Annotated in this window: 45 protein-coding genes and 1 tRNA gene (1 of these 46 running past the window's edge); 29 read left to right on the forward strand and 17 right to left on the reverse strand. The window is 71.5% G+C overall.

What is annotated here, in order from left to right; translation table 11 throughout:
- The 6 genes from JQN72_RS13310 to JQN72_RS13335 all read left to right on the forward strand — a co-directional run.
- Positions 1 to 324 carry the end of a UPF0182 family protein gene (locus JQN72_RS13310; protein ID WP_204135598.1) on the forward strand. It extends 2,748 nt beyond the left edge of the window, so only the last 324 of its 3,072 coding nucleotides appear in the window; the start codon falls outside the window, past its left edge; the stop codon is at positions 322 to 324.
- Between the two features lie 81 nt (positions 325 to 405).
- A tRNA-Met gene (locus tag JQN72_RS13315) sits at positions 406 to 479 on the forward strand.
- 96 nt (positions 480 to 575) lie between these two features.
- Positions 576 to 1,931, forward strand: coding sequence for an NAD(P)/FAD-dependent oxidoreductase (locus tag JQN72_RS13320; protein WP_204135599.1), 1,356 nt, complete (start codon positions 576 to 578; stop codon positions 1,929 to 1,931).
- A 46-nt stretch (positions 1,932 to 1,977) separates the two neighbouring features.
- Positions 1,978 to 3,270, forward strand: coding sequence for a pitrilysin family protein (locus JQN72_RS13325; RefSeq protein WP_204135600.1), 1,293 nt, complete (start codon positions 1,978 to 1,980; stop codon positions 3,268 to 3,270).
- The gene (locus tag JQN72_RS13330; RefSeq protein WP_204135601.1) at positions 3,267 to 4,610 is read left to right on the forward strand and encodes a pitrilysin family protein; all 1,344 of its coding nucleotides are present in this window, start codon (positions 3,267 to 3,269) and stop codon (positions 4,608 to 4,610) included. Before JQN72_RS13325 ends, JQN72_RS13330 begins: the two co-directional genes overlap by 4 nt.
- Positions 4,603 to 5,118, forward strand: a complete 516-nt coding sequence (locus JQN72_RS13335) for a methylated-DNA--[protein]-cysteine S-methyltransferase (RefSeq protein ID WP_204135602.1) — start codon at positions 4,603 to 4,605, stop codon at positions 5,116 to 5,118. The genes JQN72_RS13330 and JQN72_RS13335 overlap by 8 nt, the downstream gene beginning before the upstream one ends.
- Before the next feature lie 6 nt (positions 5,119 to 5,124).
- Here the strand turns inward: JQN72_RS13335 and hisN are convergent, their stop codons facing one another.
- Complete coding sequence (gene hisN / locus JQN72_RS13340; RefSeq protein WP_204135603.1) at positions 5,125 to 5,907, reverse strand: histidinol-phosphatase; 783 nt, start codon at positions 5,905 to 5,907, stop codon at positions 5,125 to 5,127.
- A 238-nt stretch (positions 5,908 to 6,145) separates the two neighbouring features.
- On the opposite strand from hisN, the gene JQN72_RS13345 reads away from it, so the two are divergent.
- The 5 genes from JQN72_RS13345 to JQN72_RS13365 all read left to right on the forward strand — a co-directional run bounded on the left by JQN72_RS13345 (position 6,146) and on the right by JQN72_RS13365 (position 11,976).
- A complete protein-coding gene (locus tag JQN72_RS13345; protein ID WP_204135604.1) occupies positions 6,146 to 7,768 on the forward strand; it encodes an ABC transporter substrate-binding protein in 1,623 nt (540 codons plus the stop codon).
- 251 nt (positions 7,769 to 8,019) lie between these two features.
- Positions 8,020 to 8,946, forward strand: a complete 927-nt coding sequence (locus tag JQN72_RS13350; protein ID WP_204135605.1) for an ABC transporter permease — start codon at positions 8,020 to 8,022, stop codon at positions 8,944 to 8,946.
- Positions 8,947 to 9,007: 61 nt separating this feature from the next.
- Positions 9,008 to 9,910 carry an ABC transporter permease gene (locus tag JQN72_RS13355; RefSeq protein ID WP_204135651.1) on the forward strand — a complete coding sequence of 301 codons (903 nt, stop codon included), beginning with the start codon at positions 9,008 to 9,010 and terminating at the stop codon, positions 9,908 to 9,910.
- A gap of 13 nt (positions 9,911 to 9,923) precedes the next feature.
- On the forward strand, positions 9,924 to 10,952 hold the full coding sequence (locus JQN72_RS13360; RefSeq protein WP_204135606.1) for an ABC transporter ATP-binding protein: 1,029 nt from the start codon (positions 9,924 to 9,926) through the stop codon (positions 10,950 to 10,952).
- Entirely contained in the window at positions 10,945 to 11,976 is a 1,032-nt protein-coding gene (locus tag JQN72_RS13365) for an ABC transporter ATP-binding protein (protein WP_204135607.1), read from the forward strand. The genes JQN72_RS13360 and JQN72_RS13365 overlap by 8 nt, the downstream gene beginning before the upstream one ends.
- A 13-nt stretch (positions 11,977 to 11,989) precedes the next feature.
- Here the strand turns inward: JQN72_RS13365 and rsgA are convergent, their stop codons facing one another.
- The 3 genes from rsgA to JQN72_RS13380 are packed head-to-tail and all read right to left on the reverse strand — an operon-like array spanning position 11,990 to position 14,836.
- Positions 11,990 to 13,015, reverse strand: coding sequence for a ribosome small subunit-dependent GTPase A (rsgA, locus tag JQN72_RS13370; RefSeq protein WP_204135608.1), 1,026 nt, complete (start codon positions 13,013 to 13,015; stop codon positions 11,990 to 11,992).
- Positions 13,015 to 14,307 (reverse strand): 3-phosphoshikimate 1-carboxyvinyltransferase, encoded by a 1,293-nt coding sequence (gene aroA / locus JQN72_RS13375; RefSeq protein ID WP_204135609.1) that lies wholly within the window; start codon positions 14,305 to 14,307, stop codon positions 13,015 to 13,017. Before aroA ends, rsgA begins: the two co-directional genes overlap by 1 nt.
- A complete protein-coding gene (locus JQN72_RS13380) occupies positions 14,294 to 14,836 on the reverse strand; it encodes a DoxX family membrane protein (protein ID WP_239100608.1) in 543 nt (180 codons plus the stop codon). Before JQN72_RS13380 ends, aroA begins: the two co-directional genes overlap by 14 nt.
- 87 nt (positions 14,837 to 14,923) lie before the next feature.
- Between JQN72_RS13380 and JQN72_RS13385 the strand changes: the two genes are divergently transcribed.
- From JQN72_RS13385 to rsrA, 4 genes are all read left to right on the forward strand, one after another.
- Positions 14,924 to 15,757 carry an SOS response-associated peptidase gene (locus JQN72_RS13385; protein WP_204135610.1) on the forward strand — a complete coding sequence of 278 codons (834 nt, stop codon included), beginning with the start codon at positions 14,924 to 14,926 and terminating at the stop codon, positions 15,755 to 15,757.
- On the forward strand, positions 15,754 to 16,392 hold the full coding sequence (locus JQN72_RS13390) for an alpha/beta family hydrolase (RefSeq protein ID WP_204135611.1): 639 nt from the start codon (positions 15,754 to 15,756) through the stop codon (positions 16,390 to 16,392). Before JQN72_RS13385 ends, JQN72_RS13390 begins: the two co-directional genes overlap by 4 nt.
- 109 nt (positions 16,393 to 16,501) lie before the next feature.
- A complete protein-coding gene (locus JQN72_RS13395) occupies positions 16,502 to 17,149 on the forward strand; it encodes a sigma-70 family RNA polymerase sigma factor (protein WP_204135612.1) in 648 nt (215 codons plus the stop codon).
- A complete protein-coding gene (gene rsrA, locus JQN72_RS13400) occupies positions 17,149 to 17,436 on the forward strand; it encodes a mycothiol system anti-sigma-R factor (protein WP_204135613.1) in 288 nt (95 codons plus the stop codon). Before JQN72_RS13395 ends, rsrA begins: the two co-directional genes overlap by 1 nt.
- Positions 17,437 to 17,502: 66 nt before the next feature.
- Here the strand turns inward: rsrA and JQN72_RS19070 are convergent, their stop codons facing one another.
- Positions 17,503 to 17,577, reverse strand: a complete 75-nt coding sequence (locus JQN72_RS19070; protein WP_128368344.1) for a 50S ribosomal protein bL37 — start codon at positions 17,575 to 17,577, stop codon at positions 17,503 to 17,505.
- Between the two features lie 332 nt (positions 17,578 to 17,909).
- Here JQN72_RS19070 and JQN72_RS13405 point away from each other — a divergent pair, with 332 nt between their 5' ends.
- Genes JQN72_RS13405 through manA form a run of 3 tightly spaced genes read left to right on the forward strand, consistent with a single transcriptional unit; the run spans position 17,910 to position 21,680 of the window.
- On the forward strand, positions 17,910 to 19,166 hold the full coding sequence (locus tag JQN72_RS13405) for an HD-GYP domain-containing protein (RefSeq protein WP_204135614.1): 1,257 nt from the start codon (positions 17,910 to 17,912) through the stop codon (positions 19,164 to 19,166).
- A gap of 5 nt (positions 19,167 to 19,171) precedes the next feature.
- Positions 19,172 to 20,482 (forward strand): HD domain-containing phosphohydrolase, encoded by a 1,311-nt coding sequence (locus JQN72_RS18945; protein WP_204135615.1) that lies wholly within the window; start codon positions 19,172 to 19,174, stop codon positions 20,480 to 20,482.
- Between the two features lie 34 nt (positions 20,483 to 20,516).
- A complete protein-coding gene (gene manA / locus JQN72_RS13415; RefSeq protein WP_204135616.1) occupies positions 20,517 to 21,680 on the forward strand; it encodes a mannose-6-phosphate isomerase, class I in 1,164 nt (387 codons plus the stop codon).
- A gap of 58 nt (positions 21,681 to 21,738) precedes the next feature.
- Here manA and sodN read toward each other — a convergent pair whose 3' ends face one another.
- The 5 genes from sodN to JQN72_RS13440 are packed head-to-tail and all read right to left on the reverse strand — an operon-like array spanning position 21,739 to position 25,218.
- Entirely contained in the window at positions 21,739 to 22,134 is a 396-nt protein-coding gene (gene sodN / locus JQN72_RS13420) for a superoxide dismutase, Ni (protein WP_204135617.1), read from the reverse strand.
- Positions 22,135 to 22,179: 45 nt separating this feature from the next.
- A complete protein-coding gene (locus tag JQN72_RS13425; protein ID WP_204135618.1) occupies positions 22,180 to 22,500 on the reverse strand; it encodes a S24 family peptidase in 321 nt (106 codons plus the stop codon).
- Positions 22,497 to 23,360 carry an amino acid ABC transporter ATP-binding protein gene (locus JQN72_RS13430; protein ID WP_204135619.1) on the reverse strand — a complete coding sequence of 288 codons (864 nt, stop codon included), beginning with the start codon at positions 23,358 to 23,360 and terminating at the stop codon, positions 22,497 to 22,499. Before JQN72_RS13430 ends, JQN72_RS13425 begins: the two co-directional genes overlap by 4 nt.
- Positions 23,360 to 24,301 (reverse strand): amino acid ABC transporter permease, encoded by a 942-nt coding sequence (locus JQN72_RS13435; RefSeq protein ID WP_204135620.1) that lies wholly within the window; start codon positions 24,299 to 24,301, stop codon positions 23,360 to 23,362. The genes JQN72_RS13430 and JQN72_RS13435 overlap by 1 nt, the downstream gene beginning before the upstream one ends.
- Positions 24,302 to 24,303: 2 nt before the next feature.
- Positions 24,304 to 25,218: an ABC transporter substrate-binding protein gene (locus JQN72_RS13440; protein WP_204135621.1), complete on the reverse strand. Its 915-nt coding sequence runs from the start codon at positions 25,216 to 25,218 to the stop codon at positions 24,304 to 24,306.
- Between the two features lie 294 nt (positions 25,219 to 25,512).
- Here JQN72_RS13440 and JQN72_RS13445 point away from each other — a divergent pair, with 294 nt between their 5' ends.
- Both JQN72_RS13445 and JQN72_RS13450 read left to right on the forward strand, forming a co-directional pair.
- Positions 25,513 to 26,709, forward strand: coding sequence for an NADP-dependent malic enzyme (locus tag JQN72_RS13445; protein WP_204135622.1), 1,197 nt, complete (start codon positions 25,513 to 25,515; stop codon positions 26,707 to 26,709).
- 18 nt (positions 26,710 to 26,727) lie between these two features.
- Entirely contained in the window at positions 26,728 to 27,342 is a 615-nt protein-coding gene (locus JQN72_RS13450; RefSeq protein ID WP_204135623.1) for a hypothetical protein, read from the forward strand.
- Here JQN72_RS13450 and JQN72_RS13455 read toward each other — a convergent pair.
- Both JQN72_RS13455 and rfbA read right to left on the reverse strand, forming a co-directional pair.
- Positions 27,327 to 27,935 (reverse strand): dTDP-4-dehydrorhamnose 3,5-epimerase family protein, encoded by a 609-nt coding sequence (locus JQN72_RS13455; RefSeq protein ID WP_204135624.1) that lies wholly within the window; start codon positions 27,933 to 27,935, stop codon positions 27,327 to 27,329. The genes JQN72_RS13450 and JQN72_RS13455 overlap by 16 nt on opposite strands.
- Complete coding sequence (rfbA, locus tag JQN72_RS13460) at positions 27,935 to 28,810, reverse strand: glucose-1-phosphate thymidylyltransferase RfbA (protein ID WP_204135625.1); 876 nt, start codon at positions 28,808 to 28,810, stop codon at positions 27,935 to 27,937. The genes JQN72_RS13455 and rfbA overlap by 1 nt, the downstream gene beginning before the upstream one ends.
- Before the next feature lie 55 nt (positions 28,811 to 28,865).
- On the opposite strand from rfbA, the gene rfbB reads away from it, so the two are divergent.
- The 4 genes from rfbB (at position 28,866) to JQN72_RS13480 (ending at position 33,560) form a co-directional block, all read left to right on the forward strand.
- Positions 28,866 to 29,873 carry a dTDP-glucose 4,6-dehydratase gene (rfbB, locus tag JQN72_RS13465; protein WP_204135626.1) on the forward strand — a complete coding sequence of 336 codons (1,008 nt, stop codon included), beginning with the start codon at positions 28,866 to 28,868 and terminating at the stop codon, positions 29,871 to 29,873.
- Positions 29,873 to 30,739: a dTDP-4-dehydrorhamnose reductase gene (gene rfbD / locus JQN72_RS13470; protein ID WP_204135627.1), complete on the forward strand. Its 867-nt coding sequence runs from the start codon at positions 29,873 to 29,875 to the stop codon at positions 30,737 to 30,739. Before rfbB ends, rfbD begins: the two co-directional genes overlap by 1 nt.
- Positions 30,740 to 31,334: 595 nt before the next feature.
- The gene (locus JQN72_RS13475; RefSeq protein WP_204135628.1) at positions 31,335 to 32,303 is read left to right on the forward strand and encodes a hypothetical protein; all 969 of its coding nucleotides are present in this window, start codon (positions 31,335 to 31,337) and stop codon (positions 32,301 to 32,303) included.
- 285 nt (positions 32,304 to 32,588) lie between these two features.
- Entirely contained in the window at positions 32,589 to 33,560 is a 972-nt protein-coding gene (locus JQN72_RS13480) for a zinc-binding dehydrogenase (RefSeq protein WP_204135629.1), read from the forward strand.
- Between the two features lie 128 nt (positions 33,561 to 33,688).
- Here the strand turns inward: JQN72_RS13480 and JQN72_RS13485 are convergent, their stop codons facing one another.
- The 5 genes from JQN72_RS13485 to JQN72_RS13505 form a co-directional block, all read right to left on the reverse strand.
- On the reverse strand, positions 33,689 to 34,357 hold the full coding sequence (locus JQN72_RS13485; protein WP_204135653.1) for a GDSL-type esterase/lipase family protein: 669 nt from the start codon (positions 34,355 to 34,357) through the stop codon (positions 33,689 to 33,691).
- Between the two features lie 8 nt (positions 34,358 to 34,365).
- Complete coding sequence (locus tag JQN72_RS13490; RefSeq protein WP_204135630.1) at positions 34,366 to 34,545, reverse strand: DUF6104 family protein; 180 nt, start codon at positions 34,543 to 34,545, stop codon at positions 34,366 to 34,368.
- A gap of 27 nt (positions 34,546 to 34,572) precedes the next feature.
- Positions 34,573 to 38,364, reverse strand: coding sequence for a multifunctional oxoglutarate decarboxylase/oxoglutarate dehydrogenase thiamine pyrophosphate-binding subunit/dihydrolipoyllysine-residue succinyltransferase subunit (locus JQN72_RS13495; RefSeq protein ID WP_204135631.1), 3,792 nt, complete (start codon positions 38,362 to 38,364; stop codon positions 34,573 to 34,575).
- A 165-nt stretch (positions 38,365 to 38,529) separates the two neighbouring features.
- Positions 38,530 to 39,327 (reverse strand): ABC transporter permease, encoded by a 798-nt coding sequence (locus JQN72_RS13500; RefSeq protein WP_204135632.1) that lies wholly within the window; start codon positions 39,325 to 39,327, stop codon positions 38,530 to 38,532.
- Positions 39,324 to 40,361 (reverse strand): ABC transporter ATP-binding protein, encoded by a 1,038-nt coding sequence (locus JQN72_RS13505; protein WP_204135633.1) that lies wholly within the window; start codon positions 40,359 to 40,361, stop codon positions 39,324 to 39,326. The genes JQN72_RS13500 and JQN72_RS13505 overlap by 4 nt, the downstream gene beginning before the upstream one ends.
- A 161-nt stretch (positions 40,362 to 40,522) precedes the next feature.
- On the opposite strand from JQN72_RS13505, the gene JQN72_RS13510 reads away from it, so the two are divergent.
- From JQN72_RS13510 to JQN72_RS13530, 5 genes are all read left to right on the forward strand, one after another.
- Positions 40,523 to 41,878 carry a hemolysin family protein gene (locus JQN72_RS13510; protein WP_204135634.1) on the forward strand — a complete coding sequence of 452 codons (1,356 nt, stop codon included), beginning with the start codon at positions 40,523 to 40,525 and terminating at the stop codon, positions 41,876 to 41,878.
- Complete coding sequence (locus JQN72_RS13515) at positions 41,875 to 42,906, forward strand: hemolysin family protein (protein WP_204135635.1); 1,032 nt, start codon at positions 41,875 to 41,877, stop codon at positions 42,904 to 42,906. Before JQN72_RS13510 ends, JQN72_RS13515 begins: the two co-directional genes overlap by 4 nt.
- 101 nt (positions 42,907 to 43,007) lie before the next feature.
- Positions 43,008 to 46,004: an EAL domain-containing protein gene (locus JQN72_RS13520; RefSeq protein ID WP_204135636.1), complete on the forward strand. Its 2,997-nt coding sequence runs from the start codon at positions 43,008 to 43,010 to the stop codon at positions 46,002 to 46,004.
- 171 nt (positions 46,005 to 46,175) lie between these two features.
- Complete coding sequence (locus tag JQN72_RS13525; protein ID WP_204135637.1) at positions 46,176 to 49,163, forward strand: EAL domain-containing protein; 2,988 nt, start codon at positions 46,176 to 46,178, stop codon at positions 49,161 to 49,163.
- Between the two features lie 1,140 nt (positions 49,164 to 50,303).
- Positions 50,304 to 50,603 carry a hypothetical protein gene (locus JQN72_RS13530; protein WP_239100644.1) on the forward strand — a complete coding sequence of 100 codons (300 nt, stop codon included), beginning with the start codon at positions 50,304 to 50,306 and terminating at the stop codon, positions 50,601 to 50,603.
- Positions 50,604 to 50,924 lie beyond the last annotated feature (321 nt).

Below are 50,924 nucleotides of genomic sequence, written 5' to 3' on the forward strand. Positions count from 1 at the left end.
GGCGAGGGCTCCGGTGATGCCGGCGACGATGACGCCGGTGACGACGGTGGGGGAGACGGCGGCGGCGACGCGGACGACGGCGGGTCGAGCGCGACGCTCGAGCAGCAGCTCGCGACGGCCATCGCCGAGATCCGCGCGGCCTACCAGGAGGGCCAGGACGCCCTGAGCGAGGGTGACTTCGCGGCCTACGGCGAGGCGCAGAAGCGGCTGGACGCGGCCATCGGCCAGGCCAACGGGCTCGCGGCACGGCTCGGTGCCGACGTTCCGGCCCCGGACGCCACCGCCTCTCCGGCGCCGAGCCCGAGCCCGTCGCCCACCGGCTGAGGAGCGGATTTGAGTCGGCGGCCACGCTCGCGTAACCTCGGGGTCGTACCGAGCACGGTCTTCGGATCGTGACTCACTCGACGCGGGGTGGAGCAGCTCGGTAGCTCGCCGGGCTCATAACCCGGAGGTCGCAGGTTCAAATCCTGCCCCCGCTACTGCTCGACGAAGGCCCTGGACCGGTGGAATCCGGTTCAGGGCCTTCGTCGTTCGCGCACGGACTATTCGGCACCGCGGCGGTCGTTGGACCGCACATGACGAGCACATCCATCGGCCGCAAGCACCGCATCGTCGTCATCGGCTCGGGCTTCGGCGGCCTCTTCGGCACCCAGGCCCTGAGGAAGCGCGACGACGTCGAGATCACGCTCGTCGCGAGAACCGCGCAGCACCTGTTCCAGCCGCTGCTGTACCAGGTCGCGACCGGCATCCTCTCCGAGGGAGAGATCGCACCGAGCACCCGGGAGATCCTCGCCCGGCAGAAGAACGCGCGGGTCATCCTCGGAGAGGTCACCGGCATCGACCTCGAGGCCCGCACCGTGACCTCCCGGCTGCTCGACCGGGACACCGTGACCGAGTACGACTCGCTGCTCGTCTCGGCGGGAGCGGGGCAGTCGTACTTCGGCAACGACCACTTCGCCGAGCACGCTCCCGGGATGAAGTCGGTCGACGACGCCCTCGAGCTGCGCGGCCGGATCTTCGGCGCCTTCGAGCTCGCCGAGCTCGCGCGGACCGACGAGGAGGCTCGGCGGGCGCTGACCTTCGTCGTCGTGGGGGCGGGCCCGACCGGGGTCGAGATGGCCGGCCAGATCGCCGAGCTCGCCGGGCGCACGCTCAAGCACGACTTCCGGCGGATCGACCCCACCCAGGCGCACGTCCTCCTCCTCGACGCAGCCGACACGGTGCTGCCGTCCTTCGGCGAGCGGCTCGGCGGGGCGGCCCGGCGTCGTCTCACCGAGATGGGCGTCGACGTCCGCACCGGGTCGATGGTCACCGACGTCGACGAGACCGGGCTCACCTACCGCGACGGCGACGGCGGGACGGTCCGCCTCGAGGCGCTGACGAAGATCTGGGCCGCGGGCGTCCAGGCGAGTCCGCTCGGCCGGCAGCTGGCCGAGCAGTCCGGGGCCGAGACCGACCGGGCGGGTCGCGTGCAGGTACTCCCGGACCTCACGCTCCCCGGCCACCCGGAGGTCTTCGTCGTCGGCGACATGATCGCGCTCGACGACCTGCCCGGGGTGGCCCAGGTGGCCATCCAGGGGGCACGCTTCGCCGCACGGGAGATCGAGAGCCGTCTCGACGGCGAGCCGTCGCAGGGCGAGTTCCACTACCGCGACAAGGGCTCGATGGCGACCGTCTCGCGGTTCAGCGCCGTCGCATCCGTGGGTCGGCTGCGCTTCCACGGGTTCCTCGCCTGGGTGCTCTGGCTCGGTGTGCACCTCGTCTACATCATCGGCTTCAAGAACCGCGTGACGACCCTCCTGCACTGGGCGGTGAGCTTCCTCGGCCGGGGGCGGGCCGAACGGGTGGCCACCGAGCAGCAGGTCTTCGCCCGACGGGCCATCGAGCAGGCGTCCCGTGGGGTCCCCGACGAGCTGAAGGAGAGCGGCTGACCGGGGTCTCGGACGGGGGAGCGCGCCGTGACGTACGGTGACCCGCATGCCGCTGGACTACCCGATCCACCGACGCACCCTGCCCAACGGGCTGCGGGTCCTCGTCTCGCCGGACCACACGGTCCCGAACGTCACGCTCAACCTCTGGGTCGGGGTCGGCTCGCGCCACGAGGAGACGGGGCGCACCGGGTTCGCGCACCTCTTCGAGCACCTCATGTTCCAGGGCTCCCGCGACGTCCGCAGCGGTGAGCACTTCGAGGCGCTCATGGCCGAGGGCGGCCGGCTCAACGCGACGACGTGGTTCGACCGGACGAACTACTTCGAGACGGTCCCGTCCGGCGCGCTCGAGCTCGCGCTCTGGCTCGAGGCCGACCGGCACGGCCGGCTCCTCGACGCCGTGACCCAGGAGAACCTCGACAACCAGCGCGACGTCGTCAAGGAGGAGAAGCGCCAGCGGTACGACAACCAGCCGTACGGCACCGCCCTCGTCGACGTCTACGCCGCGGTCTTCCCCGAGGGCCACCCCTACCACCACCCGACGATCGGCTCCATGGAGGACCTCGACGCCGCGAGCCTCCAGGACGTCCACGCCTTCTTCCGCCGCTACTACGCGCCGGACAACACGGTTCTCACCGTCTGCGGGGACGTCGAGCCCGAGGAGGCCTTCATCCTGGTCGAACGGCATTTCGGCCCGCTGGACGCGCAGCGTCGGCCCGCCCGCGCCGACCTCGCACAGCTCGAGCCGCTCACCGCCCCGGTGCGGGTGGAGCGTCGCAGGTCGGTCCCCAACGACCGGCTGCACGTCGCCTTCCGGCTCCCCGTCGACGGCACCGACGAGCTCGTCGCCGCGACGGTCGCGCTCGACTGCCTCGGCGGGCTCTCCACGTCGCGTCTCGTCCGTCGTCTCGTGCGGCGCGAGCAGGTCGCGGTCGGGGTGCACGCCACCGCCTGGGGGTTCGTCGACGGCGTCTCGCTCGGGTTCGTCGTCCTCGACATCGCGCCGGACGCCGACCCGGAGACCGCCGAGCTCGCGCTCGTCGAGGAGCTCGACCGCCTCGCCACGGACGGTCCGACGGCCGCCGAGCTCGAGGCGTCCCTCGCGCAGAACGAGCGGGCCTGGCTCAGCGCGCTCGCGAGCCAGGAGGAGCGTGCCGACCTCATCAGCCGGTCCACCCTGCTGCACGACGACCCGGGCATCGTCAACACCCACCTCGACCGGGTCCGCGCCGTCACCCCGGAGAGAGTGGCGGAGGCCACGAGGCGCTGGCTCGCGCCCGACAGCCGGGCCGTCGTCGCCTACCTCACCGACGACGTCGCCGACGAGGAGGCGGTCGCGTGACCCGGCCGGAGGTCGCTCCGCCGCGTCCCTGGACCTTTCCCGCGCCGCGCGAGACCGTCCTGCGCAACGGCATCCGGGTGCTCCTGCACGACCTGCCCGGGCAGTACGTCCACTCCCTTCGCGTGGTCATCCCCTCCTCGCTGGCCACCGAGCCTCCCGGTCTGGACGGCGTCTCGGCGATGACCGCCCGCCTCCTCGACGAGGGGACCTCCGAGCACACGGCCGAGGAGCTCGCCGAGCTCATGGAGCGGAACGGGATGGTCCTCGGCGCCGCGGTCTCCGACGGCGGGTACCTCGTCGACGTCGACGTGCCCGCGTCCCGGCTGTCGACCGCGGCCGGGCTGCTCACGGCGGCCCTCTCCGACCCCGTCTTCCCCGAGACGGAGGTCCGGCGCATCGTGCGCAGCCGGCTCGCCGAGATCGAGCAGGAGCGGGCATCCGCGGGCGTCCGTGCCGCACGTGAGATGGCCCGCACCCTCTGGGACCCCGCCGACCGCGCGGCCCGGCCGGGCGCCGGCTCGGCGGACTCGGTCCGCGCCCTCACCCGCGACGACGTCGTCGCCCATCACGCCCGCACCATCGGGCCGTCCGGAGCCACCGTCGTCCTGGCTGGTGACCTCAGCGACCTGGACCCCGAACGGATCCTCGACGAGACCCTCGGTGGGTGGACCTCGTCCACCCACGAGCCGGCACCTGCGGCCGTCGCGCCGGTCCCTGCCGCGGACCGTAGCCGGGTCGTCGTCGTCGACCGGCCGGGCTCGGTCCAGACCGAGATCGTGGTCGCCTGCCCCGGCCCGGACCGCTCGACCCCGCACGGATGGGCGCCCCATCCCGTCCTGTCCTTCGTGGTCGGAGGGTCGCCGGGCGCCCGGCTCGACGCCGTGCTCCGGGAGGACAAGGGGTACACGTACGGCATCCGCTGCGCCTTCCGCCCCCGGGTGGCCGGGGGATCGTTCGTCACGTCCGGGTCGGTGCGCACCGAGGTCACGGGTGAGGCAGTGCAGCTGGTTCTCGGGATCCTGGACGACGTGCGGGACGGCCTGACCGACGCCGAGACGCGCGCCGGGGTCGACTACGTCTCGAAGACGGCCCCCGGCCGCTACGCGACGGCGGACACGGTCGCCGACGAGTCGGCGGCTCTCGCGCTCGAGGGGCTGCCGCCGGACTTCACGACCTGCAACCTGCGAGCGGTCGCCGAGCTCACCCCGGAGTCGCTCGCCGAGGCCTACCGGCGCACGGTGACCGGCGAGTGGTCGGTCGTCCTCGTCGGCGACGCCGAGTCGGTCGTCCCCGCCCTCGACGGCGTGGTGCCCGGGACGGTGACCACGGTCGATGTCTGACCCCGTGGGGGAGATCTCGGTCGTCGTCGCGTCGCCGGTCGGCCCGTTGGAGCTCGTCGCCGTGGCCGGGGCCCTGCGCACCATCCGGTTCGACGCACCGGCCGACCGGGTCGTCGCCGAGGTGCCGGACGACCTCGCGGCTCCCCTCGCACGGACCGCGCGCCAGCTGGCGGAGTACTTCGCCGGGACCCGGCGGGTGTTCGACCTGCCGCTCGCCCCGGTCGGGACGGACTTCCGGCGGCGCGTGTGGGACGTGCTCGCGACCGTGCCGTGGGGCACGACCACGACCTACGGCGAGATCGCCTCGCGGCTCGGGCTCCCTCCGGGGGCGTCGCGGGCCGTCGGTGCCGCGAACGGGGCGAACCCGCTGCCGGTCGTCCTGCCGTGCCATCGGGTGGTCGGCAGCGACGGTACCCTCACCGGCTACGCCGGTGGCCTGGGTCGCAAGGCCACGCTGCTACGGCTGGAGCACGTCGCCACGGAGGCCGACCAGACCGCCCTGTTCTAGCGCGTCTCAGGACCCCAGTCGGCCGAGGACCTCGTCGTGGAGGTGGCCGTTCGTGGCGACGGCGTTGCCTCCGAAGGGCCCGTCCTCGCCGTCGAGGGAGGTGAAGCGGCCCCCGGCCTCGACGACGATCGGCACGAGGGCGGCCATGTCGTAGAGCTCGAGCTCGGGCTCGGCCGCGATGTCCACGGCCCCCTCGGCGACGAGCATGTACGACCAGAAGTCGCCGTAGGCGCGCTCGCGCCAGCAGGACCGGGCGAGGTCCAGCACGGCGTCGAGGCGACCGGCCGCCTCCCACGAGGTGGTGCTCGAGATGGACAGCGAGGCGTCGTCCAGGGAGGACACCTTCGAGACGTGGATGCGCTTGGCGCTCGTCAGGCTGCGACCTGACCACGCGCCCGAGCCGGTGGCAGCCCACCAGCGCCGGCCGAGGGCCGGGGCGGCGACGAGGCCGAGGACGGGCACCCCGTCGTCGACGAGGGCGATGAGCGTCCCCCACACCGGCACACCGCGGACGAAGCTGTGGGTGCCGTCGATGGGGTCGACGACCCACTGCCGGCTGCCGGAACCCGTCCGGGGCATCTCCTCGCCGACGACGGCATCGCGTGGGCGGGTGCGCCTCAGCTGGGCCCGGATGAGCTCCTCGACCTCACGGTCGGCGTCGCTGACGAGGGTGAGGTCGGGCTTGGTCTCGACGCGCAGGTCCTCGGCGCGGAAGCGGCTCACGGTGACGCGTTCGGCGGCATCGGCCAGGACGTGGGCCAGTCGGAGATCGTCGTCGTAGCCGGGCACGGGGCTCACCGTACCGGCCGGCGCCGAAGATCTTGCGGCACACCGGGCGAGTCGGTCGCGCTTCGGTCACAATCAGGTCTCGGGGCGCCACGGACCTTCCCTGTGAGGCCCGCATGGTCTTTAGTGGATCCGGCACGCTCCGGAGGGGCGAGCCCCGAGACGCCCAGACCGGGAGGGTCTCGGTGATGGCCCACCGTGCCGTTCGGGGGCCGGAACACATCCACGTAGGAGGACATCCATGCGAGGAACCACTCGCAAGGTCGCCGTCGCGGCCGTGTCGGCCGTTGCGCTGCTCGCCGCTGGTTGCGGCGGCGGTGACGGGGACAGCAGCGACAGCGCGGCTGCCGGCGCCGAGGGCGGCGAGATCACCATCCGAGGCTGCAACCCGGAGAACACCCTGGTGGCCGGCAATACCGCCGAGACCTGTGGCGGTGACGTGCTGAACGTGCTGATCTCCACCCTCGTGCACTACGACCCCGAGAGCGCCGAGCCGTCGAACGACATCGCCGAGTCCATCGAGACCGACGACAACCAGAACTTCACGGTGAAGATCAAGCAGGGCTACATGTTCCACGACGGGACCGAGGTCAAGGCCAAGAACTTCGTCGACGCCTGGAACTACACCGCCTTCGGCCCGAACGGCCAAGAGGGCTCCTACTTCATGAGCGTCATCGAGGGCGCTGAGGAGGTCGGCGCCGAGGACTCCACGACCGAGGAGATGTCCGGCCTCGCGGTGGTCGACGACTACACCTTCACGATCAAGACGACCGAGAAGGTCTCGAACCTCCCGATCCGTCTCGGCTACACCGCGTTCGCGCCGCAGCCCGACTCGTTCTTCGAGGACCCGGAGGCATTCGGCAAGAACCCGGTCGGCGCCGGTCCGTACAAGTTCGACTCGTGGACCGAGAACCAGGCGATCGTCGTCTCGAAGTTCGCCGACTACGCGGGCGAGTTCGGCGGAAACGTCGACCAGATCACCTTCCGGATCTTCCAGGACAGCGGCGCCGCCTACAGCGAGGTCGTCGCCGGGAACCTGGACCTCACGGACGACATCCCGACCAGCGCGCTGATCGACAACATCTACCAGTCCGACCTCCCGGACCGGAACGCCGCGAAGGCCACGTCGTACTACGGGTACATCGGCATCAACCCCGAGGTCGACAAGGACCTGTCGAACCCGGACGTGCGCCGCGCGATCTCGATGGCGATCGACCGTCAGCAGATCGTCGACACCGTGTACAACGGCACCTACACGCCGGCCACCGGCTGGGTCTCCCCGGTCGTCGACGGCTACCAGGCCGACGTCTGCGGCGAGTCCTGCGTCTTTGACCCGGAGGCCGCCAAGGCGATGCTCGAGGAGGCCGGTGGCTTCCCGGGCGACAAGCTCACCCTCAGCTACAACGCGGACAGCGACCACAAGGCGTGGACCGAGGCGACGTGCAACTCGATCAAGAACACTCTCGAGATCGACTGTGTCGCGACCCCGCTGGTCGACTTCTCCACCTTCCTGACCAAGCTGAGCGACCGTGAGATGAAGGGCCTGTTCCGCTCCGCGTGGGTCATGGACTACCCGTCGATCGAGAACTACCTGGGGCCGATCTATGGCAAGGGTGCCGGCTCGAACTACTTCGACTACGACAGCGACGAGTTCAACAGCCTGCTCAGCCAGGCCGCGGGCGCCGAGGACCTCGAGGAGGCCAACTCCCTGTACCAGCAGGCCGAGCAGGTCCTCGCTCAGGACTTCCCGACGATCCCGCTCTGGTACGGCGAGTCGAAGGCCGGCTGGTCCGAGCGCGTCGACAACGTCGTCATCACGCCGTTCGGCCGCCCCGACCTGCGGGTGCTGACCGTCTCGGAGTGACCCACCGCGGCTCCGGCCGCAACCGCTGAACACAGAGACCCGTCGCTGGCCGGCCACCCACCCGGTGGTCGGCCAGCGGCCGGTCCGCTCCGGGGCGACGCCTCCGCGACGCCGCCGGAGACAGCCCGTGTGACAGAGTTGACCCCTGTCTCGACGTTCGGGGTCGGTCCACGGCTGCCCCACCCGTAGCGACACGGCTTCCGCGCACCCTTGCGGACAGCGGTGCCCGCCTGTGACCCTCGGAGGTGAACGTGGGCAAGTACATCGTCCGTCGGCTGTTGCAGATGATCCCGGTCGTGCTCGGCGCGACGTTCCTCATCTATGCCATGGTCTTCGCCCTCCCCGGCGATCCCACCGCCGGCAAGTGCGGTGAACGGGAGTGCTCGGAGGCGTACAAGGCCGCCTTCTACGAGAAGTACAACCTCAACGACCCCCTGCCGATCCAGTACGGCAAGTACATGGCCAACGTCGTGCAGGGCGACCTCGGCGAGAACCAGTACGGCAACGACGTGGCGGGCGAGCTGGGTGACCGGTACCTCGTCACGGGGAAGCTCGCGCTCATGGCGCTGCTCTGGGAGGGAGTCATCGGCATCGCCGCGGGAGCCCTGGCCGGAATCCGCAAGGGCGGGTTCATGGACAGTCTCGTGCTCGTGAGCACCCTGTTCCTCATCTCCATCCCCGTGTTCGTTACCGGCGTGGTGTCGCAGTTCTTCCTCGGCGTCAAGTGGGGCGTCGCCTCCGTCACCGTGTCCGCCGACGCCACCGTCTACGAGCTGCTGCTGCCCTCCTTCGTCCTGGGCTCGCTGTCCATGGCCTACATCGCCCGGCTCACCCGGACCAACCTCGCCGAGAACCTGCGCGCCGACTACGTCCGCACGGCCAAGGCCAAGGGCCTGACGCCCCAGCGCACGGTCGGGCTGCACGCGTTGCGGAACTCGCTCATCCCGGTCGTCACCTTCATGGGCTACGACTTCGGGGCACTGCTCGGCGGCGCCATCGTGACCGAGGGCATCTTCAACATCCAGGGCGTCGGCGGATACATCTTCCGTGGTGTGAACAACCGCGACGGCGTGGCAGTCGTCGGTGCGGTGACGGTGCTCGTCGTCGCCTACCTGCTCGTCAACCTGCTCGTGGACCTCTTGTACGGTCTGCTCGACCCGAGGATCAGCCATGACTGAGACCAGCCGGCACGTCACCGACGGCGAGGACGTCGCGCCCACCGACGACAGCCAGCGGGCGATGGTCGACGAGACCCTGCGCGCCGAGGGCGACATCGGCGAGGCCAGGTCGCTGACCCAGGACGCCTGGCGCCAGCTGCGGCGCAGCCCGCTGTTCTGGGTCTCCGCGGCGATGATCACGGTGTTCGTGCTCATGGCCGTCGCCCCGTCCCTCTTCACATCCCTGGACCCGGCCAAGGGTGACCTATCCCGCTCCCGTGAGACCCCCAACGCCGCCGCGTGGTTCGGCCGCGACCTCCAGGGCTACGACATCTTCGCGCGCTGCATCTACGGCGCCCGGGCGTCCATCCTCGTCGGTGTGTTCGCCACCCTCGGCACCTCGGTGGTGGGCTCGGTGACCGGCATGCTTGCCGGGTACTTCGGAGGTCTGGCCGACACCCTCATCAGCCGCATCGGCGACATCTTCTTCGCCATCCCGCTGCTGCTCGGCGCCATCGTGTTCCTCTCGAGCTTCCGCGGCGACGACCCGGGCTACTTCCAGGTCGTCTTCCAGGTCGTCCTCGTCCTGGTCGTCTTCGGCTGGCCCAGCATCATGCGGCTCATGCGCTCCTCGGTACTGCAGATCAAGCCGAACGACTACGTCTCCGCGGCCCGGGCCCTCGGCGCGTCGCCCGTGCGGATCCTGCGGTCGCATGTGTTCCCCAACGCTGTGGCGCCGGTCATCGTCGTCTCGACGATCAACCTCGGGGTCTACATCGCCGTCGAGGCCACACTCTCGTTCCTCGGCATCGGCCTGATCCCCCCCACCATCTCGTGGGGGGTCATGGTCAGCGACGGCCTGCCGCTGCTGCGGGCCTCGCCGCACGTCCTGCTCTTCCCCGCCGTCTTCCTCAGCCTGGCGGTCCTGGCGTTCATCATGTTCGGCGACGCCGTCCGCGACGCCTTCGACCCGAAGTCCCGCTGAGGTGAGAGACACCATGACCACAGTCACGACGGACCCGTCCGCCAAGCAGTACCGCCCGGAGAACGGCCGGCTCCTCGACGTCGAGGAGCTGCACGTCGAGTTCCACACCCAGGAGGGCGTCGCCCGAGCGCTCAACGGGGTCAACATCTACCTCGACCAGGGGGAGACCCTCGCGATCCTCGGCGAGTCGGGCTCGGGGAAGTCGGTGACCGCGCAGACCGTCATGGGCATCCTCGACATCCCGCCCGCGAAGATCACCGGTGGCGCCATCAGGTACTGCGGGCAGGACCTGCTGCAGATGGGCGAGGAGCAGCGCCGCGAGATCCGCGGCCCGGAGATCTCGATGATCTTCCAGGACGCGCTCTCCGCCCTGAACCCGGTCTTCCCGGTGGGCTGGCAGATCGCCGAGATGTTCCGGGTCCACCGCGGACTGAACAAGTCCGACGCGCTCGACCAGGCCGTGCACCTCATGGAGCGGGTCCAGATCCCCGGGGCGCGCGACCGCGTGAAGGCCTACCCGCACCAGTTCTCCGGCGGCATGCGGCAGCGGATCATGATCGCCATGGCCATCGCGCTCGACCCGGCCGTTCTCATCGCCGACGAGCCGACCACCGCGCTGGACGTCACCGTGCAGGCGCAGATCATGGGACTGCTCAAGGAGCTCCAGGAGGAGCGCCAGATGGGGCTCATCCTCATCACCCACGACCTCGGGGTCGTCGCCGACGTCGCCGACCGCATCTCCGTCATGTACGCCGGCCGGATCGTCGAGAAGGCCGCCGTGCACGACATCTACGCGAACCCGGCGCACCCGTACACCGAGGGCCTGCTCGCGTCGATCCCTCGCCTGGACCGGAAGGGGCAGGAGCTCTACGCGATCGGGGGTCTCCCGCCGAACCTGACCCGAATGCCACCCGGGTGTCCGTTCCATCCGCGGTGCGGCCGGGCCCGTGACATCTGCAGCTCGGACGACCCGGACCTGCTCGAGGTCGTTCCCGGTCGGTTGAGTGCGTGCCACTTCAGCGAGGAGGTGCTCAATGGCTGAGGTCGTGCTCGAAGCCAGGGACATCGTCAAGCACTACCCCATCAAGACCGGGGTCCTGCGCCGCACCACGGGCTGGGTCAAGGCGGTCGACGGGGTGTCGTTCGACCTGCACAAGGGCGAGACGCTCGGCATCGTCGGCGAGTCCGGCTGTGGCAAGTCGACCCTCGGCCGGATGCTCATGCGCCTCGAGGAGCCGACCAGCGGCAGCCTGCAGTTCGACGGCGTGGACATGTACGCGCAGTCGACGTCGGACATGCGGCGCCTGCGGCGTGACATCCAGATCGTCTTCCAGGACCCGTACACCTCGCTCAACCCGCGCAAGACGGTCGGCGACATCGTCGGGGAGCCGTTCGACATCCACCCCGATGTCGTGCCGAAGCAGGGCCGGCGCCAGCGGGTCCAGGAGCTGCTCGACCTCGTGGGGCTCAACCCCGAGCACATCAACCGCTACCCGCACCAGTTCTCCGGCGGCCAGCGGCAGCGGATCGGCATCGCGCGAGGCATCGCGCTCAACCCGAAGGTGCTCATCTGCGACGAGCCCGTCTCGGCGCTCGACGTGTCGGTGCAGGCGCAGGTCGTCAACCTCATGGAGAAGCTCCAGGACGAGCTGGGGCTGGCGTACGTGTTCATCGCGCACGACCTGTCCGTGGTGCGGCACATCTCCGACCGCGTCGGCGTCATGTACCTCGGCAAGCTCGCCGAGCTGGGGGAGGAGGACGAGGTCTACACCCGTCCGACCCACCCCTACACCCAGGCGCTGCTCTCGGCCGTGCCCGTGCCCGACCCCGTGCTGCGGGGCAAGCGCGAGCAGATCGTCCTGGAGGGTGACGTGCCCTCGCCGGCGAACCCGCCGACCGGCTGCCGCTTCCACACCCGGTGCTGGAAGGCACAGGACAGGTGCACGACCGAGGAGCCCGGGCTGACGATGCGGGGCGACGGCGTGGCCGAGCACCTGTCGGCGTGCCACTTCGCCGAGGCGCGCGCGGTGGTCGAGACGACGGACATGTCCGACCACTCGGGCTGAGGGTCTCGAGTGCTCAGTCCTCCGAGGCGGGCAGCCGGGTCCGGAGCAGGCGCCGCAGGGACTCCAGCCGGGACGGCCCGGCCGGTCCCGCGGCGCCGCCCTCGACCCACGCGTCGAGGGCGCACTCCTCCTCGTCGTGCGTGCAGCCGCGCGGGCACCCGTCCGTTCCCGGCTCGAGGTCCGGGAAGTGGGTGACGATCCGGTCGGGGTCCACGTGCGCCAGCCCGAACGAGCGCACCCCCGGGGTGTCGATGACCCAGCCGTCGTCGTGCGGCAGGGCCAGGGCGACCGCGGACGTCGACGTGTGCCGGCCCCGTCCCGTGACGTCGTTGACGACCCCGGTGGCGCGAGCGGCGTCGGGGACCAGGGCGTTGACGAGGGTGGACTTGCCGACACCGGAGTGGCCGACGAGGACGCTCACCCGGCCGGCGAGCACGTCGTGGACGGCGTCGAGGCCGACGGTCCGGCCGTCCTCCCGGGCGGTCACCACGTGGGGTACGGACAGCGGGGCGTACTGCTCGAGGAACGGGGCCGGGTCGGTGAGGTCGGCCTTGGTGAGGACGAGCAGGGGGTCCATCCCGGCGTCGTACGCGGCGACGAGACAGCGGTCGATGAGCCGGGGCCGCGGCTCGGGGTTGGCCAGGGCCGAGACGACGACGAGCTGGTCGGCGTTGGCGACGAGCACCCGCTCGACGGGGTCGGTGTCGTCCGCGGTGCGCCGGAGCAGGGTCTCGCGTTCCTCGACGCGCACGATCCGGGCCAGCGAGCCGTGAGCGCCCGAGGTGTCCCCGACGAGCGCGACCCGGTCCCCGACGACGATGCCCTTGCGCCCGAGCTCACGAGCCCGCATGGCGATGACGACACGGCCGTCCCGATCGTCGCCCACGAGGGTCGTGTACCGGCCGCGGTCGACCGTGAGCACGCGCCCGGGGAGGGCGTCCTCGTGCTTGGGGCGGTCCTTGGTGCGGGGCCGTGAGCCGCGGCGGTTCGGCCGGATGCGGACGTCGGACTCGTCGTAGTCCCGCGCCGACCGCGCCATCAGGCCTCCGCGCCGACCCGCTCGGCGAGCATCCGGCCCCAGAGGGTCGTGAACTCCGGCATCGTCTTGGCGACCGTCCCGACGTCCTCGACGACGACGCCCGGGACGACCAGGCCGAGCACGGCCGCGGCCATGACCATGCGGTGGTCCGCGTAGGTGCGGAACGTCCTGCCCCGCAACGGTTCCGGTGTGATTCGCAGCCCGTCGTCGGTCTCCTCCACGCCTGCCCCGAGCCGGGTGAGCTCGGTGTGCAGGGCGGCGAGCCGGTCGGTCTCGTGGCCCCGGACGTGGGCCACCCCGCGGATGATGCTCGGGCCGTCGGCGAGCGCGCACAGCGCTGCGACGACGGGTGTCAGCTCGCTCGAGTCGTGGAGGTCGACGTCGACCCCGAGGATGCTGCCGCCGCCGGTGACGGTGAGCCCGGAGCGGTCGAGGAGGACCTCGGCGCCCATCATGTCGAGGACCTCGCGGACGTAGTCGCCGCCCTGGGTCGTGTACTGCGGCCAGCCGGGTACGTGCACGCGGCCGCCGGTGACGAGCGCCGCCGCGAGGAACTGCGCGGCGTTCGAGAGGTCGGGCTCGACCTGGACGTCGAGCGCGTTGACCTCGCTCGGCTCGACCCGCCAGGTGTGCACGTCCCCGTCGTCGACGACGACGCCCGCGTCGCGCAGCGTCTCGACCGTCATCTCGATGTGCGGCAGGCTCGGCACGGCCTCGCCGTCGTGGTGGACCGTCACGCCCCCCTCGAACCGTGCGGCCGAGAGCAGCAGCCCCGAGACGAACTGGCTCGAGGCAGAGGCGTCGATCGTCACCGAGCCGCCGCGCACCCGGCCCTCGCCGTGGACCGTGAACGGCAGACCGCCGCGGCCGTCGTCCTCGACCCGCACACCGAGCGCTCCAAGGGCTCCGAGCACGGGGGCCATGGGCCGCCGACCGGCCTCCGGATCGCCGTCGAACGCGACGGGGCCGTCGGCGAGGCCCGCGAGTGGCGGGACGAAGCGCATGACGTTCCCGGCGAGGCCGCAGTCGATGCGGCCACCGCCCCGGAACGGGCCCGGCGTGACGACCCAGTCGCCGTCGTCGACGTCCGCGACGTCGGCCCCCAGGGTCCGGAGGGCCTCGGCCATGAGCAGGGTGTCCCGGGAGCGCAGCGGCGCCCGGAGGCGAGAGACGTCCGACGCGAGGGCGGCGAGGACGAGGTACCTGTTGGTGAGCGACTTGCTCCCGGGCAGGACGACGTGGGCGTCGACCGCCCCCTCGGCGACGGGGGCGTCCCAGTCATGAGAAGGCATGCTGGGCCTGGGCCGCCTTGATCCTCGCCTCGGCGGTGGCCGTGCGCGCCGCGTGCCGGGCCTCCCGGCGAGTGGTGCGCGCTGCGCGCTGGACGCTCTCCCCGGCGAGGTGGGCGCGGTAGGCGAGCCCGGGCTTGCCCTCGGTGTCGACGGCTGCGAGCGCGAGCCCGCCCAGCAGCCCGAGGTTCTTGAGGAACTGCGTACGCTGCTTCGCCCGTGCCGCGGGGTCCTCCTCGCGCCAGAACTGGTGGCCTGCCAGCGTCGTCGGGACCAGCGTGGCGGCCAGCGCGACGGCAGCCACGCGGGGCATCTTCCCCAGGGCCAGCATCGTGCCGGCGGTGACCATGACGACACCGTTGGCCCGCACGAGCAGCTCGGTGTCGTCGGGCAGGCCGAGCATCGGCGCGAGCCGGTGGACGATCGGCTCGGCGTCGTCCGACTTCGCGGACGGGTGACGCAGCTGGTCGGCCCCTCCGGCGACGAAGACCGACGCGAGCATGGGGCGGGCGATGCGGCGCACCAGGGACATCCGCTACCTCCGGGTCGGGGTCGCTGCTGGTCAGGACCTCCCTGCCTACGGTAGTCGCCGCGGGTGCCGCTGCGTAGCCTTGCCGTCATGTGTGGTCGGTACGCCGCGACGGCCAACCCGGACGAGCTCGTCCTCGAGTTCGAGGTCGAGGAGGACCGCACCGACGAGCCCGGCAGGAGCGTCCTGGCGTCCCCGCAGGAGCCCCCGGCCGGGCGCCCCGACCACAACATGGCCCCGACCAAGCAGGCGCCGGTCGTGCTGACCCGCGCGCCACGGTCGGACCGGACCGCTCGTCCCGTCCGACAGCTCCGCCTCCTCACCTGGGGACTCGTCCCCGGCTGGTCGAAGGACGACCGGGGCGCGGCACGGAGGGTCAACCTGCGGGTGGAGTCCGTCGCCGACAAGTATGCCCGGGCGCTCGCCTCCCGCCGATGCCTCGTCCCGGCGCGCGGCTGGTACGAGTGGCAGGCCTCGCCGACGGCGTCGGACCTCTCGGGGAAGCCGCGCAAGCAGCCCTTCTTCACGACCCGTGCCGACGGAGGAGCCGTCGCGATGGCAGGCCTCTACGAGCTCTGGCGTGACCCGGCGGTCTCCGACGCCCGCGACCCGATGGCCTGGCTCGCCACGTTCGCGGTCCTCACCGGGCCGGCCGAGCCCGGGCTCGACCGCATCCACGAGCGCCAGCCGCTCGTCCTCGACCCCGAGGACTGGGGAGCCTGGCTCGCCCCCGAGGTCGGGGCGGCCGATGCGCTCGCCCTGCTCGCACCGCACGAGCCGGGGCGCTTCGTGGCGCACCCCGTGACCCGTGCGGTGGGCAGCAACCGGGCGAACGGCGCTCGGCTCCTCGAGCCCCTCCCCGCGTCCGAGCTCGTCGGCGTCGTCGACCCGACGACGGGTGAGCTCCTCGGCGGCACTGGATGAGCGAGCGGCTCGTCCCCACGCCCGCCGGCGTCGCCCGCACGACGACCACCGACCCCACCGGAAGGGCGTGCGGCACCCTCGTCGTCGGCCACGGAGCGGGCGGCCTGCGGTGGACCGACGACGTCACCGCCGTCCGTGACGCGGCGGTGGCCGCCGGCTGGCGGGTCGTCCTCGTCGACCAGCCGTGGCGGGTGGCGGGCAAGCGGGTGGGGCCGGGGCCGGCAGTGCTCGACCCGGCATGGCTGGCGGTACTCGGGACGGTGCGCCGCGAGGGTCTGCTCGTCGTGGGCGGCCGCAGCGCCGGGGCCAGGGTGGCCTGCCGCACGGCGGCGTCGGTCGGCGCCGCCGCGGTACTCGCGCTGTCGTTCCCTCTGCATCCTCCGAGCCACCCGGAGCGGACGCGCGCCGCCGAGCTCGCTGCGCCCGCGGCGGTGGGCATCCCCGTGCACGTGGTCCAGGGGCGGACGGACCCGTTCGGTACCCCCGTCGAGGTCCGGGCCGTCCTGCCGTCGCCCGGCAGCCTCACCGAGGTCCCCGGTCCGCACTCGCTCGAACGGTCCGCCGCGGAGGTCGCGGCTGCGGTGGGGTCGTGGCTGGCGCGTCTGGTGGAGACCGCCTGCCCGGCCGCGGAATGACGGCGAGCGCGGCGGCGTTCTCCTCCCGACAGCGGTTCCCGGAGGAAGGTCACATCCCGTGTTCGTCCTGGAGACGGCTCCGAAGCGGGCCCGGCTAGGCTGGGAGACGATGAGTACCCCGCAGACGCCGACCGAGGAGACCTCGGTCGACGAGACGCCCCCCGAGGTCGACCTCGAGACCGAGACCCCCGCCGAGCGCCAGGCCCGCTTCGAGCGTGAGGCCCTTCCGCTGCTGGACCAGCTCTACGCGGCCGCCATGCGGACCACCCGCAACCCGGCCGACGCCGAGGACCTGCTGCAGGAGACCTACGCCAAGGCGTTCGCCGCGTTCCACCAGTACCGGCCGGGGACGAACCTCAAGGCGTGGATGTACCGGATCCTCACGAACACGTACATCAACACGTACCGCAAGAAGCAGCGTGAGCCGCAGCAGTCGGACAGCTCGGACGTCGAGGACTACCAGCTCGCGCGTGCGGAGTCGCACACGTCGGCGGGCCTGAAGTCGGCGGAGGCGTCGGCTCTCGAGCACCTGCCCGACACGGAGGTCACGCGGGCGCTGCAGGAGCTGCCGGACGACTTCCGTCTCGCGGTGTACCTCGCGGACGTCGAGGGCTTCGCGTACAAGGAGATCGCCGAGATCATGGGGACGCCGATCGGCACCGTGATGTCCCGGCTGCACCGCGGTCGGCGGCAGCTGCGCTCCCTGCTCAGCGGGTACGCCCGCGAGCGGGGCCTGGTCGGGGCGGAGGAGCAGTGATGGGTCAGCGCGAGCCCGCCACGGGGGACGAGCACGTCGGCCACAGCGACTGTTCCGAGGTCCTGCACCACATCTACGAGTACCTCGACGGCGAGATGAGCCCGGAGGACGTCAAGCGCGTCGCGAAGCACCTGGCCGAGTGCCGCCCGTGCCTCGCCGAGCACGACCTCGACGCCGCGGTGAAGCAGGTCGTCAAGCGTTCGTGTCCGGAGCAGGTGGCTCCCGAGGTGGTCCGGATGCAGGTGGTGCAGCGCATCACGACGATGCGCTTCGACCCCGACTGCTGACGAGGGGACGCGAAGGGCCCGGTGTGCATCATGCACACCGGGCCCTTCGCTGCGTCGTGGGCCGGCTCAGGCGTTGGGGCGGCGGCCGTGGTTGGCCTTGCTGCCCTTGCGCGAGCGGCGCTTACGGGCGCGCTTGCTCATGGGGTCCCTCTCCGTCGGTGCTCACGAAACCGCTCGTCAGCGGTGTTCGTTGTTCATCTGATTGTCGCACACCCTGGCGCGTGGGACACTGTGGGCACTGCCTGGTGGCCCCGGAGGACAGACTCGGGCAGTACCACCTCTGAAAGGAAACATCACTCATGCGCTCTGTCGTTCGCTCCACTCTCGCAGCTCTCGCCCTCACGCTCAGCGTCATCGCCGTTCCCGCAGCGGCTCAGGCAGGCGACCTGCCCACCTCGTCCACCACGACGACCAGCAAGCCGGGCACCACCGGCCCGCAGCTCGGTTGGGGTTACGGAGGCTGATACCCACCCATGGGCGAGGCCAGGAAAGAGCGTCGAATCGACCGAGGTCGTTTTTATATCGCACTCGTCGCAACCTTTGCTCTTCTTTGTTTCGTCCTCACCGTCCGGACCCTCGGCCTGCCCGGGGGTCCGGACCTTTGGGTTTTTTGCCTGCTCAGCGGCCTTCTTTCACTCTTTCAGAATTTTGTTGACATCAGTGAGCGCGTCCGAATCGATATATCGAGTATCGTCGCGCTGGCTGCTCAAGCAATCCTTGGTCCAGTGGGTGCAGCGGTCGCCATCGCTATCGCTGGTGGCCTGCATGGGAGGCGTCTGGCCCCTCATATTCGTGTCTTCAATGCGGCCACTTTCTTGCTCTATGCGCTCTGGGGTGGCCTTGCGTTCCTTGCCGTCGGCGGAACTGCGGATCCCGTAGACCTTCCTGACACTGGAAGCATACTTGCTTTATTGGCAATGCCAATGCTTTTAGCGAACTTCACTCAGGCGGCAACCAACCTTCTGCTGGTCGCTGGCATCATTCGGATATCCCATGGAGTGCCGATGCGCCAACAAGTGGCTACGATGCTTCGTGGCACGGGTGTGGGGTATCTAGGATTTGCCGCGATCGCGTTCTCGATGGTGGTGCTCTGGAAGGTTGCCGCCCTTGGTCCGGTGGCGGTCATCATCGTCCTCGCCCCTCTGTTAGTGGCGCAGTGGGCCTACCGGCAGCACGCGGAAGAGCGCCGTGGCCAAGAGAGGGCTCTCGAGGTTCTCGTCGCCGCCGTGGAAGCGAAGGCTCCGCACCTCGCGGGGCACAGTGGGCGCGTGGCCGAGCTCAGCGAGTACATGGCAGAGCACTTGGGCCTGCGCTCGCAAGCCGTGGGGGATGCCCGGATGGCCGGCAAGCTGCACGATGTCGGGCTGACCAGCCTTCCCACCCGCGTCGTCCGTGACACGTTGCTGGGTGAGACGTCGCCGGCGCTGGCGACCTACCCGACTCGTGGAACCCGGCTCCTCGGTGGTCTGGACTTCCTTGCCGGCGCGCTTCCGGCCATCGAGACGCACCAGGCGGCTGCCAAAGGCCCGAGTGGCGTGCCCGTCGAGGCGCGCATCGTCGGCGCGGCGGACGCCTACGACCTGCTCACCGTGGTCGGGGAGCCCGGAGGTGCCGTGCTGCCCCCGCAGGACGCTCTGGACGCCCTGGTCGCACGCCGCCTGGACTCCGAGGTCATCGAGGCGCTCGAGTACGCGGTGGCGCGCCGGGACCGGGCCGAGACCGCGCGATGAAGCCGGTGGCCACCCGTCCGTTCGCCGTCGTGGTGCTGGCGGCCGGTATCGGGCTCGTCGTGGCCGCTCTCGTGATGGACGGCCCCGACCTGGCCACCCTGGTGAGCACCCACGAGCGGATGCTCCTCATCTTCGTCGGTGTCGTCGCCCTCGGAGAGCTGCTCCCCCTGCGCATGCCGAGCGGACGCGAGACCGCACCCCTGGCCATGGTGTCCGGCCTCGCCGTGGCGTTCGTCGGACCGATCGAGGGTGAGCCGCTCTTCGCCGTCGGCACCAGGCTGGTGCTCCTCGTCGTCGCCGCCGGGCTCGGCGTCGCCGCGATCGTCCGGAGGGTGCGGGGCCGGCATGCGCGCCTGCCGTCCCTCGCCGCGCGCCTCGTCGGCGTCTCCGTCGCGGCCTTCCTCGCCCGCTCGTGGGGTGAGGAGGGGCACACGCTGTGGGCGCTTCAGCAGGCACCCGCCACGAAAGGACTCGTCGCCGGTCTGATGACGCTCGTGGCGGCCCTTGCCGTGCTCCTCGAGCTCGTCCTCGTCTCCGCCCTCCGCGCCGAACGGCAGCGCACGCCGTGGCTCTCGGCCGTCCGCGACGAGCTGACCGAGGCCGCGCCGATCACCCTGGCCGTCGTCGTGACCGGGCCCATGGTCGCCCTCATGGCACCGGTACTCGGGCTGCTCGCGCTCCCGGCCGCGCTCGTGCCCCTCGTCATGGCCTACTCGGCCGTCGGGCAGTACGCGCGCAACCGCCGGACGAACCGCCAGCTCATCGCGACGCTGTCCCGGCTCACCGAGGCAGGTGGCTACACGCCGAACCAGCATGCCGAGCGCGTCGCCGAGTTGTCAGTGCGGATCGGACGGGTCGTCGGGCTCGGCGACCGCGAGCTGCGCGACATCGAGTACGCGGCGCTGCTGCACGACCTCGGCCAGATCTCCCTCCGGGACCCCATCCCCGACGGCGCCACGGTCCTCGCCGCGCCCGCCGACCAGCGCGACATCGCCTCGGAAGGGGCACGGATCATCCGGCACGCCGAGACCCTCGCCACCGTCGCCACCTACGTCGAGGGTCAGACCACGCCCTTCCGGCTCGTGCGGGAGCACGGTGAGGAGGTCCCGATGGCCAGCCGGATCATCAAGTGCGCCAACGCCTACGACGACCTGACCGGCGGCTCGAGCGGGCCCGAGCGCCACGAGGCGGCCATGGAGCGGATCCACCTCGGGCTCGGCTACGAGTACGACCCCGAGGTCGTCGACGCGTTGACGCGCGTCGTGGGAAACTCGGCCGTCGGCCGGGTCGGGAAGGAGCCGGCCCCGTCGCGTTAGAGTGCGGCTGCAGGGCACGACGGGAAGGGAAGCCGTGGACCACCTGACCCCGGTCGTCTTCCACGACGCCTGGGGCTCCCACGTGGCCATCGCCTCCCTTCAGGGCAGGGAGATCCCCACCTCCAGGCCGGAGTCCGAGCTGTGGATGGGCGCCCACGAGACCGGCCCGGCCGGTACCGACCGGCCCGGTGCCCCCGACCTCGCGGCCGTCGTCGCGGCCGACCCGGAGGCCGAGCTCGGCGCCGGATGCGTGGCCCGGCACGGCCGCCGGCTCCCGTTCCTCCTCAAGGTGCTCGCGCCCGGGCGGGCCATCTCCATCCAGGTCCACCCGAGCGCCGAGCAGGCCCGCGAGCTCCGTGCCACCACCGGGGACCGGGTGTACGTCGACGACTCCGCCAAGCCCGAGCTCCTCCTCGCCGTCGCGCCCTTCGAGGTGTTCGTCGGGATGCGCGACCCGGAGGTCGTCGCGGAGGTCGCCGAGCGACTCGGCGTCCGGGCTTTCAGCCGGATCGTGGCGGCCGCGTCCTCCGAGACCGACCGTGCCCACGCCGTGCTCCGGGGGGTCCTGGAGACACCGGCCGACGAGGTTGCCGGGCTGGCGCGCGAGGTCGTCGCCGGGTGCCTCCGCCTCGCCGAGCAGCCGGACGAGATCGGCGTCGCGGCAGCGGCGGTCGTCGAGGTCGCCGAGCAGCACCCGGACGACATCGGTCTCGTCGTGCTGCTCCTCATGCACCATCGGGTCCTGCACCCGGGGGAGTACGTGGACGTCGCCGCCGGGGTCCTGCACTCCTACGTGCGCGGGCTCGGGGTCGAGGTGCTCGCGAACTCCGACAACGTCGTCCGGGCGGGACTGACGTCGAAGGAGGTCAACGTCCCCGAGCTGCTCCGGATCGTCGACACCACCGCCGACGGCGTGACCGGTCGGCCGCGCCCCCTGGCCGAGGGGACCGAGGTCTTCGACAGCGCCTCGGACTGCTTCCGGCTGCACCGCGTGGCGACCGGCCGCGCGCTGCCCGAGGTCCCCGGCCCCCGGCTCGCCTTCTGCCTGCGAGGCTCCGTGACCCTCACCTCGACCACCGGAAGCCTGGCGCTCGGCGACGCGGAGTCGGCGTTCCTGCCGGCGGGGGAGGGGCGCGTGGACCTCGCGGGCTCCGGCGAGGTGTACGTCGTCACCCTCCCCGAGCCAGGCCCGACATGACGACGGCGGGCGCCCCGGTCGGGGGCGCCCGCCGTGCGGGACCGGTGCGAGCCGGGACTCAGCCCTTCTTGGTCTCCCAGAAGATCGTCGAGATCTCCTCGATCTTGGCGAGCAGCTGGTCTGCCACGGACTCGTCGAACTCGCCCTTGGTGCCTGACGCGCCGGCGAGCTTCGTCGCCTCGTTGAAGAGAGTGTGCAGGTTCGGGTACTTCTCGAAGTGCGGGGGCTTGAAGTAGTCGGTCCACAGCACCCACAGGTGGTGCTTGACGAGCTCGGAGCGCTGCTCCTTGATGATCGTCGCGCGGACGCGGAAGTCGGGGTCGTCGTTGTCCGCCACCTTCTGGCAGATCATCTTGACGGACTCCGCCTCGATCCGGGCCTGGGCGGGGTCGTAGACGCCGCACGGGAGGTCGCAGTGGGCCGAGACGTCGGTGATGCGGAACAGGGACAGCATGTGTCACTCCTCAGGTCTGATGGGGACGCGCGGTCGTCCCTCAACCTACCCCAGCGGACGCCACACCAATCGGGCGACCACCGCCAGGATCGCTTCCGCCGGAAGGCTGCCCACGTCGAACGAGGTGACGCCTTCGGCGGGGTTGTCGGAGTCGACCCACCACCGCTCCGCGGCGTCCGGGTCGGGGCCGGTGACCCGCTTGACCGACAGCGGGCGCGGGCGGCCCGAGGTGTCCGGGGGGAGCCGTACGACATGGGCACGGCCCGGCCGCGGACGCACCCCGCGGAGCACGAGCAGGATGTCGCCGTCGCGGTAGGTCGGCAGCATCGAACGGCCGCGCACCCGGACGAGGGCCGGGCGGATCACCCCGCCGGGTCCTCGGCGGCCAGGGCGGCCTCCTCCGCGGCAGCGTGCTCGGCGGCCACCCGGGCGTGCTCGGTCTCCTGCGCGTGCATCCGGGACAGGAAGGCCCGGGTCCGCTCGTGCTGCGGTCGGCCGATGACCTCGGCGGGCGTCCCGTGCTCGACGACGGCTCCGGCGTCCATGAACACGACCCGGTCGGCGACCTCGCGGGCGAAGCCCATCTCGTGGGTCACGACGATCATCGTCATACCCTCGGCGGCGAGCTCACGCATGACGGCCAGGACCTCGCCGACGAGCTCGGGGTCGAGCGCGGACGTCGGCTCGTCGAACAGCATGAGCTTGGGCTCCATGGCCAGGGCCCGGGCGATGGCGACCCGCTGCTGCTGGCCCCCGGAGAGCTGCGCGGGGTAGCTGTCGGCCTTGTCGGCGAGACCCACGCGGTCGAGCAGCGTGCGGGCGCGCTCGCGTGCCTCCCGCTTGCCGATGCCCTTGACCTGGACCGGCGCCTCGGCGACGTTCTCGACCGCCGTCATGTGCGGGAAGAGGTTGAACCGCTGGAAGCACATGCCGATGTCCCGGCGCTGGGCGGCGATACGCCGGTCGGTGAGCCGGTGCAGCACACCCCCGCGGTCGTCGTAGCCCATGAGGTCGCCGTCGACCCAGATGCGGCCACCGTCGATGGTCTCGAGCTGGTTGATGCAGCGCAGGAAGGTGGTCTTGCCCGAGCCGGACGGTCCGAGGAGGACGACGACCTCGCCGCGCCGGACGTCGAGGTCGATGCCCTTGAGCACCTCGACGCCGTGGAACGCCTTGGTGACGTTGAGTGCGCGGACGAGGGCCGGCGCGGCGGCGTCGGTGGTCATCAGTGCTCGCCCCCGGCCTCGGTCGCCTTCGTCCGGGCGGCGGGGGCGGTGCCGAAGCCGCGTCCGAAGCGGCGCTCGAGGAAGTACTGACCGACCATGAGGACCGAGCAGACGATGAGGTACCAGATGGTCCCGGCGACGATGCCCGGCATGATCTGGAAGGTGCGCTGGCCGAACTGGTAGCTCTGGTAGAAGAGCTCGACGATGACCGGGACGGCGATGAGCAGCGAGGTGTCCTTGACCATCGCGATCGTCTCGTTGCCGGTGGGCGGCACGATGACCCGCATGGCCTGCGGCAGCACGATGCGCCGCATCGTCTTGCCGGGAGGCATGCCGAGTGCCTGGGCGGCCTCGGTCTGGCCCCGGTCGACCGAGAGGATGCCGGCCCGGGCGATCTCGGCCATGTACGCGGCCTCGGACAGCCCGAGACCGAGCGCGCCGACCCAGATGGTGCTGGACAGGTCGCGGTAGGCGAACTGGGCGAAGGTCAGGTCCGTGGACAGCCCGAGCGCCGCGGAGATCTGCTGCCCGAAGGGCACGCCGATGTCGAACACGGGGTAGAGGAAGACGAGCCCGGTGCCGAGCAGCACGAGGAGCACGTAGCGCGGGATGGCCCGGAAGAACCAGGTGTAGACGAAGGCGACGCCCCGCAGCACGGGGTTGGTCGAGAGCCGCATGACGGCGAGGAGGACGCCGAGGACGATGCCGATGACCATGGCCCCGAACGTCCCGAAGATCGTGCCCTTCCACAGGCCCTCGATGACCGGCCGCTGGACCATGATCTCGAAGGCGAACGGGAAGTTCCACCGCTCGTTCGTGACGAACGAGCTGATGAGCATCGCCGCGAGGACCGCGATGCCGGCCACCGCCACCCAGCGCCAGGGGTGGCGGACCGGCCGGGCCTCGATGCGGCCCGGCCGGTCCTCCGTCGTGGTCGTCACGCTCAGGAGACGGACGGGTTGACCGCGAAGTCGTCGATCGCGCCGCCCTCGGTCTTCCACTTCTTGAGGATCTCGTCGTACGCGCCGTCGGCCTTCAGCTGCGTGAGCGCCTCGACGATGGCCTCGCCGAACTCGGTCTGGTCCTTCGGGAGGACGTAGCCGTACGGCGCGGAGTCGTACTGGTCACCGACCAGCTCGAGGGTGTCGTTCGTGCTGTCGACCGCGGCGATGGCCGGGGGCAGGTCGACGAGCATGGCGTCGGCCTTGCCGGACTGGACCGTGGCGGTGACCTTCGCCTGGTCGGCGTCGACGAGCACCTTGATCTCGGGCTTGCCGGCGTCCGTGCAGGCCTTCTGGCGGGCCGGGAGGTCCTCGTCGGCCTGGATCGTGCCCTTCTGGACCGCCACCGTCTTGCCACAGGCGTCGTCCGGGTCGATGCCCGACGGGTTGCCCTTCTGGGTGACCCACTGGGTCCCGGCGGTGAAGTAGCTGACCATCGTGGCCTGCTCCATCCGCTCGGGGTTCACGGTGAAGCTCGAGACGCCGATGTCGTACTTCCCGGCCTGGACGCCGAGGATGATGGCGTCGAAGGCCGAGGGCTGCCACTCGGTCTCGACCCCGAACCGGGCCATCACGGCGTCGAAGAGGTCGACGTCCATCCCGATGACCGTCTGGCCGTCGCTGTCGAGGTACTCGTTCGGCTGGTAGGTGGCGTCGGTGCCGATGACGATCTTCCCGGAGCTCTTGATCTTCTCGGGCAGCTTGGCCACCAGCGCCTCGTCCGGGCCGGAGGACGCCGCCGACGTGGTGGACTCCTCGGACCCGGAGCCCTCGGAGAGGGAGTCCGAGCCACAGGCGGTCAGGGCCAGGGCGGTCGTGGCGGCGGCGGCGAGAGCCAGCGCGCGGGTGCGGAGCATCGTGCTGTCCTTTCACGGGGACGCCGGGCAGTGCGAGCCCGGCCGGTGGACCGATCCTGCCATCGGGGGGCCCACTGCCGCGTCACGCCCGGGTTACGAAATGGGATCGGGCGACGCGGGTCACACCGCGGACCGGTGCCGGTCCGGCCGCGCTGTGCCATGATGGGCGCTCCCAGGCCGGTCACCCCCGGCCCGCGACGACCGAGACGCACCCATCCCTCGGGTCGCACCCACACCTCCTTTCTGTACGCCGCCCGCGCGCGGCGTCGTCCCGCGTCCCCGCGAGGAGCCATCGTGTCCGCGTCTCCCGTCCAGCCGTCCTTCGACCCCGAGAGCCCGGTGTTCCGCGCTCACGAGGGCGGGAAGCTGGGCGTACACGCCACGCAGCCGCTCCGGGACCGCGGTGACCTATCGCTGCTCTACACGCCGGGCGTGGCCGAGGTCTCGCTGGCCATCGCCGCCGACCCGACCCTCGCCGCGAGGTACACCTCCCGGGGCCGCACGGTGGCCGTCGTCAGCGACGGCACGGCGGTCCTCGGGCTGGGCGACATCGGCCCCCTCGGGGCGATGCCGGTCATGGAGGGCAAGGCCGTCCTCTTCAAGCACTTCGGCGGGGTCGACGCGGTCCCGGTGGTCATGGAGTCCGGCTCGGTCGACGAGCTCGTCGAGGCCATCGCCCGGATCGCCCCCACCTATGGCGGGATCAACCTCGAGGACATCTCGGCACCACGGTGCTTCGAGATCGAGGAACGGCTCGTCGAACGGCTCGACATCCCGGTGTTCCACGACGACCAGCACGGCACCGCGATCGTGGTCCTCGCCGGCCTGCACAACGCGGTCCGCGTCCTGGACCGCCGCCTGGAGGACCTGCGGGTCGTCGTGGCCGGCGCCGGCGCGGCCGGGGTGGCCGTGACCCGGCTGCTCCAGCGGGCCGGGGTCCGCGACGTCGTCGTGTGCGACTCGCGGGGCATCGTCTCCGCGTCCCGTCGCGACCTGGCCGGCCACAAGGCACGGCTCGCGATGTCGACCAACCCCCGCGCGCTGACCGGGTCGCTCGCGGACGCGCTCGACGGCGCGGACTGCTACATCGGGGTCTCCGGCGGCACGGTCCCCGAGGAGCAGGTCGCGACGATGGCGCCGGGTGGCATCGTGTTCGCCCTCGCCAACCCGACCCCCGAGGTGCATCCGGACGTCGCCCACCGCCACGCGGCCGTCGTCGCCACGGGCCGGTCGGACTTCCCGAACCAGATCAACAACGTGCTCGCCTTCCCGGGCATCTTCCGCGGAGCGCTCGACGCCGGTGCGACCCGGATCACCGAGGCGATGAAGCTGGCGGCCGCGCGGGCCATCGCCGACATGGTCCCCGAGCCCACGGCCGAGCGGATCGTGCCGTCGGTCTTCGACGACGGCGTCGCCGACGCGGTCGCCTCCGCCGTCCGTGCTCTCGCACCGACCCTTGCACGGTCCGTACCCGGTGGAGCGGCCTGGTGACCTAGGCTGGCGCTCGTCATGAGCGATGCCGCGATCCCCGACGACGAGCCGGTCCGCCTGCTCACGGTGTGCACCGGCAACATCTGCCGGTCGCCGTACGCGGCAGTGCTCCTCCAGGAGGGTCTCTCCTGGGCCCGTCCCGGTGTCTTCCAGGTCACCAGCGCGGGGACCCATGCGCTCATCGGGCGGCCGATGGACCCGATGGCCCGCGGGCTCCTCGAGGACAAGGAGGTCCGGTCGGCCGGAGCGCAGGCCCGGCTGCTGTCGGCGCGGGTCGTCGAGAAGCAGGCGGTCGTGCTCGTCATGGACGACCACCACCGCGAGATGGTGCTCGACGAGAGCCCCTCGGCACACCGGCGCACGATCGGGCTGGTCGACCTCGCCACCGCGCTGCGAGCGGTCGACGAGCAGTACGACTGGCCCGACCTCCTCGCCGACGCGGGGGCCAAGGAGGTCCGCGGCCGGTGGCGGGTGCTGCCCTCGGTGCTGATGGCCCTCGGGCAGCTCCCGGTTCGGGTCGAGCCCGTGGCCGACCCGTACGGCCGCGGCCTGAAGGCGTTCGGCCGGATGGCCGAGCAGGTGGACCCCGCGGTCCGCAGCATCGTCCGGTGGGAGGCTCAGTTCGCCCGCTGAGCCAGCTGCTCCGCCCAGGCCCGGCAGGTCTCCCAGGTCGGGAGCAGCCCGTCGGCCTCCGCCTGCGCGAGGGTGGGTGCGGCGTCGTCCTTGGGGGACAGCAGTGGGGTGACGCCCTCCGGCAGGGCGAGACCCACCGCGGGGTCGAGCGGATGGGTGCCGTGCTCGGCCGACGGGTTGTAGGTGGCGGTGCACAGGTAGACGGCCGTCGTGTCGTCCTCGAGGGCGCAGAACGCGTGCCCCAGACCCTCGGAGAGGTACACCGCGCGCCGCTCCCGGGAGTCGAGCGTCACGGCCTCCGAGCGGCCGAAGGTGGGCGACCCGACACGGATATCCACGACGTAGTCCACCAGCGCACCGGTGGCGACGGTCACGTACTTGCCCTGGCCGGGCGGGACGTCCGCGAAGTGGATGCCGCGCACCGTCCCGCGTGATGACACCGAGACGTTGGTCTGGACGATGTCGGGGCGGTGCCCGAGGTGCTCGGCCAGACGGTCGCCGCGGAACGACTCGAGGAACACCCCGCGGTCGTCCGGGAACTGGCGCGGGGTGACGACGAGGGCGCCGGCGATGCCGAGCGGCTCGACCTGCATCAGTGCCCGGCCCCCCGGGACAGGCAGGTGTGCAGGTAGGCGCCGTACCCGGACTTGAGGAGTGCGTCCCCGAGCGCGCGGAAGGCGTCGTCGTCGATCCAGCCGTTGCGCCAGGCGACCTCCTCGACGCAGCCGATCTTGTGGCCCTGCCGGGCCTCGACGACGTGGACGAACTGGCTGGCGTCCATGAGCCCCTCGAACGTCCCGGTGTCCAGCCAGGCCGTGCCGCGGGGGAGGACCGTCACGGTGAGGTCGCCACGGCGCAGGTAGGCGTCGTTGACCGCGGTGATCTCGAGCTCGCCGCGGTCGCTCGGGGTGAGGTTCGCCGCGATGTCGAGGACGTCGTTGTCGTAGAAGTACAGGCCGGGGACGGCGAAGTCGGAACGCGGCTGCTGCGGCTTCTCCTCGATCGAGATGACCCGGCCGTCGTCGGCGAACTCGACGACGCCGTACGCCGTGGGGTCGCTCACGTGGTAGGCGAAGATGTGCCCGCCCCGCACGTCGGTGAGCCGGCTCAGGGCGGTGCCGAGCCCCGTGCCGTGGAAGATGTTGTCGCCGAGGACGAGCGCGACGGTGTCGTCGCCGACGAACTCCGCGCCGATGACGAACGCCTGGGCGAGCCCCTCCGGCTTCGGCTGGGCCGCGTACTCGAGGCGGATGCCCCACTGCGAGCCGTCCCCGAGGAGCCGGCGGAACTGGTCCTCGTCCTCGGGGGTCGTGATGACGAGGATCTCCCGGATGCCGGCCATCATGAGCGTCGAGAGCGGGTAGTAGACCATCGGCTTGTCGTAGATCGGCATGAGCTGCTTGGAGATCCCCTGGGTGATGGGGTGCAGCCGCGTACCGGAGCCACCGGCCAGGACGATGCCCTTCATGTCCGCGAGCCTATCGGCAGCCGTCTCGCCGTCCACCGACGACTACCCTGGCGTCATGAAGGTTCTCGTCACCGGTGGGGCCGGCTTCATCGGCAGCAACTTCGTCCATCGCACCCTCGCGACCCGCCCGGACGCCGAGGTCACCGTGCTCGACGCCCTGACCTACGCGGGCTCGACGACGTCGCTCGACGGTGTGCTCGAGCGCATCCGGTTCGTCGAGGGCGACGTCGCGGATGCCGAGGTCGTCGACCCGCTCGTGGCCGGGTCCGACGTCGTGGTGCACTTCGCCGCCGAGTCGCACAACGACAACTCGTTGGCCGACCCGAGCCCGTTCATCCGGACCAACCTCGTCGGGACGTTCACGCTGCTCGAGGCCGCGCGGAAGCACGACGTCCGATACCACCACGTCTCCACGGACGAGGTCTACGGCGACCTCGAGCTCGACGACCCGAAGAAGTTCACCGAGGACACCCCGTACACGCCGAGCTCGCCGTACTCGGCGTCCAAGGCGGGCTCGGACCACCTCGTCCGGGCCTGGGTGCGCAGCTTCGGGCTCCGGGCGACGCTGTCGAACTGCTCGAACAACTACGGCCCGCGCCAACACGTCGAGAAGTTCATCCCCCGCCAGGTCACGAACGTGCTCGACGGCGTGCGTCCCAAGCTGTACGGCGACGGGCTCAACGTCCGCGACTGGATCCACGTCGACGACCACAACGACGCCGTGTGGACGGTCGTCGAGCGGGGCCGCGCGGGCGAGACCTACCTCATCGGGGCGAACGGCGAGATGAACAACCGTGACGTCATCGCGCTCATCCTCGAGCTCATGGGCCAGGAGCCGGACGCCTACGACCACGTCACGGACCGTGCGGGACACGACCGGCGCTACGCCATCGAGGCCGGCAAGCTGCGCCAGGAGCTCGGCTGGACCCCCCGGTACGAGACCTTCCGTGACGGCCTGGCGGCGACCATCGACTGGTACCGGGAGCACGAGGAGTGGTGGCGGCCCGCCAAGGAGACCACCGAGGCCAAGTACGCCCGGACCCAGCAGGTCCTGGCCCGCTGATGGCACGCTGGCTCGTCGTCGGCGCCGCCGGGATGCTCGGTACCGACCTCGTGGCGGTGCTGCGTGGCCGCGGGCACGAGGTCGTGGGCGCCGATCTGCCCGACATCGACGTCCTCGACCCCGCGTCCTGCGCCGCCGCGGTCCGTGGCCACGACGTCGTCGTCAACTGTGCGGCGTACACCGCCGTGGACGCCGCGGAGGACGACGAGGCGCGGGCCTTCGCGGTCAACGCGGTCGGCGCCGCCCACCTCGCCCGCGCGGTCGCGGCCGAGGGCTCAGCGCTCGTCCACATCTCCACGGACTACGTCGTCGCGGGCGACGGCTCACGTCCCTACGCCGCCGACGCGCCGGTCGCCCCGGCCTCGGCCTACGGCCGCACGAAGGCCGCGGGGGAGTGGGCCGTACGGGCCGAGTGCCCACGCACCTGGGTGGTCCGCACCGCCTGGTTGTACGGGGCGCACGGACGCAGCATCCCGGCCACGGTCGCCCGCCTCGCCCGTGAGCGAGAGACCTTCGGGTTCGTCGCGGACCAGGTGGGGCAGCCCACGTGGACCGTCGACCTCGCCGAGGGCATCGCCCGGGTCGTCGAGGCCGGTGCACCGTACGGCACCTGGCACGGGACGAACGGTGGCGAGACGTCCTGGCACGGGCTCGCGCAGGCCGTCCTCGAGGAGCTCGGTCTGGACCCTGCGCGGGTCAGCCCCATCGCCACCGCGGACTACCCGCTCCCCGCCCCGCGGCCGTCGTACAGCGTGCTGGCCCACGACATGTGGGCCGAGCACGGCCTCGAGCCGCTGCCGCACTGGCGTGATGCGCTCCACCGGGCCGCACCGGCCCTGTTCCCGGACGCGGCCGCACACCCCTGACGCCCGTGCTGCGCGGCCCTGGCGTCCCTGCTGCTCGGCCCTGACGCCCTGCTACGCACGTGCTGCTTGTCCGTGACGCCCGTGCTGCTTGCCCCTGACGCCCCTCCGTGACGTGCGTGGTCCCGCACTCGACGCCGCTCCCCGGCACTCCTGACGGGCGTCCGGCGTGCCGGGCCGGTTCGGCCAGTGGCGGTGAAACGAGCCGTGAAGCCCGGACTTCTTGGGTGATGACCGATGGAGTCCAGGCTTCACGGCTCGTTTCACGAGGTTCGTCGCTCCGTTGTGGCGTCGGGCACCGACCGATTGAGCCTGGCTTCACAGGTCGTCTCTCGAGGTTCGTCGCTCCGTAGCGGCGTTGTGTACCGACCGATGGAGTCCGGGCTTCTCGGGTCGTCTCACGAGGTTCGTCGCTCCTTGAGAGCGTCGTCGTCCATCGCCCGGTGCATGACAGCGTGGCCCGCCGGACGATGCATGGCGATGTCGCCCGCCGGACAATGCATGAGCGCGTCGTCCACAGCCTGGTGCAAGCCGTCGGTCGTCCACACCCGAGTCGGGACCGATCGCCGGCGATGCGCATGCGCGGCAGGCTCGGCTCATGGACCTCGACCCTGCCCTGGCCGCGCTCGCCGCCACCCGCGACCGGGTCGTCACGCGTGCTGAGCTGCACACTCACGGCGTCACCGACGCGAGGATCCACTGGCTGTCCGGGAAAGGTCGCTGGCAGGTCCTCCTCCCCGGTGTCGTCCTCCTCCAGCCGGATGCGCCGACCCGGCGACAGCAGCTCGTGGCGGCCTACCTGCTCGGCGGGCCCGACGCCGTCATCGGTGGCCCGGCCGCGGCACGCTTCCACGGGGTCACCGGCATCCCGGGTCACGGTGTGGTCCATGTGCTCACGCCGCGGAGCAGAGCACGACGCCGGCACTCGTGGGCGGACGTGCGGCCGACCCGGCTCGCCGACCCGGACGTCGTGGCAGGCAGCATGGTCACCTTCAGCAGCGTCGCTCGATCTGTCGTGGACGCGGCCACGTGGGCGCCGTCGGAGGAGGACGCACTGGCCTGGACGATCGAGGCCGTCCAACGGGGAATCGTCGAGGTGCCGGACCTCTTCACCTGGGTCAACCGGCTCAACCGTCGCTGGAGTGCGCGACCCCGCCGGGCGGTGGAGGCAGCGGCGACCGGTGCGTGGTCCCTCCCCGAGTCCGAGCTGTTGACCCTCCTCGAGGGGTCACCGCAGCTCCCCGAGGCCTGGATGAACCCGAGACTCCAGGACGCGGAGGGTGCCGCGCTCCCCACTCCGGACGTCTGGTTCGACACCGTCGCGCTGGCCGTGATGGTGCACTCGAAGGCGTTTCACGACGGTCAGGTGGCGTGGGACCGGACCGTCTCGCAGGACGCGGACCTCTCGGCGAGCGGCGTGGTCGTCATCGGGGTCACGCCGGCCGCGATTCGGAGTCAGCCGCAGGCGGTACTTCGGCGGGTTGAGCGCGCGTACGCATCGGCAGTCGCGCGACCGCGGCCGTCGGTCATCGCGACTCGCCGCCACACCCTCGCCCTCCCGGCCTGATGCGTGGCGGCCCGCAGCACCGAACGGGCTGGCGCGGCAGCGTCTCGCGGCTGGTATCGAACCGCTGTGCTGCGGTGGGGCGAGCGGTGAAGCCTGGGTTCCGTGGGTGGGGACGGATGGATCCCGGGCTTCATGAGCTGACGTCGGACGTGGGCGTGGTTCGGGTTGCGGTGGGGCGAGCGGTGAAGCCTGGGTTCCATTGGTAGGGACAGGTGGAACCCGGGCTTCATGAGCCGTCTCACGCCGCATGGGCGGTGAGCCGGAGCCGTGGGTAGTGTCGGGACCATGCTCGCCGCCTATGCGAAGTCCCAGTCCGCCGACGACCCGTTGAGCGGTCTGGAGGTCGGTGAGCGACCCGACCCTCAGGCGCCCGACGGCTGGACCACCGTCCGGCTGCGCACGGCGGCCCTCAACCACCACGACGTGTGGTCGCTGCGCGGTGTCGGGCTCCCGGCCGATCGACTCCCCATGGTTCTCGGGTGCGACGGCGCCGGGGTCACCGCCGACGGCGACGAGGTGATCGTGCACGCCGTCGTGGCCTCCCCGGGCTGGACCGGCGACGAGACCCTCGACGCCAAGCGGTCGCTGCTCTCCGAGGTGTACGACGGCACCCTCGCGGAGGTCGTCGCGGTGCCCGCGCACAACCTCGTGCCCAAGCCGGCCGAGCTGTCGTGGGAGCACGCGGCGTGCCTGCCGACGGCCTGGCTCACCGCCTACCGGATGCTCTTCACGAACGCCGACGTCGGCCCCGGGTCGACCGTCCTGGTCCAGGGCGCCGCGGGCGGCGTGGCGACGGCGCTCGTCCAGCTCGGGTCGGCGGCCGGCATCCGGATGTGGGTGACGAGCCGCGACGAGGCGCGCGGCGAGCAGGCCGTGGCGCTCGGGGCGGACCGCGCCTTCGGGTCGGGGGAGCGTCTCCCCGAGCGCGTCGACGCCGTCATGGAGACCGTCGGTGCGGCCACCTGGTCGCACAGCGTCAACAGCCTCCGGCCCGGGGGGACCGTGGTCATCTCGGGTGCGACGTCAGGCGACGCCCCGGCCAAGGCCGAGCTGACGAAGATCTTCTTCAAGCAGCTGCGGGTCGTCGGGTCCACGATGGGCACGCGCAGCGAGCTCGAGCGGCTCGCCCGCTTCGTCGTCGGCGCCGGGATCGAGCCGCAGGTCGACTCCGTGATGCCGCTGGCCGACGCCCGCGACGGCTTCACCCGGATGGTCGACGGTCAGGTGGCGGGCAAGGTCGTGTTCACGGTCGGCTGACCGGTCGGGCGAACGCCCGCGAGGGCTTCAGCCGGATGGTCGACGGTCAGGTGGCGGGGAAGGTCGTGTTCACGGTCGGCTGACCGGGAGCCGGGAGCCGGGAGCCGGGAGCCGGTCAGCCGGGCCGCTCAGTCGATCTGGAGCCACTCGCTCCAGCCGTTGTGCAGGACGAGCCAGGCGATGAGCCCGTAACCGGCCTGGCCCGGATGGTGCGCCACCGTCGAGGCGGCGAGGTCGGTGCGCCACTGGTCGTGGGTCTTGAGCGGGCCGTAGCAGTCGACGAAGGGGATGCCGCGCCGGGAGCAGACGTCCGCCTGGGCCTCGACGAGGATCTCCAGGCGGCCGTTGATCTCGGGGTCGTCCGACGGCGGGGGGCTCACGACGAAGGTCCCCACCCCCTGGGTCGCCGCGTCGTCGAGGAGGTTGGCGAGGTTCAGCCGGTGCCGGGCCAGGGAGATGCCGGTCGCGATGTCGTTCGTGCCGACGCTCACGACGAGCCGGCGCTCGGTGCGGCCCTGCCAGCGCCGCGGGACCTCGGTGGTCCAGCGCTCGAGGACGTCGGCGGTCGTGTCGCCGCGGACGCCGAGGTTGTAGGCCGTGATCTCGACCTCGGGGTGCTGGGTGCGGCCGACGACGCGGGTGACCCATCCCTGACCCTTGGGGTCGCCGACACCGGCGACCATCGAGGCACCGAGGAAGACGAGCGCGACGTCCCGGGGCCCCTCGGGGACGACGACCGCCTCCGCGCTCGGGCGGAACTCGATCGGGGCACCCGCCCCGGTCTGCTCGTCCGACATGTCCTCGCTCACTCGTCCTCGTCGTCGTCCAGGCGCGCCAGCCACGTGGCGAGCCTCTCGACCGGGGTCTCGAACTCGGGGTGGAGGTCGACGAACGTCCTCAGCTGCTCGGCGATCCAGCCGAGGGAGACCTCCTCGTCTCCCCGTCGGGCTTCGAGCTCCTCGATGCCCCGGTCGGTGAAGTACACGCGGGGGAGCCTACCGGCGCGCCCCGCTCACCGGTCGAAGGCGCGAGCGACGAGGTCGGCCTGCTCCGCCTGGTGCTGCTTCGTCGACCCGGCCGCCGGCGCGGCGGACTTGGGCCGCGACACGACCCGGACCGGCCGGTGCTCGCCGTGCTCGGCCAGGGCGTCCGGAAGGTTGAGCGCGAGGAACGGCCAGGCGCCCATGTTCTGCGGCTCGTCCTGGACGACGACCACCTCGGCGTCCGGGTAGTGCGACAGGGCCTCGGCGAGCTGGGCGCCCGGTACGGGGTAGTACTGCTCGAGCCGCAGGACGGCCGTCGAGGTGTCGCCCCGCTTCTCGCGCTCGGCCTCGAGGTCGTAGACCGCCTTGCCGGCGGCGAGGAGGACGCGGGTCACGTGGCCCTCGGTGGCGTCAGGACGGTCGGGGACGACCGGGCGGAAGGTGCCGGTCGTGAAGTCCTCGACCGAGGACGCGGCCGCCTTGAGGCGGAGCATCGACTTCGGGGTGAAGACGATGAGCGGGCGCCGCGGACGGGCGTAAGCCTGCCGGCGCAGCAGGTGGAAGTACGAGGCCGGGGTCGAGGGGTACGCGACCGTCATGTTGTCCTCGGCGCACATCGTGAGGAACCGCTCGATCCGGCCGGAGCTGTGGTCCGGACCCTGTCCCTCGTACCCGTGCGGCAGCAGGAGGACGACGGAGGAGCGCTGGCCCCACTTCTGCTCGCCGCTGGAGATGAACTCGTCGACGACGGTCTGGGCCCCGTTGAAGAAGTCGCCGAACTGCGCCTCCCAGAGGACGAGGGCGTCCGGGCGCTCGACGGAGTAGCCGTACTCGAAGCCCATCGCCGCGAACTCGGACAGCAGGCTGTCGTACACCCAGAACCGCGCCTGGTTGCCGAGGTAGAGCAGCGGCGTCCACTCGGACGCGTTCTCCTTGTCGATGAGGACGGCGTGCCGGGACACGAACGTGCCACGGCGGCTGTCCTGGCCGGCGAGCCGCACGGGCGTGCCCTCCATGAGGAGGGAGCCGAAGGCGATGAGCTCACCGGTGCCCCAGTCGATGCCGCCGTCGCGGGTGCTCGCCGCACGCTTCTCGAGCATCTGGCGCAGCTTCGGGTGGACGGTGAAGCCCTCGGGCGGCGAGTCGAGGACGTCCCCGATGTGGTGGAGGGTCTCGACGGTGATCGCGGTGTCGTCCGAGGAGTGCTCGGTGGCGTCCGCCTCGGGGGACTGCGCGGCCGGCGGCTCGAGGCCCCCACTCTCGGAGTCGGCCGTCTTGAGAGCCTCCTTGGTCTCGACGAAGACCCGCTCGAGCTGCTGCTGGTAGTCGCGCAGCGCGGCCTCGGCGTCCTCGACGCCGATGTCGCCACGGCCGATGAGTGCCTCGGTGTAGAGCTTGCGGACGCTGCGCTTGGCCTCGATGAGGTTGTACATCAGCGGCTGCGTCATCGACGGGTCGTCGCCCTCGTTGTGGCCCCGGCGGCGGTAGCACACGAGGTCGATGACGACGTCCTTGTGGAACTCCTTGCGGAACTCGTAGGCGAGCTCGGCCACCCGCACGCACGCCTCGGGGTCGTCCCCGTTGACGTGGAAGATCGGCGCCTGGATCATCCGCGCGACGTCGGTGGAGTACGTGGACGAGCGCGAGCTGGACGGCGAGGTCGTGAAGCCGACCTGGTTGTTGATGACGACGTGCACGGTGCCGCCGGTGCGGTAGCCGCGCAGCTGCGAGAGGTTGAGCGTCTCGGCGACGACGCCCTGCCCGGCGAACGCGGCGTCGCCGTGGAGCAGCACGGGGAGGACGGTGAAGTCCTCGCCGGCGAGGTTGAGGCGGTCCTGCTTGGCCCGCACGATGCCCTCGAGCACGGGGTTGACCGCCTCGAGGTGGCTCGGGTTCGCGGCGAGGTAGACCTTCGTCGTCGCGCCGGACTCGGCGGTGAACTCGCCCTCGGTGCCGAGGTGGTACTTGACGTCGCCGGAGCCCTGGACGGACTTGGGGTCCTGCTTGCCCTCGAACTCGCGGAAGATCTGGCCGTAGGACTTGCCGGCGATGTTGGCGAGGACGTTGAGCCGGCCGCGGTGCGGCATCCCGACGCAGACCTCGTCGAGCTTGTCCTCGGCGGCGCGGGAGAGCACGCGGTCGAGGAGGGCGATGACGGACTCGCCGCCCTCGAGCGAGAAGCGCTTCTGCCCGACGAACTTCGTCTGGAGGAAGGTCTCGAAGGCCTCGGCCGCGTTGAGGCGGCGCAGGATGCGCAGCTGCTCGTCACGGGTCGTGCGCTTGTAGCCGACCTCGATCTTGTCCTGGATCCACGTGCGCTGCTCGGGGTCCTGGATGTGCATGTACTCGACGCCGACGGTGCGGCAGTACGAGTCGCGCAGGATGCCGAGGATCTTGCGCAGCGGCAGGAACGGCCGGCCGCCGAAGCCGCCGGTGGCGAAGTGGCGGTCGAGGTCCCAGAGGGTCAGGCCGTGGTTGGTGATGTCGAGGTCGGGGTGGCGCCGCTGCTTGTACTCGAGCGGGTCGGTGTCGGCCATGAGGTGGCCGCGGACGCGGTAGGCGTGGATGAGCTCCTGGACGCGGGCGACCTTGTTGATGTCGTCGTCGTGCGTGGCGGAGACGTCCTGCACCCAGCGGATGGGCTCGTAGGGAATCCGGAGGCTCTCGAAGATCTCGTCGTAGAAGCCCTGCTCGCCGAGCAGCAGGCCGTGGACGATGCGCAGGAAGTCGCCGGACTGCGCGCCCTGGATGATCCGGTGGTCGTAGGTGCTCGTGAGCGTCATGATCTTGCTGACGGCGTTGCGCTCGCGGGTCTCGTCGCTGGCACCCTGCCACTCGGCGGGGTAGTCCATCGCGCCGACGCCGATGATGGCGCCCTGCCCGGCCATGAGCCGTGGCACGGAGTGGACCGTGCCGATGGTGCCGGGGTTGGTCAGCGAGATGGTCGTGCCCTGGAAGTCCTCGACCGTCAGGGAGCCGCCGCGGGCCTTCTTGACGACCTCCTCGTAGGCGGTCCAGAAGTGCGCGAAGTCCATCGTCTCAGCGGCCTTGATGGACGGGACGACGAGCTGGCGAGTGCCGTCCGGCTTGGCGAGGTCGATGGCCAGGCCGAGGTTGACGTGCGAGGGCGTGACGAGCGCGGGCTTGCCCTTCTCGTCGTGGGTGAAGCCGTTGTTCATCTCGGGCATGACGCCGAGGGCCTTGACGAGGGCGTAGCCGATGATGTGCGTGAAGCTGACCTTGCCACCGCGGCTGCGGGCGAGGTGGTTGTTGATGACGATCCGGTTGTCGACGAGCAGCTTGGCCGGCACCGCACGCACCGACGTGGCCGTGGGGACCTCGAGCGAGGTCTCCATGTTCGAGACGACCCGCGCGCCGGCGCCGCGGATGGTCTGCTGGCTGGCCTCCCCGAGCGGGCCGGTCTCCTTCGGAGCCTGGGCCTCGCGCGGGGTGGGCGTCGCCTGGGCCTCGCCGTGGCTGGTCTTGGTGGTCTCGGGGTCGGCTTTCTTCGCCGCCGGCTCCTCGGCCTTCTCGGGTGCGTCCTTCTGCTCGGCCTTCTTCTGCCCCGTCTTCTTCTGCTCCGGCTTGCCGTCGGCGGCCTCGGCGGGCGCGGACCCGGACGACGGGGCACTCGTGGCGCCGTTCGTGCCGTTGGACCCGTTGCCGACGGACGACTCGGGCTCGTAGTCCTCGAAGAACTGCCACCAGGCCTTGTCGACGCTGCTCTTGTCGTGGCGGTACTGCTCGTACAGCTCGTCGACGAGCCATTCGTTCGGGCCGAAGGCTGTCAGGGGGTCGCTGGACGGGGACTGCTCGGCCACGGGCTATGCGCCTCTTTCATCGGCTGGTCTAGGTGGCGGTGTGGTCGCCCTCCAGCCTATTACCTCCCGCCGGTGATCGTGCGGGCCCTCGCCGAGTGAACAGGAACACGTGACGGCCGGTGACCAGCGGTCACCGGCCGTCGAGGAGCGGACGGACGGACGGAGTCAGGCCACGTCCTGGCGGGTGAGCCGCCAGATGCCGAAGGACGCGAGGACGGCGGCGTAGATCACGAGGGTCAGCGCCCCGCCCCACCACTCGAGCCGGATCTCGTCGGGGTTCTGCGAGGCGGTGTTGAGGATGGCGTTCGTCGCGCTCGTCGGCAGGTACGGCGCGATGTTCTCCCGGCTGAAGTCCCAGATCGTCAGCAGCAGCCCGAGCAGTGGCTCGACGATCCACGCCACCGCGACCCCGATGAACAGCGCGGCCACCTGGTTCGGGATGAGGATGCCGAGCCCGAGCCCCATGAGGGCCCACAACGCGAGCACGAGGAGGCTGAGCGCCAGGGTCCGGGCGACCTCGCCCGACGGAAACGCCGGCTGGTCGATGACCGAGAGCACGATGCTGCCGACGGCGACCGACCCCGCGAGGCTCAGCACGCCGTAGAACACCCCGATGACGACGAGCGCGACGACCTTCGCGGACATCGCCCGCAGCCGGTTCGGCGTGGCGAGGAACGTCGCGGTGATCGTCTTGTGCCGGAACTCGCCGCCGATGGTGAGGATGCCGATGGTCAGCAGGAGCAGGTAGCTGACCCCGATCCCCGCGGTGTAGACGGTGTTGGCGATCTGGGTGTCGTCGCCCGTGACGCCTCCGCCGCCGGGACCGCCCGAGGTGCCCTGCTCGACGATGATGCCGAAGAGCACGGCGAATGCGGCGGCGGCCGCGAACACGGCGATGGCCATGCCCCACCACAGGCGGGTCGTGAAGAACTTGCGCAGCTCGGAGCGCACTGCGGGGATCACGGGGTCACTCCCTCGTCGTCGGTGGTCGGTCTGCCGTCCGGGCCGGGGCCTGCGGGTGGCGACCCGGCGGGGGCACCGGCGGAGGACGCCTCGGCCGGTGGCGTCTCGGCGCCGTCGCCGAGGTTGCGGTTCGTGCCGGCCGTGAGCTCGAAGAACAGTTGCTCGAGGTCGGCCCGCTTGGGCTCGAGCCCGTAGACGGGGAGCCCGGCGCGCAGCGCGACGTCCCCGACGAGCCGCAGGTCGGTCGTGTCGGCGACCAGCGAGCCGTCCTCCTGGAGCGTGGACGTGACGTCGGCGACCCGCAGCGCCCCGGCGAGCGCGTCGGCGTCGGAGGTGCGCACGACGGCACCGGGCGTGCCGTGCAGGTCGACCATCGTCCCGGAGCGGACGTGCTGGCCGTTGGCGATGATGACGACGTCGTCGACGGTCTGCTCGACCTCGCGCAGCAGGTGGCTCGAGACGAGGATCGTCTTGCCCTGGTCGCTCAGGTGCCGCAGGAAGCCGCGCAGCCAGCGGATGCCCTCGGGGTCCAGGCCGTTGGCGGGCTCGTCGAGGACGAGCACCTGGGGGTCGCCGATCAGCGCGGCGGCCAGGCCCAGGCGCTGGCGCATCCCCATGCTGTAGCCGCCGGCGCGCTTGCGGGCGGCCGCGGGGATGCCCGTGAGCTCGAGGAGCTCGTCGACGCGGGTGACCGGGACGGACGCGGTGTCGGCGAGCACCCGGAGGTGGTCGCGGCCGCTTCGGCCCGGGTGGAAGTTCGTCGCCTCGAGCGCGGCGCCCACGGTGGCGAGCGGCCGGGGGAGGTCGGCGTACCGGTGTCCCCCGATCGTCGCGGAGCCGGAGGTCGGGCGGATCAGCCCGAGCAGCATCCGCAGCGTGGTGGTCTTCCCGGCGCCGTTCGGGCCGAGGAAGCCGGTGATGCGGCCCGGCTCGACCTCGAAGCTGAGGTCCTGGACCGCGGTGAAGTGTCCGAAGCGCTTGGTGAGCCCTTCGATCCGGATGTGGCCCTCGCGGGCCGCTGCGGTCGTCGTCATGCGGTCTCCCCTGGTGTCATGCCTCGATCGTCCCAGTCTCCCGCCGCGTCAGGGTCAACCCCCCGGTGGATTCTGCGATCCACCCCACGGGGGAGCGCCATCGGCCGCGCCTTCGACCCGTAGGCTGGCCCGGTCATGCATCCGCCCAGTCGCCCCCACCGATGACCCCCTGGCTCCTGCTGCTCCTCGGCGTCCTGCTCACCGTCGGGACGGCTCTCTTCGTCGCGGCCGAGTTCTCGCTCGTCGCGCTCGACCGTCCGGCGGTCCAGCGCGCGGCCGACGCGGGGGAGGCCGGGGCCCGCTCCGTGCTCACCTCGCACCGGCAGCTCTCCACGCAGCTGTCGGCCTGCCAGGTCGGCATCACGCTCACCACCCTCGTCCTCGGGTTCATCGCGAGCCCGTCGGTCGGGGTGCTCCTCGCGGGCCCGATCGGGGCCACCGGGCTCTCCGAGGCCGCCGCCGGACGGGTCGGCTCGGTCCTCGCGATGCTCGTCGCGACGGTCTTCTCGATGATCCTCGGCGAGATGGTGCCGAAGACCCTCGCCGTGTCGCTGCCGATGGCCACCGCCAAGGTGTCCGCCGCGCCGGTCCGCTGGTTCGGCATCGTCGCCAAGCCCCTCATCGCGGTGCTCAACGGCGTCGCCAACCGCACCCTGCACGCGCTCGGCATCGAGCCGCAGGAAGAGCTCTCGGCGGCCCGCAGCCCCGCCGAGCTCGCCTCGCTCGTGCGGACGTCCGCCGAGGCCGGGACGCTCGACCGCGGGACCGCACGGCTCGTCACCGCATCCCTGGGCTTCGCCGACCAGACCGCCGCCGACGTCATGACCCCACGGTCCCGGGCCACGTCGATCGAGCGCACCGCGACCGCCGCCGACCTCGTGGCGCTCGCCCGGCGCACCGGCCACTCGCGCTTCCCGGTGGTCGGGTCCGACTGGGACGACGTCGACGGCATCGTCCACGTGAAGAAGGCGATCGCCGTGCCGTTCGAGCGACGCACGGACGTCCCGGTATCGGCGCTGATGACGCCCGCGGTGTTCGTCCCGGAGACCCTGCGCCTCGACCCGCTGCTGCTCCGGCTGCGCGGCGGGGGCATGCAGCTCGCCGTCGTCGTCGACGAGTACGGCGGGACCTCGGGGGTCGTGACGCTCGAGGACCTCGTCGAGGAGATCGTCGGCGAGGTCAGCGACGAGCACGACCGCGGCCAGACCACCGGCCGGCGGCTCGCCGACGGCTCGTGGACGGTCCCGGGGCTGTGGCGACCGGACGAGGTGCGCGCCCGGGTCGGGGCGGAGATCCCCGAGGGCGCGGCGTACGAGACCGTGGGCGGCTTCGTCATGGCCGCGCTCGGACGCGTACCGGAGGTCGGCGACGAGGTGCAGCTGGAGGGCTGGACCGCGCGGGTGGTCGACATGGAGGGCCACCGGGTCGACCGGCTGCGCCTCGTCCCGCACAGCGACGAGGCCGTCACGGACGCCGAGGGCACCGCTGCCGAGGCCACGGGGGAGGGGACGCCATGACCACCCTCCTCGTCACGGTCGTCCTCCTCGCCGCGAACGCGTTCTTCGTCGGTGCCGAGTTCGCGGCGATGTCCGCCCGGCGCAGCCAGCTCGAGCCCCTCGCCGAGGGCGGCAGCCGCGGCGCGAAGGTGGCCCTCGACGCCCTGCAGCGCACGGGGCTGCTCCTCGCGACGGCCCAGCTCGGCATCACGGTGTGCTCGGTGCTGCTCGGCGCCGTCTCGGAGGCCGCGCTGCACCACGCCCTCGAACCCGTCGTCGAGCGCCTCGGCGTCTCCGAGGTCGTCGCCGACGTCGTGGCGCTGGCGCTCGCGCTCGCCATCGTCGTGTTCCTCCACGTCGTCTACGGCGAGATGATCCCGAAGAACATCTCCATCGCGATGCCCGAGCGCGCGGCCGTCCTCCTCGTGCCGGCGCTCGTCGTCGTGTCCCGCGTCGTCGCACCGGTCATCACCGTCATGGACTGGGTGTCCAAGGCCGCGATCCGGCTCTTCGGGATCGAGCCCAAGGACGAGGTGTCGTCGGCCTTCACGGCCGAGGAGGTCGCGCACATCCTCGACGAGTCCCGCGACGAGGGCCTCGTCGGGGACGACGACTACGAGCGGCTCGGCGCCGCCCTCGAGTTCAGCGACAAGGACGCCGCGGACGTGGGCGTGTCGGTCGCGGAGCTCGTCACGGTCACGGCGGAGGCCACCCCGGACGACATCGAGCGGCTCGTCGCCAAGCACGGCTTCTCGCGCTACCCGCTCGTCGACGGCGCGGGGGAGCTGGCGGGCTACCTCCACCTCAAGGACGTGTTCTACGCGGACGACGAGGAGCGTCACGAGCCGGTCCCCGCGAAGCGGGTCCGTCGGATGGCCACCGTCCGGCGTGGTGACGAGGTCGAGTCGGTGCTCGAGACGATGCAGGTCAGCGGCTCGCACCTGGCCCGGGTCGTCGACGACGGCGGCTCGGTCGTGGGCGTCGTCTTCCTCGAGGACGTCATCGAGGAGCTCGTCGGAGAGGTCTCCGACGCCTCGCAGCGCAGCTGACCGGCTCTTCTCTGCGCGCTTCGCTTGCACCAGGGGGATCCGAGTGGTGTCATTCGTCTCGCAGGGCTCGCGGTCATCCCACGACGGGAGTCGGTTTTCACATGTTGCGCCGGACCCTCGGTTTCGCCGCCCTGTTCGTCCTGTCCATCGCCCTGGGCAGGCTCACCGTCCTGCCCGAGACCGGGCTGGCGGTCTTCTGGCCGGCCTCGGGCGTGGCGGTCCTGTGGATGCTGCGCACCCGGACGACCGCCGAGGCGGCCCTGACGGCCGTCTTCGTGGGTGTGACGAGTGCGCTCGGCAACACGGTCACCGGGGCACCGCTGGTCTCCGGGGCGATCCTCGGGCTGGCCAACGTCGTCGTGACCGTCGTGACCTGGTGGTTGCTGCGGCGGGGGATGTTCGGCGAGGGCCGGCACGCGATCGAGGGGATGCGCCGGCTGTCCGGGTTCTACCGATTCCTCGCGGCATCCGCCGTCGGCGTCGCCCTGAGCGACGTGGTGGGGATGGTGGCGGTCGGCGTCGCCGGCAACCCGGTCACCTGGGAGACGGCGCTCGGTTGGTGGATGCGCAACACCTCCGCGGTCGTCGTCATCGCCGGTCCCGGGCTCGCCTTCACGGGCCGTCGTGAGCCCCTGACCCGGGCGCAGGTCCGGGAGACGGTGATCCTCCTCGCCCTGACGCTCGCGACGACGCTGCTGACCTTCGCCCCGTCGCAGAGTCTCCCGCTGGCGTTCGTGCCGCTCGCCCTCGTCGTCACGGCCGGGCTGCGCCTGCCGCTGCCCTTCGCCAACGGCGTCGGGGCGCTGGTCGCCGTGGCCGCGCTCATCCTCGTCCGGGGCGCCTCCGGCGGCCCCTTCGGCAGCATCGTCGACGCGCAGGAGCGGGCCCTGGTCCTCCAGGCCTTCATGATGCTCAGCGCCGTGCTCGCGATGGTCATCGCGACGGTCCGCACCCAGATGTGGGACGTCACCGACGGGCTCCGGGAGGCGCGACGCCGCGCCGAGAACGCCGTCGAGGACCTGCGGATCGTCATGGAGAGCATCCCCGTGGGGCTGTTCATCATCCGGCGCGACGGCGTGGTGGACATGCACAACGTCGCGGCCGCACCGTGGATGCACGAGCCGGAGGACGGCTTGCCGACGGACGAGCACGTCGAGAGCTCGCTGGTGAAGATGTCCCTCGACGGCCATCCGCTACCCCAGGAGCGCCGGCCTTCCACGCGGGCGCTCCAGGGCGAGGTCGTCCTCGGGTCGCGGATCGTGAGCACGGACGTCGAGGGGCGGCGGCGGATCGTGTCGATCGACGCCGTGCCGCTTCACACCCGGGACGACGGCGCCCCGGACCGGGCCATCCTCCTGTGGCAGGACGTCACCGAGGAGCACGAGCTCGTCGAGCGGCTCTGGGTCGAGCGGGCCCGGGCCGACCGGCTCATCGCCGACGCCCCGCACGGCATCGTCGTCCTGGACAGCGAGGGACGGATCCTCCAGGTGAACCACGCGCTGACGACGATGTTCGGGCGGCGCGAGTCCGACCTCGTCGGGTCGCCGGTGTCCTCGCTCGCCCCGGGCCGCGCCACGGACATCATGGCCTACCTCAAGGCCGCGGCGGCCGCCGACGGCGGTCTCGTCGACGCCGACTGGATCGTCCCCGGACCGTCGGCGAACGACATGCACGTCTCGACGAGCTGCCGCGTCATCCCCGAGCGGGGCGGAGAGGTGCGGTTCGTCGTCAACATCGTCGACGTCTCCGAGCGGCGGCGCTACGAGGACCGCCTCGCCTACCTCGCCGACCACGACGCCCTGACCGGCCTGCCGAACCGGAGGCGGTTCGAGACCGTCCTCGAGCAGCACCAGGCGGTGTGCGAGCGGTACGGCCCGCGCGGCGCGGTGCTCGTCATCGACCTCGACAACTTCAAGGAGGTCAACGACACGCTCGGCCACGCGGCGGGTGACCACCTGATCACGACGATCGGCCGGGTGCTGCGCAACAGCGTGCGGGCCTCGGACGTCGTGGCCCGGCTCGGCGGTGACGAGTTCGCCGTCCTGCTGCCCGAGGCGGGGGAGCGTGACGCCGAGAAGGTCGCGGGTCACCTCGTCACGCGCGTGCGGGAGCACTGCGCCACGCTGGACGGCCCGCACCGGCGGGTCACGGCGAGCGTCGGGGTCGTCACCTTCGAGGCCGCCGCGGCGCAGGGCGGCGACGCGATGGCGCTCGCCGACATGCTCATGTACGACGCCAAGGAGGCCGGGCGTGACGGGTTCGCCCCGCTCACCCGCGAGGCGCACCACCACCCGCGGCTCGGCTCGCGGTTCGAGTGGCGGGACCGTATCGAGCAGGCGATCGAGCGGGACCTCTTCGAGGTCCACCTCCAGCCGATCCTCGACCTTCGCGTCGGGCGGGTCACCCGGGCGGAGGCGCTGGTCCGGCTGCGGGACGGGGACTCGCTCGTCCCGCCGGGCCACTTCGTGTACGTCGCCGAGCTGACCGGGCTGGCGCCGGCCCTGGACGCCTGGGTGCTGGCGCGCTCGGTGCAGATGCTGTCCGAGATCCAGAAGCGCGACCCCGACTTCAGCCTGGAGATCAACGTCTCGGCCACCTCGATCGGCCACGACATGGTGGAGCAGGCGCTCGTCCGGTCTTTGGAGGAGCACGGGGTCGCCGCGCGGACGGTCATCCTCGAGGTGACCGAGACGGCGGCCGTCCAGGACATCGGGAGCGCCCGGGCGTTCGCGGAGCGGCTGAGCGCCCTCGGCACGTCGTTCGCGCTGGACGACTTCGGGGCCGGGTTCGGGTCGTTCTACTACCTGAAGCACCTCGTCTTCGACTACGTGAAGATCGACGGCGAGTTCGTGAGCGGTGCGTACCGCGACCCCGCCGACCGGCGGCTGCTGCGCTCGATCGTCGACGTCGCGCGGACCCTCGGGAAGGCGACGGTCGCCGAGTTCGTCGCCGACGACCTGGACCTCGAGCTCGTCCAGGAGCTGCAGGTCGACTACGCGCAGGGCTACGCCATCGGGCGCCCCATCCCGTTCGACGAGTTCGTCCAGACGTTCCTCTCGCCGCCGGTCGCCGAGGCCGTGCCGAGCGGCGACGGCTGACCCCGTCCCCACGTACCCGGGGGTCGTCCGTGCGGCCGACCCCGGCATCGGCCGTTGGGCCGGTCGGTCGGTACGGACGGCGGAACCGGCCGTGCCCGGGTGGCGGCCGCGGTGACACGGCTCAGAATTGTGAGTGGCAGGGGTGACTGGCTCGACGACGGGTGGTTGCGCATGCTTCGCCGCATCTTGGTGTTCTCGACGGTCTTCGGGCTGTCGATCGTCGTGGGCAGGATGACCGTCCTGCCCGCGTCCGGGCTGGCCGTGGTGTGGCCTGCGGTCGGCGTGGGGGTCGTCTGGCTGCACTGGGTGCGCTCGCGGGCCGAGCTCGCGGCGGCGACGTCGCTCATCGGGGGCATCGCGTCGGTCGGGAACGTCCTGACCGGACTCCCGCCGGCCACCAGCGTTCTCCTCGGCCTCGCGAACGTGGTGGCGGCGTTCGGCACCTGGCTGCTGCTCGGGCGTCTCCGGCGCGCCGGCTTCGGTGACCTCGGGGAGACCGGGGAGCGGCTCTCCGAGCTGTACCGGTTCCTCCTCGCGTCCGCCGTGGCGGTGGCCGCGAGCGCGGTCGTCGGCACCCTGGCCATGGCGCCGGCCGGCCTGCCCGCCGACTGGGAGACCGGCGTCGCCTGGTGGCTGCGCAACATGACGGCCCTCGTCGTCGTCGCCGCGCCGGCGGTCGTCGTCCGGACGTGGCAGGCGGTGAGCCGGGCGCAGGTGGTCGAGGCGCTCGTCCTGTTCGTCGCCTCCGCCGCCGTCGTCGGATGGGTCTTCGCGCCGGGGCATGCGCTGCCCGTGGCCTACGTGCCGTTCGCGTTCGTCGTGTGGGCCGCGCTGCGCCTGCCCCTGTCGCTGGCCGCGGCCCAGGGGGCCTTCGTGGCGCTCGGCACTCTGCTGCTGGTCAGGGTGGGGAACGGTGGGCCGTTCGGTGCGATGACCTCGGACACCCAGCAGATCCTCGTCCTCCAGGGCTTCATGACGATGTCGGTCGTGCTCGCGCTCGTCATCGGGACGGTGCGGGCGCAGGTCGTGGAGTCGCTCGAGGCGGAGGCACTCGCGCGGCGTGGTGCCGAGCGGGCCGGCGACGACCTGCGGGTCATCGTCGAGACCCTGCCGGTCGGGCTGTTCGTCATCGACGACGACGGCGCCATCGAGCTGCAGAACGAGGCGGCGACCCGGTGGGTCCACGACCAGGACGTCGAGGACCCGCAGCACGCGCACCTCGAGGACGTCGTGCGCAAGCGCGGGCTGAACGGCGAGGACCTGCCGCTGGCGAAGCGGCCGTCGACCCGGGCCCTCCACGGTGAGCGGGTCATCGGTGAGCTGGTCGAGAGCGAGGACGCGGAGGGCAACGAGCGGGTCGTCGTCGTGCACGCCCTGCCGCTGTGTCCCATCGAGGACGGCGGCGGGCAGCGGGCGGTGCTCATCTGGGACGACGTGACCGACGCGCGGCAGGCGGTCGACCGCCTGTCCCGGGCCCGGGAGCGTGCCGACCGGCTCATCGCGGACTCACCGCACGGCGTCGTCGTCCTCGACGGTCAAGGCGTGGTGAAGCAGGTCAACGTCGCCTTGGCCGAGCTCGTCGGGGTACTGCCCGAGGATCTCGTCGGCCGCCCCATCGCCGACCTGGCTGCACGCGGCGACGGGGATGTCACCGACTACGTCCACGAGGTGGTCTCGGCCCGGGGCGCCGTGGTCGAGCGCGACTGGACCTTCGCCCGGTCGGAGGGCGGGATGCTCCACCTGGCGACGACGGCCCGCTTCACCGGGGTCGGGCCCGAGGCGGAGATCGTCGTCAACGTCGTCGACATCTCGGAGCGGCGCCGGTACGAGGAGCGGCTGTCCTACCTGGCCGGTCACGACGTCCTGACCGGCCTGCCGAACCGGCGCGAGTTCGAGAGCGTCCTGGCCAAGCACGAGGCCATCTGTGAGCGGTACGGCCCCCGCGGCTCGCTGCTGCTCATCGACCTCGACCACTTCAAGGAGGTCAACGACACCTTCGGGCACGCGACGGGCGACCAGCTGATCGCGGACGTCGGTGGCGTGCTGCGGGCCGCGACGCGCGAGAGCGACACGGTGGCCCGGATCGGCGGGGACGAGTTCGCCGTCCTGCTGCCGGAGACCGACGAGGTGGGGGCCGAGGCCGTGGCCGCGTCCCTCGTGGAGAAGGTGCGCGACCACTGCGGTGCCCTGGACGCCACGCACCGCCGGGTGACGGCGAGTGTCGGCGTCGTGACGTTCGAGGCGGCGGTCTCGCACGGGTCCGAGGCGATGGTGCTGGCCGACATGCTGATGTACGACGCGAAGGACGCCGGCCGGGACGGGTACGTGCTGTGCACGACGGCCGAGCACCGCCGACCGCGGATCGGCGCCCGGATGGAATGGCGGACCAAGATCGAGAACGCGCTGGAGCAGGACGGCTTCGAGGTCTTCCTCCAGCCGATCCTCGACGTCGCCCAGTCGCGGGTGACGCGGGCCGAGGCGCTGGTGCGGATGTGGGACGGGGACGAGCTCGTGCCGCCCGGCCGGTTCGTCTACGTCGCCGAGCTCTCGGGGCTGGCGCCGAGGCTGGACGCATGGGTGCTGCGCCGGTCGGTGGAGCTGCTGTCGCGCCTGCAGGAGGAGGACCCGGAGTTCCAGCTGGAGGTGAACGTCTCGGGGCAGTCGATCGGGCACCCGGACGTCGAGGCGGCGCTGCTCGGGGCCCTGGAGGAGTTCGGGGTCTCGCCGGGCACGGTCGTGCTGGAGGTCACCGAGACGGCGGCCGTCGGCGACATGGCCGCCGCCAAGGGCTTCGCGGAGCGGCTGCACGCCGTGGGCACGGACTTCGCGCTCGACGACTTCGGGGCCGGGTACGGGTCGTTCTACTACCTCAAGCACCTGGTGTTCGACCTCGTGAAGATCGACGGCGAGTTCGTGACGAACGCGCACCGGTCGTTCCACGACCGGCAGCTGCTCAGCTCGATCGTCGACGTCGCGCGCAAGCTGGGCAAGGGCACGGTGGCCGAGTTCGTCGCGACGTCGGACGAGTACGAGCTGGTGGCCGGGCTGGGTGTCGACTACGCGCAGGGGTACTTCATCGGCAAGCCCGCGCCGTACTCGGAGTTCGTCACCGAGCACCTGCGGCCGCAGGGGACGGCCCAGCCGGTGCTCGCGGTCTGACGGGCGATGGTCTAACACGCCCAGCGCCGGCGGGTCAGCCGCCGCCGTGTCGGAGGAGGGGGCTCATCGCTGCTCTCTCCGTTTCGAGGCCCGACAGGATTCGAACTCCCTGATGCGGCGTGTCGTCGGCGTGTCTGGTGTGCTCAAGATGTCGCGAGTAGCATTGCAGGACAGGGCAATCCACGCTGGACACGAATGGACTCGGAAGGACGTTCGTGACCCGCTTGTTGCACGGATGTTGCACGACGAGGGGCAGGACATGGCCACGACGAAGCGCCGGCGACGCGGCTTCGGTGCCATCCGAAGGCTGCCTTCGAAGCGGTGGCAGGCAAGCTACATCGGTCCGGATCTCGGCCGCCACGTGGCGCCGCGGACGTTCCACGCGCAGATGGACGCGGAGGCGTGGCTTGCGGCCGAACGCAAGCTGATCGATGCCGACGAGTGGACGTCACCGCTCTGGCGTGCGCGCCAGCGGCGGGAGGCGCCGACGGTGCAGGACTACGCCCCAGAAGCGATCCTCAACCGTCGGGTACGCGGTGAGCCGCTCCGACCGACGACGCTCAAGCTCTACTTCGGGCCGCTCGACCGGCTCATCTACCCGACCTTCGGCGAAGTCCAGATGCGCATCGTCAAGCCGGCGGACGTCATGGCATGGCACTCCGCCATCGACCCGAGTCTGCGGACGAGTCGCGCGCAGGCGTATGCGCTGCTCCGGTCCCTGTTCGCGCAGGCGATCCAGGAGGGTGTCCTTGCCGGGGACAACCCGTGCCGGATCCGCGGAGCCGGAGTCACCCGTCGCGAGCGCTCCATCGAGCCGTTGACCATCGGCGAGGTCGAGGCGCTGGCGCGCCACACGCCGGAGCGGCTGAGGGCGGCGGTGTTGCTCGCCGCCTGGTGCGGTCTGCGCTTCGGCGAGGTCTTCGAGCTGCGGCGCGGGGACCTCGACCTCGAGGCCGGCGTCGTCCACGTCCGTCGTGCGGTCGTCCGCGTCGACGGAGCCGAGGTCATCGGTCGGCCGAAGTCCGATGCCGGGCTCCGGAAGGTCGCTGTGCCACCACACGTCGTGCCGACACTGCGGGACCACCTCTCGGTGTGGTCACCTTCTTTGGCCCCGGGTAGGCGTCCCTGCTGTTCGCGACCCTGTCGGGCGCGCACTGGACGCACGGCAACTTCTACAAGGCGGCGTGGGTCCCCGCTCGCGAGGCGATCGGCATGCCGCACCTTCGATTCCACGATCTTCGGCACACCTCAGCGGTCTTGGCGGCGCAGACCGGCGCGACGCTCGCCGAGCTGATGTCGCGCCTCGGCCACAGCACCTCCGTCGCCGCGCTCCGCTATCAGCACGCCGCCGACGGCCGAGACGCCGCTATCGCCGAAGCCATGTCCACCATGGCCACCGCGACCGCCGGCAACGTCATCGCGTTCCGTCCGAAGCGGTAGGGACGCCCGGCTGCCGTGTTGCAGCACCTGCGTCCTTCCGCCCACAGGACGCACCTGCACGTGGCCATGTCTCCACAGACGAAAGCTGAGCACGGCGTTGACCGTCCAGCGGTCTCTCACGCCGCATGCGTGTCGAGCAGAGACCGGGCCGCACACCGTCCCCGCATTGCTCAGGTCAGGCTGCTACCGGGCACCTAGGGCCTGTTACGAAAGTGGCTGATGGGGTTTGGGCGTGTCGTGTGGATTGAGGTGAAGCTCCCGGAGTAGCGCTGGTGGTGTCTACTCCGCCGCGCACCCCGGGAGCCTCGATGCCCACGATAG

Source organism: Phycicoccus sp. CSK15P-2 (assembly GCF_016888005.1).
Classification (GTDB): Bacteria; Actinomycetota; Actinomycetes; order Actinomycetales; family Dermatophilaceae; genus Phycicoccus.

Coding starts and splice junctions, on each gene's coding strand:
- sodN (WP_204135617.1), bottom strand. CDS start 22,134: ATGCTGTCCCTGTTCCGCATCACCGACGTCTCGGCCCACTGCGACCTC.
- JQN72_RS13480 (WP_204135629.1), top strand. CDS start 32,589: ATGCTCGCCGCCTATGCGAAGTCCCAGTCCGCCGACGACCCGTTGAGC.
- JQN72_RS13345 (WP_204135604.1), top strand. CDS start 6,146: ATGCGAGGAACCACTCGCAAGGTCGCCGTCGCGGCCGTGTCGGCCGTT.
- JQN72_RS13335 (WP_204135602.1), top strand. CDS start 4,603: ATGTCTGACCCCGTGGGGGAGATCTCGGTCGTCGTCGCGTCGCCGGTC.
- JQN72_RS13385 (WP_204135610.1), top strand. CDS start 14,924: ATGTGTGGTCGGTACGCCGCGACGGCCAACCCGGACGAGCTCGTCCTC.
- JQN72_RS13505 (WP_204135633.1), bottom strand. CDS start 40,361: ATGACGACGACCGCAGCGGCCCGCGAGGGCCACATCCGGATCGAAGGG.
- JQN72_RS13395 (WP_204135612.1), top strand. CDS start 16,502: ATGAGTACCCCGCAGACGCCGACCGAGGAGACCTCGGTCGACGAGACG.
- JQN72_RS13520 (WP_204135636.1), top strand. CDS start 43,008: ATGTTGCGCCGGACCCTCGGTTTCGCCGCCCTGTTCGTCCTGTCCATC.
- JQN72_RS13365 (WP_204135607.1), top strand. CDS start 10,945: ATGGCTGAGGTCGTGCTCGAAGCCAGGGACATCGTCAAGCACTACCCC.
- JQN72_RS13405 (WP_204135614.1), top strand. CDS start 17,910: ATGGGCGAGGCCAGGAAAGAGCGTCGAATCGACCGAGGTCGTTTTTAT.
- rfbD (WP_204135627.1), top strand. CDS start 29,873: ATGGCACGCTGGCTCGTCGTCGGCGCCGCCGGGATGCTCGGTACCGAC.
- JQN72_RS13455 (WP_204135624.1), bottom strand. CDS start 27,935: ATGCAGGTCGAGCCGCTCGGCATCGCCGGCGCCCTCGTCGTCACCCCG.
- JQN72_RS13430 (WP_204135619.1), bottom strand. CDS start 23,360: ATGACCACCGACGCCGCCGCGCCGGCCCTCGTCCGCGCACTCAACGTC.
- JQN72_RS13325 (WP_204135600.1), top strand. CDS start 1,978: ATGCCGCTGGACTACCCGATCCACCGACGCACCCTGCCCAACGGGCTG.
- JQN72_RS13475 (WP_204135628.1), top strand. CDS start 31,335: ATGGACCTCGACCCTGCCCTGGCCGCGCTCGCCGCCACCCGCGACCGG.
- JQN72_RS13515 (WP_204135635.1), top strand. CDS start 41,875: ATGACCACCCTCCTCGTCACGGTCGTCCTCCTCGCCGCGAACGCGTTC.
- JQN72_RS13355 (WP_204135651.1), top strand. CDS start 9,008: ATGGTCGACGAGACCCTGCGCGCCGAGGGCGACATCGGCGAGGCCAGG.
- JQN72_RS13485 (WP_204135653.1), bottom strand. CDS start 34,357: ATGTCGGACGAGCAGACCGGGGCGGGTGCCCCGATCGAGTTCCGCCCG.
- rsrA (WP_204135613.1), top strand. CDS start 17,149: ATGGGTCAGCGCGAGCCCGCCACGGGGGACGAGCACGTCGGCCACAGC.
- JQN72_RS13525 (WP_204135637.1), top strand. CDS start 46,176: ATGCTTCGCCGCATCTTGGTGTTCTCGACGGTCTTCGGGCTGTCGATC.
- rfbB (WP_204135626.1), top strand. CDS start 28,866: ATGAAGGTTCTCGTCACCGGTGGGGCCGGCTTCATCGGCAGCAACTTC.
- JQN72_RS13380 (WP_239100608.1), bottom strand. CDS start 14,836: ATGTCCCTGGTGCGCCGCATCGCCCGCCCCATGCTCGCGTCGGTCTTC.
- JQN72_RS13320 (WP_204135599.1), top strand. CDS start 576: ATGACGAGCACATCCATCGGCCGCAAGCACCGCATCGTCGTCATCGGC.
- rfbA (WP_204135625.1), bottom strand. CDS start 28,810: ATGAAGGGCATCGTCCTGGCCGGTGGCTCCGGTACGCGGCTGCACCCC.
- JQN72_RS13440 (WP_204135621.1), bottom strand. CDS start 25,218: ATGCTCCGCACCCGCGCGCTGGCTCTCGCCGCCGCCGCCACGACCGCC.
- JQN72_RS13390 (WP_204135611.1), top strand. CDS start 15,754: ATGAGCGAGCGGCTCGTCCCCACGCCCGCCGGCGTCGCCCGCACGACG.
- JQN72_RS13360 (WP_204135606.1), top strand. CDS start 9,924: ATGACCACAGTCACGACGGACCCGTCCGCCAAGCAGTACCGCCCGGAG.
- JQN72_RS13510 (WP_204135634.1), top strand. CDS start 40,523: ATGACCCCCTGGCTCCTGCTGCTCCTCGGCGTCCTGCTCACCGTCGGG.
- aroA (WP_204135609.1), bottom strand. CDS start 14,307: ATGCCTTCTCATGACTGGGACGCCCCCGTCGCCGAGGGGGCGGTCGAC.
- rsgA (WP_204135608.1), bottom strand. CDS start 13,015: ATGGCGCGGTCGGCGCGGGACTACGACGAGTCCGACGTCCGCATCCGG.
- JQN72_RS13450 (WP_204135623.1), top strand. CDS start 26,728: ATGAGCGATGCCGCGATCCCCGACGACGAGCCGGTCCGCCTGCTCACG.